This window comes from Microbacterium sp. dk485, from assembly GCF_004570445.1.
GTDB lineage: Bacteria > Actinomycetota > Actinomycetes > Actinomycetales > Microbacteriaceae > Microbacterium > Microbacterium wangchenii.
Genome location: NZ_SPQW01000001.1, coordinates 1,852,046 through 1,908,821, shown reverse-complemented (window position 1 = coordinate 1,908,821; position 56,776 = coordinate 1,852,046). Strand labels below are relative to the sequence as shown.

Here is a 56,776-nt window from a genome sequence, read left to right as displayed (position 1 = left end):
GGTACATGTTCAGCGCGCTTTCCACGTTGGTCTGCAGGCAGAACCCGAACCGCTGCTCCGGGGCGACGCGCATGAACGCGTTCTGCCCGATCGAGTTGCCGTCGTGGCCGATGACGGGAACATCGCCCCACCGGTCCAGGATCCAGCCCAGGCCCCAGCCTTTTCCGAGCACCGAGTCGTCGACCAGTTCCACCTGCTGCTCGAGCATGCTCGCGGCAAGCCCGGCGTCCAGCAGCCGCGTGCCATCCGGCGCCACCCCGCCGTCGAGGTGCAGTCGCACGAACTCGAGGACGTCACCGGCGGAGGCGACGACGGCGGATCCCATCGGGCCGAAGGCACGCCACAGGCCCCACGTCGTGCTCACGATCTGGGTCGCGGGATCTTCGGGGTCGGGGATGTGACCCACGGCGGCGGGATGGACGATCGCGTCCTCGGCGAACGACACGGTGTGCTGGAGTCCGAGCGGCGTGAAGATGCGCTCGCGCAGCGCCTGCTCGAAGCTCATCCCCATCTGGACCTCGACGATCCGACCCAGGATCGAGTACCCGCTGTTGCTGTAGCTCCAGATCGCCCCGGGCGGCGCGATCTGCGGCAGCTCGGCGCATCCGGCGACATACGCGGCGAGCGCGTCGTCGCCGCGTCCGGTGTCGGTGAAGTGGTCGCCGTCGAAACCACTCGTGTGGGTCAGCAGGTCGCGCGCGGTCACGGTGTCGCGGGCTCGGGGGTCGGCGACTTCGAAGTCGGGCAGGTAGGTGCGGATGGGGGCGTCGAGGTCGAGGGTCCCCTCCTCCACCAGCATCATGACCAGCGTCGCGGTGTAGAGCTTGCCGATGGAGCCGGGGAGGAAGAGCGCATCCGGGGTGGTCGCCTGCCCCGTCCGCAGGCTGAGCACGCCGGTGGCGACTTCGGTGACCGAATCGCCATCCAGGACGGCCAGCTGCGCGCCGGGGACGTCGTGCTTCGTGATCAATTCGGCGAGCTTCTGCTCCAGTTCCTCCGACGCGAACATCCCGTTCTCCTTCATTGCTCGACCTACAGTGTAGGTAAGAATACCTACACTGTAGGTATCGCTGTCAAGAGCGTTATGCTCGTCCGGTGGCGGCCCTGACGCGAAGACGCATCCTCGAGTGCGCGGTCGCCATCGCCGACCGCGACGGGCTGGATGCCGTGACCCTGCGCCGGATCGCCGGCGAGCTGGGGGTGCACGTCACGTCGCTGTACAACCACGTGGAGACGCGCGACGCCATCACCGACGGGATCGTCGAGCTCCTCCTCGACCAAGCCCACCTCCCCGTCACCCCGGTGGACTGGGAGGAGTGGGTCCGCACGTTCTTCGCCGCGATGAGTGCTCTGGCCATCCAGCATCCGGGTGCGTTCGCCGCGCTTTCCCGCCGACCCGTGCAGGGGGCGCGGGCCGCCGCGTCGTTCGAGATCGCGATGGCGGCCTTCGCGCGGGCGGGACTGTCCGCGGGCGAGGCCTACAGCGCCGTGAAAGCCGCCGTCTTCCCCGCGCTCATGGTGGGGGCCGAGCGCAGCATGAGCGCCCGGGGCGAGCTCCCCGAGACGGTCATGGAAGACCTCCCGCCCGAGAGCTTCCCTCAGTTCCACGCACTCGAGGATTACGACCCCACCCTGGCGTGGGCGTTCAGCCTCGAAACCCTGGTGGCGGGGCTGCGAGCGCAGATCTCGGATCGCGCGAGCACCGCCCGATAGGACGGTCCCGGCTCAGCCGGCGTGCGGGCCGTGGTCCTCGGTATCCGGTTCGGCACGCAGGAGATCGGCGATCTCCTCCTCCGGCCGCGGCGCCTCCGTCTCATCCGCCTCCAGCTCGGGGATCGTCGGCTCATCAGGGCCCGGAACATGCTCCTGGGACGAGTGCTCGGGGTGGGAAGACATGGCGGGCCCTTCGGTCGACGACCTCCACAGCGTATGCCCGACCCCGCCTCCTCACGTCAGGCGGCGCGTCGTGAGGAGGTGCTGGAGGATGGACTCGGTCGGAACGGATGCCGGATCGTACTTGTAGCTCAGCTTCTGCACGATCGAGATCTCGTCGATCACGCCTGCCACCTCCGGCGACCAGGGCTGCATCATGCTCAGCTGCAGCACGTGACTGGCGGCGCTCGAGAGATGGCCGGCTTCGGACCACTGCCCGCGGAACTCGGGGATCAGCGCCCGCAGGGCTTCGAAGATCCGGTGGTAGAGGAAGTAGTCGGGCAGATCGTCCCGCTCCGCCCACCACATCTCCAGCGCCGCGCGCTGCAGCCGGATGACGAGGGAACCGGGAGTGGCCGCGATGAACCAGTTGCCGATCTGTCCTGTGGTCCAGCGCGGATACAGCACGCCCGCGTCCAGGAACGGCCGGATGACCTCGCCCAGCGGGCGGGGCACCCAGCACGTCGCATCCACCCAGATCCCGCCGTGACGCTCGAGGAGGGCAGCCCTGACGTAATCGGCGAAGTGGGCGGGGCGGTCGTGCTCGAGCACCGACTGGACGCGCGGCGGAATATCGATCAGCTCGCGCACACTCCCCGCATCCAGCAGGCGAACGTCGGCATGCACACGCTGGAGTTGGGCGACGCATGCGCGGACGAGGTCGGGAGCGTCGTCCACGCCGGTGTTCCAGTACGAGTACACCGGAAGCGGCACGTCGCGGGCACGGGCGCCCTCTTCGGCGGCCAGTCGTCTCCCGAGGGCCGAGCTTCCGCGTCCGGCCGGCAGGCGCGCGGTACGGCGGAGTTCATCCGTGCGCTCGCGGAAGAACTCGGTGACGGCGCGGCTCCCCCGCCGGGCCGCGGCGGGGTCCACGGCGTCCTTGAACTTCTCGACGCGTGCGAGCTGTGCCGCGAGGCCTGCGAGGAAGGACGGGGCGCCGTCCTCCGCCGCACCGGGGCGGACGAGGTGGGCCATGGTTCAGTGTTCCACGTGACCGGCGCCGCGCGACGGCGACGGCAGGTGCGTCGCTCTGCCGATCGCCCTGACGGTGCAGTGGATCTCCCATCCCAGGCGCGGGCCCGCCGACCGCTTGTCCGCCGCCGCTTCCGCGTTCGCCCGCGCCCGAACTCCTCAAGACGGGCACGGAAATGGCGTCAACACCGGCTGCAACCGGTTCCCGGGGCTGGTTTTGCGGAGTTCGGGCGGGGGCGCGCCCGGTAGCGGTTCCGCAGAGCTGGCGGACGCGGGCATCCCGCCCGGGCCCGCCGGTGCCGCCCGAGGGTCGGGTTGCCGCCTCCGCCTGACCCGAACTCCTCAAGTCGGCCGCAGAATCGCCCGAACGCCGTGTACAACAGGTTCGCGGGGGCGGTTTTGCGGAGTTCGGGCGGGGCCGCGCCCGGACCAGGCAGCAGACGCCGCGAACCTTCCGGCGCTGTTCCTGCCGGCGCTGCCTGCCCGCGCGAAGCCGGCACCGACTCCCCACCACCGGCACACAGCACCGTGCTGAGTCGGGTGATTCAAAGGAGCTGATCCGGGGTGATGCGAGCCTCGGGGCGCCGCGGCGGCAGGACCAGGAGGAGCCCGAGGACGGCGCTGAGTCCGAGGCTGATGATGTTCCCGATGACGTCCAGCGCGGAGCCCTCCAGGTGCACCAGGTGATAGCCGAAGTGCAGGATCCCGAACACCGCCCACGCGACGCCGGCAACCCGGCCCGGAAGGGCACTGCGATGGACGATCGCGAGCACGCTCACTGCTGTCAGGGCGAGGTAGAAGCTCCCCACGTCGCGGATGAGGTGCTCGTTGTAGGGGCCGTCGACGTCGATCCAGTGCAGGCCGAAGCCGGGGAACGACGCATAGAACTCGGTCGGGAAGAACTGCGCCCAGATTCCGGCGTACAGCCCGAGGACCACGGTGAAGGCCAGCAGAACGCGGCGGAAAGGTGTGTTCACATCCACCAGACGACGCAGCGCCGGGAAACGTGAGGTGGGAACGGACCCTGCCGCGATCGTGGAACGCCGCCTACCGTCAAGGACATGGATCAGAGCGGCGACGCCGCCGGCGGCGGCGGCGGCGGCGAGGAGAGAAGATCCGATGAACGAGTGGACCGCCGAGGAGCTTCGCCGGCTCGACAGGATCGGCGAAGTGCGCGTCGCCGGCCGCCACGCCGATGGCACGTCGCGGACTCCCGTGATCGTCTGGCACGTGGTGGTGGACGGCCAGCTGTATCTGCGCTCGGTGAAAGGTCCGCGGGGCCAGTGGTTCCAGGGCGCCACGAAGTACTTCGACGGATTCCTCAGCTGGGATGGTCACACACGGCCGGTGGCCTTCACACTCGACTCCTCGCACGACGTCGCGATCGATGCCGCGTACGCCGCCAAGTACGGCAACGGGTCTGCGACCCGGGCGATCACCACGGCACTTGCGAAGCAGACCACCCTGCGCGTGAACCCCCGTTGACGCGGGCCGGCCCCCATCCACCACCACCGTCGAGTCGGATCCACTGCTGACGGGGCTGGCTCCATTCGCGTGCGACGTCGGTGAGCCAGATGGTGGAGTCAGGACCCCACCCGGCGATGACCGTGGCGTATTCACTGTCGATTTCAATGAGCTTCGTCGCCGAGGAAAGGTACCCCAGGGTCGTGAGGTGGGCGGCGTCCCATTGCTGCGCCACCCGCTCCCAGTCAGGGATGAGCCACCTGCCGTCACGCCCGGTGACGCGGAACCAGTCGTGGCGACGGGACGCGGTCACCTCCATCGGATAGTCGCGGCACAGATCCGCCCAGTCGTCGGCGGAGCCGATTTCGAGCACCCGTCCTGCTCCGCGTACCGGGATGACGGTCGCGACCTCCCACCCGAGGGAGTCCTCCACCAGTTCGAGTGCATCCCGTACCTGTGCGCGAGTTTGCAGAAGCTGCTGCGGGATCGACCACCACGTCCCGGACCAGTTGGCGTGCGGGTCTGACGGGCGCTCTCGTGCCGACCTCTCCTCCTCCTCGCCCTGCTCTCTCGTCCACCGGGAGAGAACTGCGGACGGATCGCCTTCGATCGGCATTCTGTCCGAGGCGACGCGCCAGTCCACCGCCCACTGCGCCCTCGCGGACGGCGCCGTCATGTCTGGCATCACCGCGACCAGGCGGGCGGCGACCCGTGACAGCGACTGCCGCACGACCGGCAGGGAGGCGACCCTGTCCGCACCATCGGGCTCCTGCCAGTAGAGAGCGAAGTCCACCGTTTCGCACATCGCCTCTCGGACAGTGGCTTCCGACACGGAGTCCATATCTGCATGCCGGATGAGGTCAGCGACTTCGGCATCCGCGGAAGGGCGGACTTCGACATCCTCGGCGCCCCCGGCACGGAGGAGGAGTGTCCCGGGATGGGGGTCCAGTTCATGCCCGAGCCGGAACACCGCGGTGCCCACCGCCTCATTGGTCCGGCACAGGTAGCCGAGGCACAGTCGGCGCCCCCGTGGCCCGCGCAACAGTTCCTCGGAGATGTCCATGTCGAAGCCAGCTTGGTCCACTGCGCACGCACGCGCGAGCCCGCCGGGCTTTCGCGGCGGAGGCATTCCGGACGGGGTGCTGTTCATCCTGGAGCAGCGAACCACCGACCTCGCGTTCAGCGACGTGATCCTCCCAGCCGACGGCGTGCTCGATGATGGCGTCGTTATCCTGAGCTGATCGCTGACTGCCAGGGAAGAAGGCCGAGTGGACCTGCACCGGGTTCTCCCCGAGCTGCGACAGCCGATGAAGCGCGCGCAGGTCTCAGCGCCGCGCTGGCTGGTGCGGACGGCCGTGAGACTGATGCCGGTGCCGAAGTCGGATGCCGTGCGCGTGACGAAAGCCCGCACCGGACGCGTCCGGCTCCGTGTGTACATTCCTGGGGGCGAGCGGAGCGGCGTGGGGTTGCTATGGGTGCACGGCGGCGGCCTGCTCTTCGGCGACGCGAAGCAGGACGAGTCTCTGTGCCTGTCCACGGCGGAGCGGCTGGGGATCGTGATCGTGTCAGCGAACTACCGGTTCGCTCCCGAGCACCCTTTCCCCGCCGCGCACGAGGACGTCCTGGCGGCATGGGACTGGTTCCTCGAGCACGCGGAAGAGCTCGGCGTCGATCCTGACCGCATCGTCGTCGGGGGCGAGAGCGCCGGGGCAGGGCTCGCGGCGGCCCTGGCGCACCGCATCCACGACGACGAAGCCAACCGCGAGGGCTGGGCGGGGTACCTCGGCACTGCGCCAGGTGAAGAGACGGTGCCACCGCACGCGGTTCCTGCCCGTCGCACCGACCTTGGGGGGCTGCCGCCGACCTTCATCACGTGGGGGGACATCGAGCTGTTCGCCGATGAAGACCGGGCCTACGCCGAGGCCCTCCGCCTGGCAGGCGTGCCGGTGACGACCGACGTCGTCAAGGGTGCACCGCACGGCTTCGAGAACTGGGCGAAGGACACGCCCACAGCCCGCGCCCTTCTCGGCCGCGCGCAGGAGTGGCTGCGGAGTACGACCCGACGACGATAGAGCGTGGCGACGTCGAAGTCGCCCCCGGACGCAGAACTACCTCTCCGCGGACGAGCCGAGGTTGTCCGCGGCGACGGCCGTCCGGAAGGGCACCAGGAATCGGATGAGCGCGTCAGCGAGGTCATCCGGTGCTTCCTCGGCCATGTGGTGGCCGGAGTCGATGCCGTGACCGGTGACCTCGTCGGCCCACGCGCGCCAGATGACCCGCGGATCGCCGTAAAGCTGCTCCAGGTCGTCTCGCAGCGACCACAGCACGTGAACGGGCATCGCGAGGCGCCTGCCGGCCGCTCGGTCGGCTTCCTCGTCCGCACGATCGACGGTGAGGCCGGCGCGATAGTCCTCGAGCATGGCGCGGACGACCTCGGGATCCCGGATCGCTTCCTTCCACTCGGCATGGTTTGCAGCGCCCATCGTCTCCTCATCGCCGACATACCAGGCGTCGGGGTCGGCGTTGATGACGCGCTCCGGGATCTCCGGCTGGGCGAAGAAGAACCAGTGCCACCATTCGGTTGCGAACCGCGCGTCCGCTCTGCGCAGATGCTCGCTGATCGGCAGTCCGTCCAGCACGACCAGCCCCTGCACGCGCGCCTCGTGGTCCAGCGCCAGGCGAAGGGCGACGTAGCTCCCTCGGTCATGCCCGATCGCGATGAACTTCTCGTGACCCAGCCGGCTCATCAGCCGCGCCATGTCGTTCGCGACCGCGCGTTTGGAGTGAGCGGAATGGTCCGCGCGGGGTCGCGGGCCGATGGAGCGGCCGTAGCCGCGCAGATCCGGGACGATCACGCTGTACCCGGCCCGAACGAGGAGTGGTGCCACCCTGTGCCACGTGGCCCCCGTACGCGGATGCCCGTGCAGAAGCAGCACGGCAGGGCCCTCCCCCGCACGACGTACGCGGAGGGTGGTGTCGCCCACAGGCACATCGCCGATCGTGAATCCATCGAACACCGCTCCAGCCTGCCGCACGCCGGGCGCCTCGGGGGTCACCCGATGAGATAGACCATTCCGCGACCGTCCGCCGCGAGCGACTCGACGAACTCCTGCGCCCGTCGGAGATAGTCGAGGACGTAGCGAAGCTCGTCCTCATCGTCCGCTCCGTCGTGGCTGCTCCAGGTACCGGCCCACGCTCGCACCCGAGACTCGTCGATGGCACTGAGCTGGTCACGGATCGAGGGCACCTCCTCCGGGAGGATCGTCCGGACCCACGGGTCCCGCCCCAGGTCGTGCATCGTGACATGTCCCTCGAACATGCGGTGGCACGAGCCCCCGGCGGGGTCACCGGGAGCTGGGCGCGTGAGTGACTGCAGAGCAGACCAGGCCTTGTCGAGGTAGAGCATGTCGCGCTTCGGCGGGACCTGCTCGAACGTTGCGACGCTCAGGGACGCGTGAGGCTCCAAGCCCCACGCGTCGGCGAGCGGATCGCTGGAGAGGATGCTGTGTGGATCATCGACCGCCTGCTGAGCGAGGGCGGTGTCAAAGGCGTATGCGTAGTAGCGGATTCCCATGCGGTCATCATCCCGACCGAGGTGCCGCCCCGATCCTGGCATCTGACACTCTGGGGAGAACGCGCTCGTATCCCGCGCTGTGGTGGAACGGCAGTGCGGTGCCCGCTGCTGTTAGGCCGGCCGCTGCACGTGGATGCACCGTCACACGGCGCGGCGCTGCGCCACCAAGGGGCAGTCGAACGGGTCGCGTTCGCCGAGCCCGACCCGGTTGATGTATCGGATGACGATGGCGTACGACTGGAGCAGCGTGGTCTCCGTGTACGGGATCCCGCGCGCGCGGCAGTACTCCGCCACGATCGGCGCAGCCTTTCGCAGGTGCGGTCGCGGCATCGAGGGGAACAGGTGGTGTTCGATCTGATAGTTCAGTCCGCCCATGGCGATGTCGAGGAGACGGTTGCCGCGGATGTTGCGGCTGGTGAGCACCTGGCGCTGCAGGAAGCCGATCTTCCCGTCCGCCGGGGCCATCATCATGCCCTTGTGGTTCGGGGCGAACGACGCGCCCATGTAGAACCCGAACACCCCGAGCTGCACCGCGAGGAATGCTAGGGCGAGAGCGGGAGAGAGCACGAGGAAGACGAGCACGCCGTACCCGATGAGGCGAAAGCCGATCAGAAGGATCTCGACCCAGCGGCGGTCCACGGGATCACGCGACAGGACCCGCTGCACACTCGCCGCGTGCAGCGCCACGCCCTGCAGCGGAAGGATGGGGAAGAAGAACAGCCCCTGATGCGCGGCCAGCCAGCGCAGCACTCGGTTCCGGCGCTGCACCCGCTCCGGTGTCAAAGGGATGACCGGGAGCTCGGTGTCGGGATCCGTCCCCAGCTTGTTCGGGTTGGCGTGGTGCCGGCTGTGCCTGTGTCGCCACCAGCCGTAGCTCATGCCGACGAAGAGATCCCCGATGACGAGGCTCGTCCAGTCGTTCCACTTGCCGGAGGCGAAGATCTGCCGGTGGGCGGCGTCGTGACCGAGGAAGGCGACCTGCGTGAACAGCACGCCCAGCACGACGGCCGTGATCAGCTGCCACCAGGTGTCGCCGATCAGGACGAACACGGCGAGCGCGGCGATCACCAGCAGTGGAAGCCCGATCAGCTTCGCCCAGTAGTAGGCGTAGCGACGGCGCATCAGGCCGCTGGCCTGGATCGTTCTCGCGAGCTCGGTGAAGTCGCTGTTGCGGTGTCCGGTGCGCGCGGGGGCGGGCGGCGGGGCGTGCTCGTCAGCGCTCTCGTGTTTCCTCACGGGCCGTTCAACCTTCCTTGAATTGCGTGACCCACACACAATAGCGACTGATGCGGCTGACGGGGCGGTGACATCTTCGGGCGCGTTGGCCGCCGGGTGTGCTTACATCGGGAGATGACCGGGCCCGTTGACGGGGATGCTCCACCGCTGCTTCCTCCGCAGCTAGGACGCGTGTGGGGTACCGGCGAGCACGGGACGAAACGCGGAAGGCGTCCCTCGCTCGACCTGGAGATGATCGTCACCACGGCGGCCGAGTTCGCCGACTCCGACGGGATCGCTTCTCTGTCCCTGGTTCGACTGGCTGAGCTGCTCCACGTGTCCGCGAACGCCCTGTACCGCTATCTCGATTCGCGCGACGAACTCGACGTGCTTCTTCGTGAGCATGCGCTCGCGCTTCCCCCTACCCCGGCGTCAGGCACGGACTGGCAAGTCGACGCGCGTGACTGGGCGCACCGTTTGCGCAGCCGCTACCTCGCGCACCCATGGCTGGCGGATCTGCGCTTGACCGTCCCCGTCACCCCGAACGCGCTGGGCTGGCTGGAGGCACTTCTCGCCGCCCTCGAGTCGAGCCCGCTACCCCGACACGACATCCTCCGGGCGGCGGCACTCCTCGACGGATTCGTTCGGGCTCACTTCATCTCACAGCGGGATGTCGCCGCATGGGCGGCGCACCCGCTCTCGGAAGAAGACCTCGTCGAGCGAGTGGCACCCTTATTGGACGCGCGCGGATATGGCCGCGTCGCGACGATGTTCCGTTCTGGTCGGTACCAGCAGCCCACCGCCGAAACGCACGAGCGAGAGTTCGACTACGGACTCGAGCGGATCCTGCTCGGGCTCGCGGCGTAACCGGCCCGATCACGAACGGGCCGCGCCTGCCGCCGTGGGTCAACTGAAGACGAGCCAGCGGATACCGGGCGCTTGCCGTGCACATAGACCGGCGCGCAACAAGCCCTCACCCTGCAGCCGACATCGCGCCACAATCGACGCACAAGAACCGTCCGGGAGACCGGCACAGGCTCCTGCGATGTCAACCGCCCCGGAGAGTGCGATGAGATCAGGGGCGCGCTCGCCGAGGATGACGAGCGCGCGTCAGGTGTGACGATCCATGCCCCTCCCCCGGGACCGGCGAAACGGTTTCGGTTCACAGGCATCCGCGCTTGCACCGTCAAGGTTGGCGAAGCTCCTGGGTCGCGTGCGACCGGCGATCGAGCGCAGAAGGAGAAGAGCAATGTCTGCAAACAGAGCTGTCGCCTACAAGGGACCGGGTCTGGTCGAAGTGACCGACACCGCGTACCCCGAGTTCGAGCTCAAGGACGGGCCGGGCGTGAACCCGGCGAACATCGGCCGGAAGGTGCCGCACGGAGTCATCCTGCGCACGGTCGCGACCAACATCTGCGGGTCGGATCAGCACATGGTGCGCGGGCGCACCACCGCACCCTCGGGGCTCGTGCTGGGGCACGAGATCACGGGCGAGGTCGTCGAGACCGGCCCGGATGTCGAGTTCATCGAGGTGGGCGACATCGTGTCGGTGCCGTTCAATATCGCGTGCGGCCGCTGTCGCAACTGCAAGGAGGGCAAGACCGGCATCTGCCTGAACGTCAATCCCGACCGGCCCGGCAGCGCGTACGGGTACGTCGACATGGGCGGATGGGTGGGCGGGCAGGCCGAGTACGTGCTCGTGCCGTATGCCGACTGGAATCTGCTGAAGTTCCCGGATCGCGAGCAGGCGTTGGAGAAGATCCTCGATCTGACGATGCTCTCCGACATCTTCCCGACGGGCTTCCACGGCGCGTTCACCGCCGGGGTCGGCCCCGGTTCGACGGTGTACATCGCCGGCGCCGGTCCGGTCGGACTGGCGGCGGCCGTCGGCGCGCAGCTGCTGGGCGCCGCGGTCGTCATCGTCGGCGACCTCAACGAGGATCGCCTCGCCCAGGCCCGCTCCTTCGGCTGCGAGACGGTCGATGTCTCCCAGGGCGATCCGAAGGAGCAGATCGAGCAGCTCCTCGGTGTCCCCGAGGTCGACTCCGCGGTCGACGCCGTCGGCTTCGAAGCGCGCGGGCACGGATCGGATGCGTCGCACGAGGCGCCTGCGACGGTCCTCAACTCGCTGATGGATCTCACCGCCGCCGGCGGCGCGCTCGGCATCCCGGGACTGTACGTGACCGGAGACCCGGGTGGGGTCGACGAGGCCGCCAAGGTCGGTTCGCTGTCGCTGCGACTGGGTCTCGGCTGGGCGAAGTCGCTGTCGTTCACGACCGGCCAGTGCCCGGTCATGCGATACAACCGTCAACTCATGATGGCGATCCTGCACGACAAGGTACAGATCGCCCAGGCCGTGAACGCGACGCCGATCTCGCTCGATGACGCGCCCCGCGGCTACGCCGAGTTCGACTCGGGAGCGGCGAAGAAGTACGTGCTGAACCCGAACGGGTACATCAAGGCCGCGTGAGGTCCGCGCTGACGGAGTGAACGATGGAGCGGGGGCACCCACCGCGCGCCGAGGTCACGGCAGCGGTGCCTCCGCTTCCTCGATGCGCACGCTGGCTGGTCGCCCCCTCAGTGGGACGAGAGGTGCAGTTCTCGAAGCCGCGCGATGCCGGCCGCTTCCGCGCGGAAGATCTCTGCGAGTCTCACACTCATGGCCTCGAACGTCGCCGCGGAGTCGTAGTCCGGCAGGTCGCGGTTCGCTTCGAAGAGCTTCCATCGGCGCAGCGCCGCATCCCTTCTCTGCTCGCTCCCGTCGTCGCCCTGCGCCAACGACTCGGCCACGCCGGCTGTGAGCTCGCGCACGTCGTCGAAGAGGGCGTCGCCCTGCGGCAACGCCGTATCGGCCAGGTCTTGCCACATGTCGCCGATCTCCCGCCACCTGCTGGCCTCCGCTTCGATCTGCGGACGTCGCAGCACCTGTCCCGCCTCCTCGAGAAAGTCACCGAACAGCCCGCGCAGATGACCACCCGCTGCGTTCACCGGAGCGATCGCATCCCAGGTTCCTGCGAGCCCAGTGAGCAGATCAGTGCCACCGGCGAAGACCGTCGGCCATCCCTTCTTCGCCTTGTCGTCCACGATCAGCTTCGACCACTTCTGCCACGCGGGCAGCGAGAAGCTCGTCGACGCGGAGGACAGATGGTCGATCACGACGGACAGCCCATCGAGAACCGCCGACTCGACACGATCCGCGGTGAGGACGACATTCCTCGAGCGAACCGCCAGCATCGCGTTCTTGTATGACCCGACCCGTGACCTCGCGTCGTCGAGCATGTCGCGCTGCACCGTGAGCGGGTGAAGGTTTCGGTCATCGAGATGCACCCGACCGTCCGTTTCTGCGTACGCGACGACGGGATGCCCGCCGTGCCCATCGAGGTGGGCGGGCAGGTTCCAGTAGCCGATCCGGTATCGATCAGGCCAGACGATGCTCGGATTACCTGCCGCGAGTTCTCTCGACAGCAACGCCGATGCGGTCTTTTCACCCCCTGTGCGGGTGAAATCGGCATCCACTCCCAGGCGGGAGAGCGCGGGGACCGCTCGGCGGTCCAGGTGGTTCCACGAGTGCCCGAAGCCGAGGACCAGGTGGATCTCCTTGTGCTCCTGGAATTCCCACAGGATGTATCCGGCCCCGATGCCGCCCGCGATCCCGAAGAGCAGCGCCTCCGAGAGCGGGCCGTTCACGCCGACCACGCCACGATGTGCGAGCACCTTCGCGAGGTTCGACGCGTCGGGGTCGGTTCCCCCGCGAAGCGCCCAGCCGTGGTCGGCTTCGACGGTGCTGTCGGTGACGAATCTCGCGCGAGCGGAGGCGTACCGCTCGCCGGTCCTCGCCATCCGTTCGCGGATACGCGCCTTGAGTTGCTTCTGTCCGGTCATGACCAGGTTCCCCGGTTGCCCTCGCGATCCTCGCCCGCGCTTCAGACCGTGCAACCGTTCTGTGTCGACAACCAGACCTGCTGTATCCCGAGGCTCACGAAGTCCCCTTTGCCTCCGCATCGCCGATCCGCGCGGGGAACCGGTCAGGAGGTTGGGCGTGGGATGCGCCTGGCCGACAGTGTACTGAACGCACGATGAGCGATCCACTGTCGGTGCGGACCGGGCCGCTTTCTGGGGTGGGGCTCCGCGGCAGCTGCTTCGGTCGTTCCCGACCCGCGGGCATCAGACGTCATCGCCGAACGACGAGCAACCCCCCTGCCAGGCAGATGGCGGCCATGGAAAGACTCACCGCTTGGTAGGAGCCCCAGAGACCGGCGAGTACCGCAGCGGCGCCGGGGGCGAGGGCCGTGAGGGCAGAGATCGGCGCAGCCAGCATCCCGTTCAATCGCCCGTAAGAGGTCGTGCCCCAACGGTCCGAAACAGCGGACGCCTGAACAAGAGTGAATGCACCGCGAACGGCACCGGCAAGGATGGCGGCGGCGAAAATCCATCCGGGTTCGCGGGCGACGGCATAGCCGGCGAGGGATGCAGCGCCCAGCGCCCCAACGACCACCGGTGCGATCCAAGGGGCGGACCGGTACGGGACCGCCAGGTAGAGCACTCGCCCGAGGATTTGCCCTGCACCGATGAGCCCCAACACCCAGGACGCGGATTGGAGATCGAGCCCCTTCTCCACGGAAGCCGGGACCGCGGACAGTGTCGCCGCGCCCAGCGAGAACGAGAGCAGGGCGAGCGCGACCGTGAGGACCCAGAACCTCGTCGATTGCAGCGCCCGTCGCGAAGCACCGTTCGTCGCGGCCGATGCTTCCAGGTGGGGCCACGCGCGCTCCACCGTGAGGAAGTACACCGGGACCAGCACGCCAGCGAGGATCACAGCCAGGATCGCAAACGCGACCCGCCAACCCACCTCGACGACGAGCCATCCCGTAAACGGCGCAAAGATGGTCGATGCGAGTCCACCCGCGAGGGTTACCAGCGTGAGGGGTCCGCGACGGTCCGACCGGTAACGGTGGGTGATGACCGTGAAGGCGGCCTGGTACAGCACCGCGGCTTGAGCCGCACCGCATACGATCCACGCTGTCGCGAAGGTCCAGATGTTCTGGGAGGCCGCCGCGCCGAGCATCGCAAGTGTGCCGAGCACGGCACCGGAAACCATGACGCGACGCGGATGCCGATCCAGCCAGCGACCCACGGCGATCGCACAGACGGCGGATGAGAGGAGCCCCGCGGTGATCGCCAGGAACACTTCCCGATCCGTCCAATCGGTGTCGCCGGCGATCGCGGGCGCGGCTACGAGAACGGCGTAGTACAGCACACCCCACGCGACGATCTGGGTGATCGCCATCGCGAGGAGCCCCGCGCCTTTCCCACTGATCGACAACGAGGGGATCGTTGCCCGTGCGCGCCACCTATCCACGAGATCGGTTACGGTCATCGCGCCACGCAACGAGATCGCGGAGAGGTCCAAGATCCCAACGGGGCGCCTCGAGACCGACGGTGATCAAGCGGGTCCCAACGGTGAAGAGCGCTTCGGCGTTTGCGCAATAGTCGTCGACGTCCTCGGCGAACCGCCCGGGCTTCGGACTCACCCCCGCCGATCTCTCGATGTCAGCCGGATCGCGGCCAATCTGATGACACCAACCGTCCAGTACCGCGTGCTTGTGAGCGATCGTTCCTGCGTCGCCGAATCCGTGCCAAACATCGGCGTGCCGCGCAGCGATCCGCAGGGTGACCTTCTCGCCGCCCCCACCGATCAGGACCGGGATCTGCCGAGTTGGCGCGAGGTTGAGTTTCCCCCACCGGTCCCGGATGGCGGCCAAGCCCGCCTCCAGCATGCGCAGCCGATCTCCCGGGGTGCCGAAGGCGTAGCCGTACTCGACATGGTCCCGCTCTGCCCAGCCTGCGCCGATGCCGAGGATGAGACGCCCACCAGCACCGCGGTCGCTGATGTGGTCGACGGTGCGGGCCATGTCCGCCAACAACCGAGGATTTCGGTAGCTGTTGGACGAGACGAGCACGCCGAGGTCCGCGCGTTCGGTGGACTCGGCCCACGCTGCCAGCATCGTCCAGGCCTCGAAGTGGGCGCCATCGGGGTCGCCGGACAGCGGAAAGAAGTGGTCCCAGTTGAACACCACGTCCACCCCGGTCTCCTCGGCGGCGGCCAGCGCGCGACGAATGTCGTCGTATTCGGCATGTTGCGGCTTGACCTGAGCTCCGATGCGCACGCGTCGGTCAGCGCGAGGAACGTGCAGGGACTCATTTCGCTCGGCCGGGATCACGGCTAGCCGCCGACTGGCACGAAGTGCGAGTCCGGCGATTGAGGCGCCGATCGCGGCGGAATCCTTCGCCACGCCCACACACACCCACAGGCCAGAGCGACCACCACGCCCAGTTGAACGAGCCCGCCGGCGAGATTCGGCTGCGGCAGCAGTGCGCCCGTCGCGTTACCGGCGAAGTGGAGAACGATCGCTGCCCACACTCCCCCTGACAGCCGCTCGGACACGAAGAGAAACAACACCGATAACGGGATCATCGTCAGGAGGTACACGCCGGCGCGGGGCGTGAAGAGCCCCATCGCATGCTGACCGGTGCCGGCCAACAGGAAGAGCGGTAAGTGCCAGACGGCCCACGTCGCCCCCAACACGGCGGCCGTGGGCAGCACTCCCAGCCGCATGCGCAGGCGCGGCTGAACGTACCCGCGCCAACCGAACTCTTCCGCGATGGGCCCGGTGAGCAGGAAGATCACGATGAACGGGAGCAAGCCGCCCATTGAGGTGATCGTCTCCCCGGCGTGCGCATCAAGTCGACCGCCGGAGACGATCGCCGCGCTGACGAGTGCGGGGAGCGCACCGAGCACCAAGGCGGCGGGCACCCACACCCATGGACGCCGGATGCGCCGGCGCGGCACGTCACCTCGGCTGAGCAGGAGCACCGCAAGGAGCGCGGCCAAGGACGGACCGCACGCACCGAGGGAGTACAGCCAGATCCCTGGCGACGTCGTCACGGCACCACCGACGAGAGGGAGAGCCATCCAGAATCCTCCGCTGATGACCGCACACGCCAGCGCGAAGAAGAGAAGCTGCCCGCGCAGTGTCGCCGCACGCCGAGTGCGCGCCGGATTTGTTTGCATGGTCACCCGCGTCATTGTGCGGGCCCGCCCGGACGCTCGGCTTGGAAATACGCGACAACCTGGTCTGGAGCGCCGCCTGGGAAGCACCTTGAGGGCTGTGTCAGTCACTGGGCATGGGGCGCGCCGTGGTGGCGTCCGTCGTCGAATACGTGCCTGCGCCTGAGACGACCAGGCCGTCCGGGCCGAACTCAAGTACCTCGCTGACGAGTTTCCCCGCGTGATTCCGGTAGTTGATGACGACGATGTGTACGCCGAGGTAGATGCCTTCGAGATCGAAATACAGATCGGGAATGCGCTCCAGGCCCAGTTGCCAGTATGCCCGTATCGCTTCCTTCCCACGCAGTACGCCCTCCGTGTGAGGAAGAAGCTGGCGAGCTACAGGCGAAGTGAAGATCGCGTCCTCAGCGAAGTGCGACAAGACCCCATCGAGGTCGTGTGCATTCCACGCCTCGACCCAGCGGCTGGCGAAATCCCGGGCTGCTTCGTGATCCATGGCCGCAAGGGTAGAACTCCCGGAGCCGGAGATGGCCGCCTTCCTTCGGTGTTTCACGCTGGGATGACGTCGGCTGGTTGCGTCTCCTACAATCGCCGCATGCCGAGCGCGGAATCGACGTTTCAGGTCCAGGGTTATGAGTCGGTGGAGTGGTCTCCCGAGATCACCACAGGTTTGCCGACTGGTCACGCGCATATTCGGAAGGCTTTCACGGGGGCCCTGTCAGGCCGTGCAACCGCGCAGTTCAGCTACGCATACGACGGGGAGTCCAACACCGGTACCTTCGTCGCTCTGGAGTCCATCGAGGCAACGCTGGACGGCAGGCAGGGCAGCTTCAACGTGGTTCACTCCTCGACCGTGCAGGGGGGAGCGGTCGGCCCCTCGCGCAGCGATTACTTGCGTATCGTGCCGGGCAGCGGCACTGGTGCTCTCCGGGGCATATCCGGAGACGGTGCCCTTTGGGTGGAAGCGGATGGGACTCATCGCATGCGGCTGGACTACGAGATCCCAGATCTACCGGCATGACCGAGCCGCATGACGCGCGGGTCGGTACGCTGCGTCCGTGATCGACCCGACGCGCGGTGTGCTCTTTCCGCACCAACTGCCCCGGTTCACCCGGCTGGCGCCGCCTCCCGAGGCGTCCGAACTGATTGCGTGGCTGTGGGTCCCGCAGTGGAACCTGCCTCCGGGCGTGGAGTCGCATCAGAGTCTGCTCGCGTATCCCGCGGCGAACATCGTCGTTGAACCGACGGAAGTGAGGCTGTGGGGCGCGACGACGCGCGCATCGGAGCGCGTGCTCCGCGGCAGCGGGTGGGCGGTGGGAGCGGTGCTGCGCCCTGCCGCACTGATGAAGCTCAGCGACGCGCCCGCTGAGCTGGTGGACGGCTTCGTCGAGGTCTGCGCACCTGACCTGCACGAGGCGGTCGCTGCGGCCATGCCCGACGAGCAGGCTGCGGCCGACGCCCTATCGCGGTGGCTCATCGCGCGTGTCGGCACGACGACAGCTGGGGGGCGCCTCGCGAATGAGATGTCGGACTTGTTGCTCAGCGATTCCCGCATCCGTCGCGTCGAGGAAGCGGCGCGGCGGATGCTCGTGTCGACCCGGACTTTTCAGAGACTCACTCGCCGAACGGTGGGAGTGTCCCCCGCTGCGATGATTCGCCGCCGCCGTCTGCAGGAGGCAGCGCAGCGCGTGCGGGAGGGCGGAGGCAGCTCCTTAGCCGAGGTCGCTGCGGAACTGGGATACGCCGACCATGCTCATCTGGCCGCAGACTTCCGAGCCGAGCTGGGGCTGACCGCCTCCGAGTACCACCGGATCATCCGCTCGATCAGCGAATCGGTGGCCTGGCGCCTACCGGCTGACGCACCGCGCAAGCCCCGATCGCGGATGTGAACGCTCAGGAAAGAGCGAGACGGAGAACACTTCGAGCCTGCTCCCTCGACTTCACTCTCGCCTCCGGGCCGTACAACGCGTCGAGGAGAAGACCATCCATGATCGCGAGAAGAGCGGTCGACTTCTCGGCGGCATCCGAAACGCCGAGGGACACCAGACGCTCCGTGAGGGCTTCGTGCACTGCTCGGCCGGATTCACGCAGCGCCGTTTGCAGCTCGGGGCGCCTCCTGCTTTCCAACGTCAGCTCGAGTCGCGCAACATGCGACGATCGATCGCCGCCGTCAGCGCTGACGGCGAAGGCCAGCGAGTCAATCAGCTGGCCTGTAGAGCCGGCAGGGATCCGCGCAATCTTCAGGACGTCATCCTGCGCGAGTCTGTGAGCCGCGGCAGAAAGGAGGTCGCCGCGCGACCGGAAATAGTACGACGTGGTGCCGTCTGGGACCCCGGCGGCGCGGTCGACCGCGCGGTGGGTCAGCCCCCGGCTGCCCTGGAGCGCGAGAGTGGCAACTGCAGCGGACGCGAGCAGTTGACGGCGCGGCGTGTTCAGCAACGGGTTCGTCCTCTTGACAGTGGCTTCTACAGATGTAGAGTACCGCAATCCTCTACATCTGTAGAACCAAGTTGAAGGGCGGCCGATGCCATACGGTTATCTGATCACTCTCGCGTGCGCAGGTGTCATGGTGTGCCTCGCCATGGCTCCGCCGACGAGGCCGCGCCCTGTCGCCCGGTTGGGCTACCTGCTTGGCATGGTCGTGAACGAGATCCCGCTGCTGGCAATGCTGTACATCCTCATCGTCACCGCGTTCGCGGTTGCATGGGACGATCTTCTGGCGACATGGCAGGGGGCGGTCGCGCTTCTAGCCGCGGGCGCCATCGTGGTGGGGTGCGCGATATTGCAGGCGCGGGTGCTGCGGGCGCGACGAGCAGTCTCCCACGCCTTGGGAGAGCCACTCCGGCCACGGCGCCGGGTGTGGCGTTCTCGCTTGCTGCCGATCCCCACTCGTCCTCGGGCCGTACGCCGGTTCAAGGATCTGCCCTACGGCGCAGGCGGGCGTGGGCAACGGCTCGACCTCTACGCATTGCGTGCTCCCGCACAGCGACCATCGCCGGTCGTTCTATATCTTCACGGTGGCGGCTACTTCGGAGGGGATAAGCGCTGGGAATCGCTCGCATTGATGTATCGCCTGGCACTAAGCGGCTGGGTTGTGGTGAGCGCCAACTATCAGCTGAGACCTCGGGTGGGTTACCCGGAGCATGTCATCGATGTGAAGCGCGCCATTGCGTGGGTGCACCGGAACTCGGACAGGTATGGCCTTGACCCATCCTCGCTCGTCGTCTGCGGGAGCTCCGCCGGCGCTCATCTGGCGCTGATCGCCGCCCTGAGCCCCGGCGAACGTCGGTTCCAACCCGGCTTCGAGGACGTCGACACACGAGTTGCCCTCGCGATCGGGCTCTATGGCTACTACGGGAGATACTACGGCCGGGGAGAATCTGAGGATCTCCCCTCGTCGCCCTTCGGGTTCGATGCCACCGCAGCGCCCCCCGTGCTTCTCGTGCACGGCGACCGGGACAGCTACACCTCTGTCGAGGGGGCGCGGGCGCTTGCCCACCAGTTGAAGTCCCGGTCGAAGAATCCCGTCGTTCTCGTGGAACTCCCCGGTGCGCAGCACGGCTTCGACCTCCTCGCATCCGAACGCTTCGAGGCAGTGGTCGACGGGATCGAAACATTCCTTGCGCGTGCACTCGCCCGCGTTCCCCAGGCGCAGCGCCCGTAGCAGGGTCGCGTCCGCGTCATCGAATCGCACATGGTTTCACGGTGCGGTGTGCCGCCGACGCAGATAAGGGTGGCGGCACTCCTACGGGCGCCGCACCCCCGTCGCGCCCCTACGGACGGAGATAGGACGCGCCGTTGGCGTCGAGGATGGCTCCCGATGACCACGCTGCCTCCGGGGAGGCGAGCCAGAACACCGCTGCGGCGATCTCCTCCGGGGTCCCGACCCTGCCGAAGGGGCTCTGCGCGCGGAGGGCGTCGCCCTCGGCTCCGTCGAGCTTCGCCAGTTGGCGAGGCGTCGCCACGAATCCGGGCGCGACGGATGTCACCGAGATCCCATGCGGAGCGAGAGCGACCGCCAGCGACTGGCCGAGCGCGTGAAGGCCCGCTTTGCTGGCTGCGTACGCCGGGAATTCGGGTTCACCGCGGAAGGCGCCGCGCGACCCGACGTTGACGATGGCGCCAGGGGCGGGGCGATCGATGAGGTGATTCGCGAACGCCCACGCCAGATTTGCGGCACCCAGAAGGTTGACCGTCACCATCTGATGAAAGGCAGCACTCCAGTCCTCGTACGAGGTTTCGCCGATCACGTGGCGATTGGTGCCGCCCGGAGCGACCGCCGCATTGCACACGAGGACATCGAGCGGGCCGACCGCCTCGATCGCGGCTGCGACGATGGCGCGCCCGCCGTCGGCGACCCCCACGTCGCCGGTCACGGCCGCATGGCCGGTGCCATGGAGGGAGCGGAGAGTCTCCTCGGCTCCGGCCTCATTGCTGGCGTAGTGCACTGCCACACGATCGCCGGCCTCAGCGAACCGTCGTGCCACGGCGGCGCCGATCCCGCCGGAGCCTCCCGTGACGAGGACGGCCCTCATGGCGCGTCGCCTCCCACTCGCGCTTCGACGACGAGAGTCGCTCCCGGGCGCCCGGCAGAACAGGTCAGGTCTCCCCCTTCGGTCCGGCGCGGTAGCGCCACCACGACGCATCCGAACCTACCCAGTTCTTCGAGGGGCGCGGGCCGCTGGCGCGGTGACCCGGCGTTGCGGCCCTCAGCAGGCGAGCGCGGCAGCACCCTACTCTCCGTGCTCGAGGATGTACTCCGTGAAGCCGGGGACCGTGAAGGACAGCCGGCCGTGGCGTGTGGCGTCGATGATGCCCTTGCTGAGCAACCGGTCACGCGGCACCGAAATCGCCTGAGTCGTCGTTCCGAGATGAGCGGCGACGTCTTCCCGCTTCACGTCCACTCCCCCGAGCACTGCGATGGCGCGCAGTAGCTCCCGCTGCTTCGTTGAGGCGTTTCGCCACCGGGCGGAGAACAGCGAGCGCATCTTCTCGTCGACGTAGGTGATGCCCGCTTCGACGTGCCCGAGGGTGATCCGACCCCGTGGGTCCGGACGACCTGCGGCGACCCACGCGCCTTCCCCCACGAGCTGCACCTTGTACGGATATCCCTGAGCGGCCTTCACCCCGGCGATGACGGCCTCCTGCTCCCACGTCACGCCGATATCGGCTGCAGGCTTGTACAGAGCGGTGGCGGCACCGCCTTCGTCGATCCCGAACAGCTCGGTGAAGTCGAAGCGCTCACTGAATGTGACAGCCGAGGTGATGTGGTCATGGCTGCCCGGGAGTCCCACGCTGAAGAGGCCTGCCGCGGGTGGCTCCTTCGCGCTTGCGAGTTCCTGCCATGCGACTGAGACCGCACGAAGACTCGGCTTATCGCCCGCCTGAATCTCATCGATGAGGATGACCAGCCCCGCGCCCCCGGCTTCGCGGATGGCTCCGACCACATCTGTGACGACCGACATGAAAACCTTGCCGGCTGCCGGGGCTTTCTGATGAGCAGGTTTGATGGTCACCCCCGCCCTGACCGGCCCACCGCCAATGGTGATTGTCGCACTGTCGATGAGCCCCGCAAGCTCGTCGAGACGCTTGGTCTTCGGGAGCACCTTCCGCATCTCTTCGAGGATGGATGCCGCGAGGATCTCCCCCTCGACGGCCGTGACCCAGACCGTCTCGATCCCGTGCCGCTCGAACACTCGCTGCGCTTCTCGCAACAGCGACGTTTTACCCACGCCTCTGGCGGCGTAGTCCACTCGGACACTGCCGATGAACTGACCCAGTTGCGCGATGAGTTGCGCTCGCTCCTCATAGAACGCCAGCTGTGCTGTACGGCCGGGAACCGTCTTCGCGACGACTCCCGGCGTGTATGGGCTCGGCTGCGGCATCGCTCTCCTGTGGCTCAGACTTATACATCTGCCCGAAGTATAAGTTCGCGCCACAGGCACGTCGAGGCGTTCGTGAGCGCGTCGGTTTCCAGCATCATGGCGGAGGGAATGCTCGCCTGAGGTGCCCGCCGGCACCGTGCTCGCACTGAGGGCGGCCGGGCATCACGTCGGTGACATGAGGCAGGGTTGAGGGCATGACCTTGACGACGCCCACGCGGACAGAGGCACTCGATGTGCTGCGCGCCCTGGTCGGGCGTGACGACGCCGACTTCCACGACGGCCAGTTCGAGGCCATCGATGCCCTCGTCGACGGTCACCGCCGCGCACTCGTCGTGCAGCGCACCGGATGGGGGAAGTCGGCGGTCTACTTCGTCGCGACCCTGCTCCTGCGCCGGCGCGGCGCAGGGCCCACCGTGCTGGTCTCGCCCCTTCTGGCGCTCATGCGCGACCAGATCGCCGCGGCGCAGCGGGCGGGTGTGCGGGCGGTCGCGATCAACTCGACGAACGCGCACGAGTGGGCTGACGTGCTGGCGCAGCTCGACCGCGACGAGGTCGACGTGCTGCTGGTCTCGCCCGAGCGACTGAACAACCCATCGTTCCGCGACGAGCAGTTGCCGCAGCTGGTGGCGAGGATCGGGCTTCTCGTCGTCGACGAGGCACACTGCATCAGCGATTGGGGTCACGACTTCCGCCCCGACTATCGGCGACTTCGCGACCTCATCGCGCGCATCCCCGCGGGGGTCCCGGTCCTGGCGACGACTGCGACCGCCAACAGCCGCGTCGTGGCGGATGTCGCCGAGCAGCTCGGCGTGCCCGACGAGAGCACCGGCTCACCCGAGGTCCTCATCATCCGCGGTGCCCTCGCGCGCACGTCGCTGCGACTCGGCGTGCTGCGGCTGCCGAACGCGCCGACCCGGCTCGCGTGGCTTCTCAGCCATCTGGGCGAACTCCCCGGCTCCGGAATCATCTACGCGCTCACCGTCGCGGCGGCCAACGACACGGCCCGCCTCCTGCGCGACCGCGGGTACGAGGTGCGCGCGTATACCGGTCAGACCGATCCGGACGAACGCGAGGAGTCCGAGTCGCTCTTGAAGGACAACCGGGTCAAAGCCCTCGTCGCCACGAGCGCTCTGGGCATGGGATTCGACAAACCCGACCTCGGGTTCGTCATCCATCTCGGCGCGCCCTCATCGCCCGTGTCGTACTACCAGCAGGTCGGCCGCGCAGGGCGCGCCACCGCCTCGGCGGATGTGCTCCTCCTTCCCGGCGTCGAAGATCGCGACATCTGGCACTACTTCGCCACCGCGTCGATGCCCGACCGAGACCGGGCCGAGCGCGTGCTCTCGGCCCTTTCGGCCGCGGGGAGCCCGCTGTCGACGCCGTCGCTGGAGGCCATGGTCGACATCCGACGTACACCGCTGGAGCTGCTGCTGAAGGTGCTGGATGTCGACGGGGCGGTCGCCCGCGTGCGGGGCGGATGGATCGCGACCGGCCGACCGTGGACGTACGACGAGGACCGCTACCGACGGATCGCCGCGGAGCGCATCGCCGAGCAGCAGCACATGATCGAGTACGAGGAGACCACCTCGTGCCGCATGGAGTTTCTGCAGCGCTCCCTCGACGACGACACCGCGACGCCGTGCGGACGCTGTGACAACTGCGCCGGAGCGTGGTTTCCCACCGCGATCGGCGACGACGCCACGGATGCTGCATCCGCCGCCCTCGATCGTGTCGGCGTGCCGCTCGAACCGAGGCGACAGTGGCCGACCGGCGCCGACCGGCTCGGCGTCCCCGTGCGCGGCCGCATCCCCGCTGAGGAGCAGGCCGACGAAGGCAGGGCGCTTGCCCGGCTGACCGACCTCGGATGGGGTGGAACTCTCCGCGAGATGTTCGCGGCGGGCGCCGCGGATAGCCCGATCCCGCCGAACGTGCTCGCCGCCTGCGTCCGAGTGCTGGCCGACTGGGGGTGGGCGGAGCGCCCGGTCGCCGTGGTGGCGATGCCCTCCCGGTCGAGGCCGCAGCTCGTGGACTCCCTGGCGCGCGGAATCGCGGACATTGGGCGGATGCCGATGCTGGGAGCACTGGATCTGGCGGAGGGCGGGCCCAGCGGCGGGCCGGGCGGCAACAGCGCCTTCCGGCTCGCGGGCGTCTGGGAGCGGTTCAGCGCAGCAGCTCTGGCCGTTCCGACCGGCCCGGTGCTGCTCGTCGACGACCTCGTCGACAGCAGGTGGACGGTGACGGTCGCGGCGCGTGAGCTGCGCCGAGCCGGGGCGACGGCAGTCCTTCCATTCACCCTCGCGCTCCGGGGCTGACGGCCTCCGCCGCTTTCCGTGTCACGTACCGCCTACCCGGGTTGGAGCGGGGACGGAGGGGTTTGGACGCCGTCTCTCACCCCGCCGGGTCGTAATCCATGAAGTCGCCGACGACCGAGATAGAAGGACCGAGCTCGTCCTGAAGCGCACGCACCAAAGCGTTCCCCTCCTCAATCCAGCGGCGCCCCACCTCGGGGTCGGGCCATCGAACTTCGAAGACCGGATCCAGGACGGTCTGCCACGTGAGGTTCCACGCCCGGATCCGCTGACGAAGTTCGACGGGCAACTCGATCGCCATGGGAACCCGGTCCTCGCCACCCCACTCCGGAAAGAGGACGAGAGTACGGGACCGCTGCTCGGGCGTCACGTCGGTCATGCGCACAGCCTAAGTAAACGTCGCCCTGGTCATAGGGGACGATGACTATTTCTCGCGGCTCGATACCGCCGATCAGCTCCTCGGACATGCCCAACTCCTTTCGTGCGTGACCGACACCGGTCACGTCTATCGGAACAGCGCTGGCGTCAACTGAGGAGGCGCCTGCGGTAGCCTTCCGCGACTGCGGACGCTCGATCGCGGACGCCGAGTTTGTCGTAAATGTGCTGCAGATGGGTCTTGATGCTCGCCTCGCCGATGAACAGGGCCGACGCAGCGTCCTTGTTCGAGCTGCCATTGGCGACCAGCTGCAACACCTGTTTCTCCCGGTCTGTCAGCGTCCCGGACTCTGTTCGCTGGACCTGGCGCATGAGATGCCGTGTCACCGACGGTGCGAGGACGGACTCGCCACGCGCCGCGGCACGGACGGCCTGTTCCAGCTCCTCGGGTAACGCATCCTTCAGGAGGTAGCCCGCGGCCCCGGCCTCGATCGCGGGGAGGACGTCGCTCTCATTGTCGAACGTGGTGAGGATCAGCACCCGCGCGTGTGGCAGTTCCTCGCGCAGGACTGCGGTCGCTGTGACGCCGTCGCTCTCGGGCATGCGCAGGTCCATCAGGATGACGTCCGCTGCGAGCTGTTTCGCGCGCTCGACGCCCTCGAGACCGTTACCGGCTTCTCCGACCACCCTGATGTCGTCGACGCCGGCGAATGTGTCGCGAAGTCCGCCCCGGACGATGGGATGGTCGTCGACGATCACGAGCCTGATCATCGAGCCTCCTCACTGGCTGCGCCGGCAATGGCCGGTACGCGCGCGCTCACCGATGTGCCTTCCCCGGGTGCGCTTTGCACCTCGACATGACCCCCGACGCCACGGATGCGCTGGCGCATGCTGGTCAATCCGAAGCCGGTGCGGGTGGCCTCCGCGTATCCGAGGCCATCGTCCCGCACGTCCAGCAGCACCTCGGTGCCGACATAGGACAGGGTGACGCCGACGCGCGTGGCGTCGGCATGCTTCCCAACGTTGGTCAGAGACTCTTGGGCGACACGGAACAGCGCGACCTCGATCGCTGGGCTGAGCGGCGCGTGGGTGCCGGTGACCTCGACACGCGCCGGAATCCGCTCCTGCTTCGACCACTGCTCGGTCAGGGTGCGGATCGCTTCGGGCAGCTGAGCACGACCGAGTTCCTGAGGTGCGAGTGCCTGCACGGATCGTCTCGCTTCGGTGAGCCCGGTGCGCGCGAGACGGAGCGCCTGACTCACGTGCTCCTCGCGTTCAATCGGACTGCTCGCGCGGCGCTGCGTGGCCTGGAGCTGGGTGATGATCCCCGCGAATCCTTGCGCGAGGGTGTCGTGGATCTCTCGGGCGAGTCGCTCACGCTCATCCTGCACTCCGGACTCCCGCGCTTGGTTGACGAGCTGCGCATGCAGTCCAGCATTCTCATGCAGTGCCTGCTCGAGTTGTGCGATGAGCTCGTCACGCTTGCGCTCCTCAGTCTCGTTGCGGCGCGAGATGGGGATGCCAACGCCGATCGCTGCCGTCTGCACAACGACGATCAGGACGAGCATCACGAACGTCTCGGGAGTGGGGTCTGGCCGGAAAAGCGTCATCCCGTTCAGCGCGGTCGACGTCGCGAAGACGGCGACCAGCCCCAACAGCCACGGGGAGAGCAGGTACGCATGGAAGAAGCCCGCGATCGTGAGGATCACGAAGACCTCTGAGTACGCCATGAGGGCGATACAGAGCCCGAGCAAACCCAGGAAGTAGATCGCAGCAGGAACCGGACGGACGGCGTGCCGTGCGATCGGCGCCGAGCTTCCTGCCGCGATCCATGCCGCCGAGGCGGCGAGCAGCCCGAGGACGGTTGCGCCCTCGGGCCAGAACTCGGCGCCGGTCGACGGGAGCGCCCACGCGAAGTAGACCGCCGTCGAGGTTGCCAGGAGCAGCCATGGCGTGCACAGCTGCAGCAGGTCCCACGAGCGCAGCTGCTCCGTCTTGTGCGGACTCACTCGGCCTCGATTCCCCGTCGTTGGCGGTCGGGCTACTCCCACCGGAACAGCTTCGCGGCGATCCCGCTCGCGACCACAGCGATAGCGGCCATTATCCCAATCTGCACCCAGAAGGGCTGACCGACGCTGGTGAGCTCCCCCGCGACCGGAGACCACGCTTCGATGAACGCCTGCAGTCCCGGCGGCACGAAATCCCCGACTTTCTGCAGAGTCTCGGGCATCGTGTACCGCGGCAGGAATGCCCCGCCGAAGAACATCAGCACCACGAACAGCAGCGTCCCGATCGTCGAGGCTGCGCTGCTCGTGCGCACCAGCGCGGCGGTGATCATGCTGATCCCGAGCACCGCCGCATATCCGACGACGAAGGCGACAGCGAACGCGAGCGGCCGCTGCGGCGGGGCGATGCCGAGCACCGCCCACGCCACAGCGATCATCAGCGCGGCGCCGACGATCACCGAGACGAAAGACACGATCATCTGCGCGAGCAGAATCCGCCGTGGATGCACCGGCGTCGTGGACAGCCGCCGTAGGATGCCGCGCTCTCGGTACGTGGCGATCACGCTCGGGATGTGCTGAACGGCGATCATCACGATTCCGAACACCAACGCCGTCGGAGCCCAGGCGTCGATCGCGCGGAGCCCGCCGAGCTCCGGCGGCGTTTCCCTCAGCGCCGGAATGACGCTCAACGCCAGCAGCAGCCCTGTGGGGAACAGCACACCGAAGAACACCGTGGTCGGGTCGCGCAACAGGAGCTTGGTCTCGACCTTGAGCATCGTCGTGAGAGCACTCATGGCTCAGGCTTCCTTCGGGTGGGTGTTCTCGGATCCCGGTGCATGACCGGTGAGGGTGACGAACGCGTCGTCGAGACTGGCCTGGTCGACTCGCAGATCTTCGGCCACGATCTCTGCGCGCGCGAGCGCGCCGGCGACGCTGGTGAGCAGCTGTCCGCCGCCGGTGACGAGCCAGGTCCCCTCTGTGACTTCGACATCGGACACGTCAGCGAGACTCATGAGGACGTTCCTGTCCAAGGGCTGTCGGACTCGGAAGCGGACGTGCTGAGCCGTGCTCGTCTGCGCGATCAGCCCAGCTGGGGTATCCACCGCAGCGACGCGGCCGCCGACGATGACGGCGATCCGGTCACTGAGACGTTCCGCCTCGTCCATGAAGTGCGTGACCAGCACGATCGTGACGCCCCGCTCCCGAACGCGCTCGATCAGGCTCCACGTCTCGCGTCGCGCCTGGGGATCCAGACCGGTCGTCAGTTCGTCCAGGATCGCGACCTTCGGATTCCCGACCAGCGCGCACGCGATCGACAGACGTTGTTTCTGCCCACCCGAGAGTGACTTGTACCGCGTGCGACGCTTGTCCGACAGGCCCAGAAGATCCACCAGCTCGTGCCGGTCGGCGGGATCCCGGTAGAACGAGCTGTAGAGCTCGAGGGCCTCGTCGACGGTGATCGCGTCCGGAAAGCTGCTCTCTTGCAGTTGCACCCCCAGCCGTTCCCGCACCTGCGCGCGCTGCGTCTCGGGGTCGAAACCCAAGACGCGAACCGCACCACGATCCGGTGTCCGCAGACCGGCGATGCATTCCACCGTCGTTGTCTTCCCGGCACCATTCGGGCCGATGATGCCGAAGATCTCCCCCTCCTCGACAGTGAAGGAGACGTCATCCACGGCGACGCGCTGACCGTAGCGCTTGTGCAGGTTTCGTACTTCCAGTGCGCTCATACGGTGACGCTACAAACGCAGCAGGTCGCGCCGCGTCGATCATCAGGGTGGAGAGAGGGTTGATTCCGCCATCAACCGAATGGTGGATGGCGCGGAGCAGGGGGCGCTCCACCCTGGGCCAGGTATGGGCTGGATGGTGGCGGGGACTCTGCCGGGTAAGTGACACAACCACAGATCAGGAGTCACCTAAACCTCCAGCAGTCCCTCATTATGGTCGCCTACACGAGCGGCGAAGTGCGCCATCCAACGGTCACGCCACCTTCTGTAGTACCCCACTCACGGTCGTCACCGCTGCAAGAAACCATCACGCCTGACTCCACCAACTCTAGAAAAACTGTCCGGAACAAGTCGCCAGTCAAAGGATGGAGTTGTCGACATGGGCAGTAGGTGAATACGTCGAGCTACCCGAACTTGGGCAGCTTCTCCGGCACCGACGTGGACGGCATGACGCGGTAGGTCTTCAGAACTTGCGCCATGGCCTTCTGGAACGCGTCCGCATTAGCCGCAGACGAAGTTTCCTTCGTCGGTTCGTCGAGAGTCACGACTACCACGAACTCCGGGGCATCGGCGGGAGCGAAGCCCACCATCGTCGTGAAGTACACACCGGTCATGTAGCCGCCGTTCAGAGGGTCCGCTTTCTCACCGGTACCCGACTTGCCGCCCACTCGGTATCCCGGGATGGTCACCCGGCTGGCGTAGGGCGCCTGCAGGAAGACGTTCTCGAGGATCGTGCGCATCTGTGCAGAGGTACTCTCGCTGATGACCCGCTCTGGCTGGGGCAGTTCGGGTTGGATAACGGTGCCGTCGTCGGTCGTACACGATTCGACGAGCGAGAACGGCATCTTCACGCCGCCGTTCACGATCGCGCCGTACGCGCGAGCAAGCTCGGGCACAGTTGATGTCAGACCTTGGCCGAACGAGGTGTTGTAAGCAGTTTGTGCATCCCAGTCGCTAACTGCGTGTACAAGACCCCGCTGTTCCTCTGGGTAGGAGCCGGTGCCGTCGCCGATGCCAAAGCGCTTGAGATAGTCGTATCGCGTCTGGATGGGAAGGGCGTCGCTGAACTTCGAGATGCCGGTATTCGAGGAGTCGATCAGCACCCCGGCGAGCGTGTATGCGTAAGCGGGGTGCTGAAAGGAGTCGCGAACGCGCGCGCCATCACGGAACTGCTCAAATCCCGAGGCAACGACGGTCGACGTCGGGCTCAGTTCGCCGGCCTCGAGCAGGGTTGCCGCGGCCAGAGCTTTGAATGGCGAACCCGGCTCGAACCAGTTGCGAAAGATCCGGCTGCTGCGGTCGTCCGATTCGGTCGGGGTTACATTGTTGGGGTCAACCGTAGGATACTCGGCCGCGGCCCGGACTTTGCCGGTGTTGGCCTCGTAGACGAGGATTGCGCCCGCCTGCGCGCCCATGTTCTGTGTTTGCTCGGCGATCAGCTGCTGCAGGTACCACTGGAGGTCCCGGTTGACCGTCAGCCGCAGTGTACCTCCGTCGACCGCCGCCTCATCATGCATGGTGCCCGGGATGATGACGCCGTCCTTCCCCTGCTGATAACGCCGCGTGCCGTTCGTCGAGGCGACGCAGTCGTCGTATTGCTTCTCAAGGCCCTCAAGCGCCTCCCCGTCGGAGCTGACGAAGCCGACGAGGTTTCCGGCCACAGCACCGTTCGGGTAGGCGCGAGCGGGGTGCGGCAGGCATTGAACGTACGGGGCGAGATCGATCAGCGCTCGGTACTGCTCGGTGTCCACGCCGTTCTTGAGACTTGCGAAGCGAGTCTTGGGATTCTCCGCCAGCGCAACAGACACTATGTCGCGCACCTCGTCGACGGTCTGCCCTGTGATCGAGGTGATGTCCACCGAGACGTTCTGCCACAGTCGTGCCTCGGATTCGCCGGCCATAATGTGGGTGTCGGTCTGCGTGATCAGCAGTGGGTCGAGCTGGCAGTCGTAGAGGAGGATGCTGCTCGCCAGTGTCTGACCTTCTTCGTCGACGATGGGACCGCGGGTGCCGTAAAGCTCCTGAGTCCCCGTGAACGCCCACTCCATCGAGTCGGCGACGTGATCCCTGGCATTGACCACCTGGATATCGACCAGGCGGATGATGTATCCCCCTAACACTGCGAGTACGACGGCCAGGGCAACGGCGGTGCGCCGACGTGGTGTTCTCCTATCCTGCGTAGTCATCTGACACGCTTCTTTTCGGCTTTGTGGGTGCCGTGCGGATGAGATATGCGGCGTTCGGCGCGAGCCCAGAGCGATCCCTGCGCCTCGATCACGGCGCGTTGCCAGCATCAGTGCCGCACTGAGCCGCGGCGTAATCGACCACGATGGGGGCGCGGTTTGTAAGACTTCCAGCGCTCGGATTCGTTCGTATTGCGCGCGGTTTCGTGGCAGTCGATTCCTCGGTACAGGTCCCTGTGATGATGGTTGCAAACCCAGCTTCGAGCAGCATGAGCCTCGCCTCCTCAAAAGAGCGGCCAGCGACGTCCGGCACTGTGACCGCTTGCGCGTTGCTCGGGTTGATCGTCACGACCGTGCCGCCTGCGACCTTGCCGGGATTCGGGGTCTGCGCGGCCACCGTCCCCTCCGGTCTGTCGGAGTCCACCGGCTGGCCAACGACGACGCCGAAGCCGGCCGCCTCGAGCATGCTTCTGGACTCATCGACGGTCATTCCCAGCACGTCTGGTAGATCTTCGAGCACCTGACGCATCAGGTTCGTATCGGGGTCCGGGAACCGGTCTCCGCCGTAGGCCGCGTTGGCTGCGGCCTGGATCTGACGGGCGATCGGGTATCGCAGATCGTGAAGAACGTCCCGGTCGGTGTAGGTGCGGTCGAGACGCACCTCGCCGGTGGAGTTCCCGACCCAGACGACTGTGGCGACTCTTGTGCTCGCCTCCGCCATCCAGGTCTGCCAGTACTCATGAGTTCCCGTCTTGCCCATGACGGGGACACCGTCGCGGGGGCGCGCCGAGTCTCCGGTTCCGCCATACATGACGCCTTGCAGTGCTGTCGCAGCAGTAGCCGCGACGGCCGGATCCAGCACCTGCGTACAGATGCGTGCAGGTTTGGGCAACTCGTTTCCCTGGTAATCGGTGACCTTGTCGATAACCGTGGGCTGACAGTGGACGCCGTTGTTCGCGACCGTGGCAAACGCGCCGGCCATTGCGAGTGGCGAGACGTTGGCTGAGCCGATGACGTCGTTTGCGACGGCCATCGGAATGTCCGACCCGTCGCCGTAGGTGACGCCCATCTTCTTCACGACGTTGGCGATGTCGCACAAATCCAGCTCCGCGGCCATCGCAACATACCCAGAGTTGAGCGAGTCGCGAGTGAATTGCATCGGAGTACCGACATAGCCGCGGGTGCCACCGGAGTTGTTGGGTCGCCAATTCGACGTATTCGTCCAGTCGCCGGTGCAACTGTTGGTCATTCGCTTCGGCGGTCTCAGCACTCCATCGACGAGCTGATTCAGGGACTTGCCCTGCTCCAGCCAGTCGATGAGCGTGAAGAGCTTGAACGTCGACCCGGCGGGGAGCCCGTTGGATCCTCCGAACTGCAGGTCGCCTGCGTAGACGATGCTGGAGAAGTTGGGGTCGCCGCCGCTGTCGCCGTCGCGGAAGTTGGTGTTCTGCGCGATGGAAAGGACGCGGCCAGTTGGCACCTCGACGCTCGTAGCGGACGTTCCGAACGACATGCCTGGCAGCGAGCTCGGCGCCCACTCAGCGACGGTGTCGCGGGCGGGGTTCTGCACGCGCCAATCGAGGGTTAAGTAGATGTTGAGGCCGCCCTGGCGCAGGTTTTTGACGCGCTCTTCGGTCGTCTCGCCGAACGCAGGATCTCGCTCGACGACCATACGGGCGTACTGGCAGAAGTACTCCGCTCCGGTTGCGGCAGCGCAGCCGGTCCTGGGCGGAGTGATGCTCGGAGTGATTGGCTCCAAGACTGCGGCGCGGTACTGCTCCTGTGTGATCCGGCCGTCGTCGAGCATGCGGCTGAGCACGTAGAGCTGACGACCCTTCGTGGCCGAGTAGCCGTCGGCGGCCAGGAGGTACTGCTCCTGCGTGATCTCACCGCGGGCGAGCATGGTGTCCAGGGCGGCAAGCTGGCCATCCTTGACATCATCAATCGCACCATCCGGTGCCTTGTTGAACGCCACGTCTTCGGCGCCGAACATCGAACCTGTCGGCTTGTCGATGCGGTACGTGTTGGGATTCTGCACGATACCTGCGAGCGTCGCGGCCTGCGGGAGACTCAGTTCGGCAGCAGACACGCCGAAGTAGTATCGAGCGGCGGCGTCGATGCCGTAAGTGGTGCCGCCGAAGTTCGCGATGTTGAGGTATCCGAGCAGGATTTCGCTCTTGGAGTACTTCCGCTCCAGGGCGATGGCGTATCGCATCTCCTGCAGCTTCCGAATGATGCCCTCGTCGCCTTCGGCGGTCGTCGCCTCCGTCCAGCACTCCAGCAGAGCCTGCTCACGCGTGATCTGGACGATCTCGCCGTTCTCGTCCTGCTTTTCGCCGGCCTCGGCGTCTCGCTCGCATTTCTGGATGAGAATGTTCTTGACGTACTGCTGGCTGATGGATGAGCCACCCTGCGTCTCGCCGCCACCCTGGGCGTTGGACAGGAGGGCGCGGGCGGTACCGATGAGGTCGACGCCACTGTGCTGGTAGTACCGAGGGTCCTCACTGGAGAGGATCGCGTCGTACATAACGGGCGCGATCTGGTCGAAGTCGACCTGAGACCGGTTCTGGTCGTAAAACTGGGTCAGCACCTGCTCTTCGCCGGTGTCGGGGTTCTTCACCCAAAACGTGGTCGGCAGCATCGGCTTTCCGATGTCGAGCACGCTGGGGAGGCGATCGAACATCGTGATCGCCGTCGACGTGGCTGCACCTGACAGTGCCAGCGCGGGCGTGAGGGATGCCGCCACGAGCACGCCCGCCACTGTGCTGAGGCCGGCGAGACCGGCGAAAGCTCCCAGAACGCTGCGGGCCGTGCGGCGGTCCTGGGTTTCGGGGCGATGCAACCGCTTCATGCCGCCAGTGTCGGCTGGCCGCGCGTATAACGACAAAGATGCGAATGCCGTTTTCTATGCGCGTTGGGCATACTGTTGCGGTTGTGGATCTGCTCAACGGCGTCCGGGCGTTCGCTGCCGTGGCGCGCCGAGGCAGCTTCTCCGCCGCCGCCGACGACGAACGCACCACCCAACCGGTCATCAGTCGCCGGATCGCGGCGCTGGAGGAGGTTCTGGGTGGTCCGCTGATCGAGCGCGACTTCCGCCCGGTTGGCCTCACCCCCCTGGGGCGGGCGCTGCTCAGTAACGCGCAGACCCTGCTCACCGCGGAACGCGCGCTCGTGGATGCAGCGGCGTCATATCGCCGTGGGGCGGTCCGGCTGCTTGTGCCGCCCTACCCCGACGCCGCACTGTGGGCCGCTGTGCGGCTGCGGGCGTCCGCGACCGGTGTGGAGCTGGACATCGAGGAAGACGGTCGGGATAGTCGGCTGCTACGACTGCGAGGTGGCGAAGTGGATGCCGCCATCCTCCCGGTCGAATCGGCGCGAGCTGACTGGCTGGTTCCTCTGGGGCTTGCCCAATCCACCGATCAGCGGCAGCTCACGCTCGCCTCCCTCCGCCCGACCCGTGCCGACCGGGAGCGCGCTGCACGGATAGTCGTCCTCCCGGAAGACGGCGAGGGCGCACTGCTTTCGACGCTCCGGGACACGACGGCCCGGTACGGTCTGGCCGCCCGACAGATCCATCACGCACCCGACCTTGTTCCTGCACTCGCTGGCTCCCTCGCGGGCGACGATTGGATCCTCTGCTCTCGCGCAGAAGCTGATGCCTGGAGGTTGACGTGGCTTCCTGTCAAGGAACTGCCACTGTCCCGCACCTATCGGCTGGACACGATCAGCCAGAGGGGCACAGAGTTGTTCGACATGAACCTTCGCCGCGACGTCGCAGCCGCTCTGGGAACTGCACCACTGCAGGACCGATGACCGATCTGACTCAGGAACCCGCTTTCGCGCCGGTGGTCTCACGCGCGGCCAGTGTGCTCGCAACCGCAGGGCTCTCCGGTTCACTCCTCGTGCGCCACCTCGGCACGGGGCACCAACTGGCCATCGATGCCGACCGGCCGTTCCCGCTGGCATCTTTGGCCAAGCTGCCGTTAGTCGCCGCGGCGCTCGATGCGGGGCGGCGGGGTGAACTTGACCTGGCGCAGCAAGTGACCCTGGACCACCGTTCGCGCTCTCGGGGTGGCCCAGGAATCGCCCGATTCACCCACCCGGCGACGCTTGCCCTCGAAGATCTCGCCAGGATCTCGATCGAGCACAGTGACAGCAGTGCTGCGGATGCGTTGTTCCGGTTCGTGCCCCCGCAGAGCGTCACCGCGTGGCTGCGTGCTGCGGGCATCCGCGGAGTGGTCATCCGCCACCCGATCGAAGACCTGTACGTGTCCCTGGCCGCTCAGGCCCGCTCAAGCGATGCGGCCGCGGTCCACTCTCTGGTGATATCTGCCGACCAGCTCGGGCATCCCTCACCGCTCCCTCAGCTCGACGTGGAGCTGGCCAATTCAGGTACGGCCCACGGTCTCGCCGACCTCATTCAGCAGTTGTGGGACGGCAGCATCGGCGACGACGTCGCCGCAGCCGTTCGCCACATGATGGCCGGAAACCTGTTGCGCCACCGACTGTCGCCTGACTTCGCCTCAGACGCCGCATCCTGGTCATCCAAGACGGGGTCGTTCCTTCATCTCCGACACGAGGCAGGCGTGGTCGAGCACGTGGACGGTGAGACGCTGATCGTTGTGGCACTTACCCGGAGCAGGATCCCCGCCACCATCCAGCCCGCGGCCGAGCATGCCATGGGTCAGGCAGCCCGCCTCCTTCACGACGAGCTCCTCGCCTGGTGCGCTGATCAATGAGTGGCGCGTACCGCCGCCGCACCGGTCGCGGGATCTTCCACGACACCGCCGACAGGAAACGGATTACGAGAGTGGAACGTGCCTGAGCGATCGAACAACCTCTCGCGGAGCAGACCATCGGCGCCGTTGCCCGTCACCTCCATGACGAAGTGAGGGTGTGCGACGCAGGCTCACCGTGAGCTGCGAGCCCTGAGAGGAGGTGCACGCGGCTGTTCTCGCCTACCGAAGTGGGCTACTCGAATGGCGGATGTCAATCGACGCGTGGACGTGAGCCTCAGCAAGGGCGGTACGGAAGACCGTGCGCTGTTTGATCAGCGCAGCGAATCAGTCAAGCACTGGTCATTGGGGCATGGTTCCGGCGGCGATGGATAGCTCGTTGCTGCGTACCGCTCACGCGGTGACTTCGCCGACGCTCAATAGTGCAGCGAATAGCGTCAGCAGTAGAGCCAAAGAGAACAGGACCCACCGGCGACCGAGCACGGCGAGAACCGCAGCGACTGCGGAGGCAACAGCAGCCGAGGCCGCTCCGGTCTTCCACGCAGTGACACTTGCTGGTCCCATGCCCGAGCCCGAGAGTGCGAGGCCGACAGCACTAGCAAGCAGGCTCCAGACGAGCGCCACCGTAGCCATCGCCGTGAGAATCCATAGGCACCAGCCTCCTATCCCACAGACACTTCGCCAGCGGGGCTCTGCTCGTCGCGTCACACTCGACCCCGACAGGCTGAGAAGTCAGTTCGGTGCAGGTAGCACCTGGCGCAGGTGTGCGTTGACCGTTCGCGTGCCGACATCGTTTGATCTTGCCCCATAACGTTTGTGGAGGCCTACAAAGACTGAGTAGTCACCGTGCGCGTCCCGATGCGGAGTTCCAGTTTTGCTCGCGACAGTCGCGAACGCGCGGGGTGTGGGGTCGGGATGGCACCCCCGCACCGCGAATCCCGTCGGCTCAGCGGACGAACGGCAGCCGCGGTTCTCATTCCAGCAGTCCGGACCGGTAGGCCAGAACGGCGGCCTGGACACGGTTGTCGATGCCGAGGTGCGCGAAGAGGGCCGAGAGATACTGTTTGACGGTGCCTTCGGAAAGGCTCATCTGAGAGCCGATCTGAGCGTTCGACAGCCCTCGGCCGACGAGGGCGAGCAACTCCAGTTGTCGCTCAGTGAGCAGGTCGCGAATCCGCTGGTTCTCCTGATCCGAACGCATCGCGGTGCGTTCCCGTGTCGCGAGCCAGCGCGCGACACGAGGGGAGAACACGCCACCGCCGTGGGCAAGCGCTCGGACGCCGCCGATCAACTGTTGCGGATCGTCGGATTTGAGCAGGAACCCGAGCGCCCCCGCGCTCAACGCATCGCTGATGAGCAGATCGTCGGAGAACGTGGTGAGCATCGCGACAGGAAGGAGAGGCTGACGCCGCTTGATGTCACGCAGCGCTTGGATCCCGTCGAGACGCGGCATCTGAATATCGAGGAGGACCACGTCCACGCGGTGCGCGGCGGCAGCTTCGGTGGCCTCGACCCCGTCCCCCGCCTCGGCCACGACCTGGATGTCATCAGCGGTCGACAAGATGCCGACGATGCCGGCGCGGACGAGTCGGTCGTCGTCCGCGATGAGCACGCGGGTGGGCTGCACGGACGGCGCGGAGATACCGGTCATGACGCGGGTATGACTCCCATACGCGTGACGGCATCGTCATCAAAGCAGACCACGTGAACGTCGCTGCGTTCGAAGAAGCTGACGTCGGATTCGTAGTAGCGACATTGCTCGCCGCTTTTCGGGGGGAACTGATCGCGTGGCGCGTCGAGGACTTCGAAGATCGGCAGCGAGAGCTCGACCTCCGCGCGTGGATCGCCGGGCTGTATCTCGGCGAACTGGGGCGCACTCACCACCGACAGCACGGTCGCCGCCGTCAGGTAGGCGAAGGTGACCGCCAGCACGGCGCCGAGGATCGCTGCCGGCAGCACGATAGCGACCCTGGTCGCCATCGTGCGACTTTGCGCCGCTTCATTCTCCGCGGCAACGATGTCCTCCGCCGCCGTGACGCGATCGGACGGGGAAGGTTTGGCGTCGGTGGGGAGGGTGAGCTTCAGAGCGAAGACGTCCGGCGAACGCCCCACCTCCAGAGTCCCGCCCAGCATCCCTGCGCGGTGCCGGATTCCGACGAGTCCGAACCCGCTCGACGGGGGCCGGTCGGCGCCATCCTGTGCAGGCATCGCATTGGAGACCTCGGCCACCATCGTCGAACCGGTGACATGGATGGCGATGCCGACCTGTTCGCCCGGCGCGTGCTTCGCGGCGTTCGTGAGGGATTCCTGAACCAGTCGTGCGACCGCAGTCTGCGCTTCTGCGCTCAGGATCTCCGTCAATCCCTCCGGAACATCGGTTGTCACGGGGATACCTGCTGAGCGTGCGCTCTCCACGGCGTCCATGATCGTGGGGACCCCCGTGCCCGTAGCGATCGCGCCGGGATCGCGGAGCAGACGTACGGCGTTCCCCAGCTCCTCCGCTGCCTCCGCTGAAGCCTGCCGCAGCTCAGTGACCGCGGCGCGGTCAGCCGGCGCCAGTGTCGAGGTGAGCGAGAGCTGCCCCAGCCGCACAGCGATCAGGGTGAGGCTATGGCCGAGCCCGTCGTGCATCTCTGCGGCCAGAGACATCCGTTCGCGCTGAAGCGCGGTCTGAATATCGTTCGACCGTCTTTCGGCTTCCATCGCGGCCAGCCTCCAGCCGCGGTGGAGATACTCGCGCCGGTGCCGCAGCACCGCAGCGACCGCCATTGGCCCGGTCAGGCACAGGGAAGTGAGAAGACCTGCGACCGTCCCGAGAGCGAGGTTCTCGATGGTCAAGCCCGGGAACTGCACGACGATCGCCGACACCATCACCCAGGTGACGATGGTGAGCAGCGGAACCTTCGGAGCCGCGAGAACCAGCACAACAGAACACACGATGATGATCGCCAGAGCGAGCAACGGTGCATCCACAAGCAGCCAGCGCGAAGAGAGCCCGGCCACCACGGCGACGACCGCGCCGACCCCGGGACGGGTACGGGCGCCCGCGGAACGCCGGTCCGGCGATTCGGTGGACATTCCACCAATCTAGGATGCGCCGCATACCTGCGAAGCTAACCATCGTCAGTGCAGACGTGCCCGATCGTCGGTTCTGCCGCACCTTCTCGCCCTCATAGCGTCGCAGTCATGATCGATCTCATCTGGACGTTGCTGGACCGAGCGGGAGAACACGCGACTCTTCTGCTCGTCTGCATCTTCCTCTTCGCCGCCATCGACGCAGCGCTCGGCGTAGGCGCCATCCTCCCCGGCGAGACAGGGATCGTACTTGCGGCGATGGCCCTCGCAGACAGCCCCTTGCATGTCGCACTGGCCGTCGTGGCCGCAGCAACCGGAGCCTTCCTGGGCGACCACATCGGCTTCGCCGTCGGCCGGAAACTGGGCCCACGCCTAGGCGAGACGAGACTGATCAAACGCCTCGGACAGGACAGGTGGATGACCGCGCGCGACTTCGTCGCCCGCCAGTTCTGGGTCGTCATAGTGGCTCGGCTCATGCCCGGCATACGAACCCTCGTCGCTGCAGCCGCTGGAGCATCCACCATCCGCTATCGGCGTTTCGCCGCGATCTGCGCAGTAGCCGCAGTCATCTGGGCCACGCTCTGGGTCATCGGCGGAGCGACGATCGGCCCGGTGCTGCTTCAGATCGTCGGCCGCTACACGATTCCGTCGCTCCTCGTCGCGGGCGCGGCAGTTCTCGCCGCCATCATCGTGCAACGCCGTCGCGCGCGGGTCCGCTCGTGAACCGTCCATCACCGCCCCCATGCGGTCAGTCCGAGTGGCGATCTTGCACGCCGGCATCGCGACGATCGAGCTGGCCACGCCGACGCACGCAACGAACATCGACGACGTCAAGGGCGCACCGCACACCCAGGGAGCGCTGCGGATCGCGCTGGAGGTCGAGAACACCGAGCAGGCTGTCGCGGCGGCGCGTGGCAGCGGCGCCGAGCTCATCGCTCCGCCGGTACAGACGCCATTCCAGAGCCTCAACGCCCGAGTTCAGGGAACCGCCGGCTGGCATGTGACGTTCTTCCAGCAGCTGGAGACCCTCGAGCAGCGCGCGAAACGCGAGGGTATCGCGACCGACGACGTCCGTGGGGGTGAGGCGGCGGCCCGCCTCGCCGATCGCCCGGGCGGTGGTCGGGCGCGCACCAGGCCCGGACTCGGTCGCGGCGACAGACCTATTCTTCGCGAGCGATCCGCGCACCGGCGCCGACGCGCGGTCACTGTCGTCATGCCCGAAGCCCGGAAGCGACGGTCAGCAGTTGTCGCGTTACACTCGGCACGAACGAGACACAGAGGCTGCACAAAATGCCAACTGATCCGGCCTTTTTGGCGGAGACGGAGGGATTTGAACCCGGTCCGGGAGTGAACGCTCATCGGTAGTCATGGTCGTTCCCGTTGATTCGATGCCGTTCGTGACCCTGTTCGACGACGTCCAGCGATGCTCGAAGTCGTTCAATCGGACGCAATCGAGACGCAGCTGAGCCCTCGTTCCCCGGCACCGCTAGCCCGGCGCGTGCCAGCTGATGGTCCCCCCGCGGCGTTAGCCCACGCCCGCGCTCGTGAATCGGTGGGAGTGCGAACCTACGGAACCTCCTGTGCGCCGAACCGCATCGATAGGCCCGCTGACGACCCGTGAGCGGGCCATGCACAAGTTGTGCTGCCCAGGCAGGTGGCACCCCACACCCGTGCGGGAGCTTGCTCGCACATGCGGCCGCGTTTCACACCGCTATGGGACCGGATTCAGCCGCGCGAGTTGCGTGACGTGGCCGGGCTCGAGCTCGTCGATCGACGACACCCCGAGCAGCTTCATGGTGCGCTCGATCTCGGTGCGCAGAATTCCGATGGCGCGTTCCACGCCCGCGCGGCCGCCGGCCATGAGGCGTAGAGATAGGCCCGCCCGATCAGGGTGAACTTCGCACCCGAGGCCATGGCCGCCACGATGTCGGCGGGGGGTGTGGGAGTCCGGATGGGCTCGAATCTGGCCCGCGACAGTTGCCCACCCGGCCAGGGAACACGACCCGCAGTTATTCGCCAAAGAGGGGATGACTGCGCCAGGTTCGGTCGAACGGATGGGGTGCTCCGCACTATCGCAGGCCCGAACTGGCGCGATGAGTTCGGCAACGAAGCTTTCGACGATGGCTCGTACCGTGACTGGTCGCAACGATCGCGCGACCGCGAGAGCCGCCACCAGCGCCGCGCGAGCGAGCGGCGCCGCGGCCGCCGGGGCCGCGGCGAGGCCGCCGAGCGGCGGGCGGATCCATCGCGCCTCCTGGGGTTTCCCCCAGTGAATCCTCCGGGCCGTAGCCCCGGCTAGGGCCAAAGGGCCCAGGGCGCGCCCCGAGTCGGAGTTCTCCCTTCCGCGTCGGAAAGTTTGATGACAGAGTGTCGGCATGATTCCGACACTGAGTACTTGGCCCCCAGGCAAGGACCGCGCGGGCCGCGAGCGGCCCCTTCTCGGACGACGTGCGCAAGCCTCTGCTGGAAAGACGAGCGACGTGCTCGTGGGGGGCGCGCCCGGACGGGAGGGGCCCCCATGTTCGGAGAATCGGTAACCGCGCCTGCGGCGGTCCGGCGACGTATTGTCGGCCAAGAATCGATACCCATCAGGATTTTCCTGGTTCATTCCCACGAGATATTCCGCCGAGGTCTGCGAGATCTCATCGGTGCGGCGCCCGACCTGGTGGTCGTCGGCGAATCCGGCTCGGTGCGTGAGAGTGCCGGGCGGATCGCGGTGAGCCTGCCCGATGTGGTGATCATCGACGCGGTGCTGCCCGACGGCAACGGGAGCGAGCTGGCTCGCAGCATCCGCGCGAAGAATCGCCGTTCACGCTGCCTGATTCTGGGCCGGCCCGGCCGCGAGGAGGTGCGCGGGGGTGCGGCGGCTGCCGGAGCCCACGGGTACCTTCCCGACGATGTGCAGGCCCGCATCCTGCTCGATGTGATCCGCCGGGTGGCGCGGGGCGAGCAGGTCGCCGCACGCATCGCCGTGACGCCCCGGCGCGAGCCGGACGCGACGTGGGCTCCTGACGGTGAAGGCGAACGCGACCCACACCTGACGATGCGGGAGCGTCAGGTGCTGCGCCTCATCGCCCAGGGCATGAGCAACCGGCAGATCGGCGAGCAGCTCGGCCTGGCGGAGAAGACCGTGAAGAATTACGTGTCCGCGCTGTTGGCGAAGCTGAACGTGCAGCGCCGAACGCAGGCGGCGATCTACGAGATGACCCACCAGCCGGGCCTGAACGCGGATCCGGTCCGGACCACGTGAACAAAGGGGTCGGTGGCGAGACATCGACGACCCGCCACCGACCCGGTCTCACAGGATCGGCAAGACCGCGAAGGGCAAGCGATACGAGGTCCGCTACAGTTCGAGCAGCTCCACACGGAGAACGGGTGGGATCTCCCTCCTAGCGCGAACCCCCGCGTTCGCCCCCTGTGACGCGGATCAGTTCGAGCCCGTTTCTGCTGCCGCCGAGCCGCAGCGCGCTCGGGCCGCTATCGGGCCTCCGCGCTTCTGACACCGCTTAACAGGGCCCGCTCAGGCGTATGCCCGATGTACGTGCCAGCCGTCCTCCGCTCGGTAAACGTCGAACACTAGGGACTCCCCCGCCGTGTCGGTTGCTTGGAACCTCCAGCCGTAGAGGCCGTGGTGATCCTCGAGCGGCGCGGTCCACACCGATTCCCGCAGACGGGTCGGTGTGTCGGTGACGCGCCAGCGGCGACCGGCGCAGACCATGCACGCCGGCACGTCGTTGACCATCCACAAAATGGGTTCGCGCTGGATCACGGGTGCGGTCAGGACACCGACAATAGAACAAGTGTTCGAATCTAACTGATGTCGTACCAACTAGCGAGGGAGGCGGTCGTGGGCACCAATCGGCGGTACGCCGGTCGTCTGCGCGGTGTTGCATCAAATGCAGGCGATCATGCAGTGAAGGCGGGCGGAATGGCCACCGTCAGGAACCCGCGACGTCAGCTCGGCGTTGCCTTGCGTCTACCACGTTCCCATTGAATGCACGATACGTGCGTTGAACGGGAGGGCAGGTCGTGGATCTCGGTGTGCCGTTCGGCTCTGCGAGGCTTCATCTGCTCCCGGGCGCGGTCGTTCTCAATGAGGACGTGGCGTTGTTCGAGGCGATGTTGAGCGGTTGGTCGGCTCAGCAAGTCGGTGGCCGGAATCTGCAAGCGCGAACGGTCGAGGGGCGGCTCAACCAGGTGCGGCTGTTCCAGCGGCACGCGGACTCGTATCCGTGGCTGTGGACGGCCGCTCAGTTCGACGAGTGGATGACGGACTTGGTCGCGGTGCGAAAATTGGCGTCCACGTCGATTCGGGGCTATCAGTTGGCTGTCCGTCAGTTCTGCGACTTTGTCTGCTCTCCGCACTACGGCTGGGTTGCCGAGTGCGAGCAGCGGTTCGGATCGCACCCAGTGCAGGTGTGTCATGACTGGAACACGCGCGTCCATGTTCAGGACTACGAGGGCGACCCGCGCCGCCGGCCGCTGACTCGGGAGGAGTTGCAGCGGCTGTTCGATCACGCGGACAAGGACGTCGAGGTCCGGTTGGCGATGAAGCGGAAGGCGCCGCGTCGGCGTACCGCGACGCGACGCTGCTGAAGGTGATCTACGGCTGGGGGCTGCGTGCTCGGGAAGCGCTGATGCTCGACACCGTGGACTTCTACCGCAACCCGAAACTACCCACCTTCGGCGACTTCGGCTTCCTCCGCGTCCGATACGGCAAGGCCTCCCGCGGGTCACCGCCCAAGCCCCGAACAGTCGCGTCGGTGATGCCGTGGGCGGTGGACGCGGTCGCCGACTATGTGGAGAACGTGCTGCCCCTGATGCGCAGCGGGAACGGGGCGGCGCAGTGGTGGTCCGAGCGTGGCGACCGCCTGGGCAGACGATCCCTGAACGACAAGTTTGCTCAGTTGCGAGACGACCTCGAGCTGGATCCGCGGCTCACCCCACACTGCCTGCGGCACAGCTATGCCACGCACCTCATCGAAGACGGCCACGACCCCGTGTTCGTGCAGCGGCAGCTCGGTCACGCCTATCAATCCACGACGGGTATCTACACGCACGTCTCCGAAGAGTTCGCCAACCGGCTGCTCAAGGACGCGCTCCGTCGCGTTCCCGCCCTCACCGTCTCAACCCAGGAGAACCCATGACCACCGTGATCGGCTATGAATGGCGGCTGCGTGACCAGATGGCAGCTGCCGGTATGTTCAGCACCACAAAGCTCATCCCGCTTCTCCAGGACCGAGGCGTGGATCTTTCCGCCAGCCAGGTCTACCGGCTCGTCACCGACAAACCCGAGCGGCTGAACCTCACTGTCCTTATCGCGCTGATGGACATCCTTGGCTGCGCGGCCGATGACCTCATCGTCAAAGTCGACCTCGGTAAGACCCGGGTGCCGAAGGCCGTGGGTGAAAGCGAGTCGGCGTCCACGGCGATCCGGGAACGCGGGCTTCGTCCGCGGCCAGCTCGAGTCACGGACTGATGGCAGCACCGACAACCTGCGGGCACGGCGGGCGCACCGCCGCGATCCACCTCGATGGCCGCTACTGCGACTGGTGCTATCGGAACGCACCACAGTTCCGGCGTCCGTGCGTTCGCTGCACCGAGGTTGACCACCTCAACGGGGCACGGCTCTGCCGCCGTTGCCGTGCCAGTGACCTCCTCGACGCCGTCTTCACCGACTCGATCCTCCGCGCCCAACCGGCACTTTCCGCGGTCCGTGACCACCTCCGGGATGCAGATCCCCGCTACGTCCTCCTCGTCAAGAGACGCGGCACCTCGTGGCAGCTCATCGAGAAAATCGCCGCTCTCGATCGCTCGGTCACCCACACGGATCTTGACCAGATGGGCACGCCCCGGTCCGTGTCACAGGTGCGCTCCTTGCTGGTCGACCTTCAGGTCCTGCCACCCCGTGACGAATACGCGGTCGCGGTCGAGGCCAACGCCCGTGCGGAACTGGCGTCATTGCCGCACCGAGCGGATCAGCTCGCGCTCCGACGCTTCTTCCGCTGGCAACAGCAACGACGCGCTGCCTCCACCCTCACGCTGTCAATGGCAGCCAACGACCGCACGGAACTGCGGGCAATCAGCTCGCTACTTCGGGCCCTCAACGTCGAAGGATTCACCATCGCGACCGGTGAACAACGGTGACGTCCCTGGGAGTGGTGGACTTTTCGGCAGCGAGTCCGGCGTCGTAGACGCTGGTGAGCCATCGTGCGATGGTCAGTGAGAACCGACCAAAGTTGCTCACAGAAAGACATACGCACGATGGCTCTTGACCAGTCTGCCCTCCTCGAGTTGCTCGGGAACTCAAGCTCCCGATGTCTCTGACCGAATCCGGGTCGCGACCGAGACGCTCTACCAGGAGTTGATTGACGCGGAAGCGGCCGCGTTCATCGGCGCCGCCCCGTTCGAACGCACCACCGACCGCGTCGCGCACCGCAACGGCACCCGTCCTCGCACTCTGACGACCACAGCCGGGGAATTGGAGTTGCGGATCCCGAAGCTGCGGCAGGGGAGCTTCTTCCCGTCGCTTCTGGAGCGACGGCGCAGGGTCGATCAGGCCCTGTTCGCGGTCGTGATGGAGGCCTATGTCCACGGCGTCTCGACCCGCAAGGTCGATGACCTCGTGAAAGCGCTCGGCGCGGATACGGGCATCTCGAAGAGCGAGGTGTCGCGGATCTGCGCGAACTTGGACGAGGACGTCGCCGCGTTCCGGGACCGACCGCTCGCCGACCAGGCCTACCCATACGTGTTCCTCGACGCGACCTACTGCAAAGCCCGCGTCGGCCGCCGCGTCGTCTCCCAGGCCGTCGTCATCGCCGTCGGCGTCGCCGCGGACGGGCGCCGAGAGATCCTCGGGTTCGAAGTCGGAGAGACGGAATCGCAACCGTTTTGGACCACGTTCCTGCGCTCACTGAAGGCCCGCGGGCTCGACGGGGTGCAGCTGGTCATCTCCGACGCGCACACCGGGTTGATCGCGGCGATCCAGACCGTGTTCGCCGGCGCGAGCTGGCAGCGCTGCCGGGGGCATTTCATGCGCAACGTCCTCGCGAACGTCCCCAAGACCGCCGGCCCGATGGTCGCGTCGATCATCCGCACGATCTTCGCCCAACCCGACACCGAACACGTTCTCGGCCAGCTCGACGAGGTCGTCCGCATGCTCACCCGCTCGCACCCGAAGATCGCCGACATGCTCGAGACCGCCCGGACCGACCTCCTCGCCTTCGCAGAGTTCCCGTATCCGCACTGGCGGCAAATCTGGTCCACGAACCCGCTGGAACGGCTGAACAAGGAAATCAAACGCCGCACCGACGTCGTCGGCACCTTCCCCAACCCCGCCGCGCTACTCCGCCTGGCCGGGCACGTCCTGATCGAGCAGCACGACGAATGGGACGGCGCGGACCGCCGCTACTTCAGCGAACACTCAATGAAGCTCCTGCACACCGAACCCCAGGAGGTGGCGATCCCGGAACTGACCGCGGCATAATCCAACCAGCTGACCTCGCACGGTGTTGAGAAACTCCACCACTACCGGGGACGTCGCCGTCGACCGGCGGGTGGGTAGCGTTCGCCCCTACAAGACCGCCGCCGGCAAGCGTTACGAGGTCCGCTACCTGGAGCCCGACGGCTCCAAGGGCGGGAAGCGAGGCTTCGAGCGCAAGCGCGACGCCGAACTGTGGCTCGCGGAAGTCGAGTCCTCGCGCGCGAAAGGCAACTTCGTCGACCCCAAGGCGGCGCGCGTGACCATCGACGCACTCGGGGAGACGTGGCTCGAGGCGAAGCGACATTCGATGAAGCCGTCTTCCTTCGCTCCGGTGGCGACAGCGTGGCGGCTGCGAGTACAACCGACCTGGGGCCGCTGGGAGGTCGGGGACATCAGACACACTGATGTGCGCGCGTGGGTGGCCAAGCTCACAAACGAGACAGGCGCCACTGTCACGATCCGGACGTTCGGAGTGCTCGCCAGCATCCTGGACGACGCCGTTTTCGACGGCCGGATCCCGAACAACCCTGCTCGAATGGGACGCGTGGGGCTGCCAAAGAAGAGCCGTGGTCGCCACGGGTACCTGACACACCAGGAAGTTATCCGTCTCGCGGAAGCATCCGGCGAACGGAAACTCCTGGTGCTCGTGCTCGCCTACACCGGGATCCGGTGGGGCGAGGCGGCAGCGCTCCGTGTCCGGGATCTGGACCTCGATCGCGGCCGTCTCCATGTGACTGCGAACGCCGTAGAGGTTCACGGGAAGATCCACGAGGGAACCCCCAAGTCGCACAAGGGGCGGCTTGTGCCGATTCCCCGCTTCCTCGTACAGGAGCTTAGAACGGCAGTGGAAGATCGTCCTCGTGATGCCCTCGTGTTCCCTGGCAAGGACGGTCAATTCATGCGACGCGCTCGGTCTGACAGCGGCTCAAAGTCGTGGTTCAAGTCCGCGTTGACGAAGGCTGATCTCCCCATCATGACTACCCATGATCTGCGCCACACCGCTGCGTCTCTCGCCGTGCAGGCCGGAGCGAACGTAAAGACGATCCAACGGATGCTCGGGCACACCTCCGCGGCCATGACGCTCGACGTCTACTCCGACCTCTTCGACACGGACCTCGATGCGGTGTCGGCTGCGCTTGATTCGGCGGCAGAGGAAGCTGGGATCGGCGCGCTCTTCGCCCGGGAAGATCCTGCCGACTGATCAAGGTTCCTGCGCTGCCGATCAGAATGTTGGCGGCTAGTCGCGCCCGCCAGACGTGCGTCCCGAATGGACGCAACAGCGCTACGAAGGCTCAGAGGTCGAGCCGGAACGCGCCGCTCTGAGGCGGTTTCGCGGAAACGGGACGCAATCGGGACGCAAATCGCCAGTCTGTGAGACGTCTATGGCCCACGATCCCAGTGTTTCCAAGGGATCCCGGGCCATATCTCGTGGCGGAGACGGAGGGATTCGAACCCTCGGTCCCCGTAAGGGGACTCCACCTTAGCAGGGTGGTGCACTAGGCCTGACTATGCGACGTCTCCAGGCATCCGACGCTGAAACGGCGGACACACCCGTCCATACTAACCGGCGCGGCACGCGTCGCTGAACGCAGGATGCGTCTACCGGAGATTTCCGTTGGAACAGGTGTTCTGCGCAGCCGTCTGCCCGGCGATCGTCGAGGGCAGCGCGACGGCGCTCTCCTGCGGGTCCGGCGTCTCGGCCGCACCCTCGGTGGGCTCGACCGGCTCGACGGGATCCGTCGGCTCGGCCGGAGTCTCACCCTCCGGCCCGCCCGCCTCGATGACGCCCTCGCCGCCGCTGATCTCGCCCGTCAGCTGCAGCGGCTGGTTCGCCTCCAGGGCGGCCCACAGCTGCTCGGCGGCGTCGTAGTCGGGCACGACGCGATTGGCGTCGTAGGGGTCGGTGAGGGTGGGGTACTGGACGAAGACGATCTCCTCGAACGGCACGTTCTTCACCGCGAGGGCGATCTGCACCAGAAGCAGCGGGTTGGTCAGGCTGGTCGAGGGATCGACGTTCTCGAGCGCGGTGGATGCCAGCTTGTAGAGGGTGCCCGGATCGGAGAGCACGTCCTCGCTCACGAGCTTGCGCGCGAGCTTGGACATGTACTGCTGCTGATTGCTGATGCGGCCGAGGTCACCACCGTCGCCCACGCCGTGGCGCGTGCGGAGGAACTGCAGGGCCTCGATGCCCTGGATGTTGCGGTTGCCGGCGGGCCAATCGATGCCGGTGTGGCGGTCGCGGATGCCGTTGGCGATGCAGACATCCACCCCGCCGATCGCGTCGGTGATGTTGATGACGCCGCCGAAGCTCACCTTCGCGGCGAAGGGGATGTTCTGCCCGCTCAGCTCAGACACCGTCTTCACGACGCACGACAGCCCTCCGTAGGAGAACGCGCTGTTGATCTGCTGCTTGCTCATCGCCGACGTCGTGCGGCCGTCCTGATCCGTGCACGAGGGGATCGGGAGCATCAGGTCTCGGGGGAACGACACCACCGTGACCCGGCGCGGGTTGTCGGAGATGTGCACGAGCATGTTGACGTCGTTGAGGGTGCCCTCGGAGTCCGGGCCCTTGCAGCGATCGCCGAAGTAGGCCGCGAACTCCGGCTCGCACTCGTCGGTGCCGGCGAGGAACAGGTTGACCCCGCCCTCGATGGCCCCGATGTCGGGGGGCACCGGCCCCTGGCCCTCGAGCTCGACGGCGTCGGCGGTGAAGCTGGAGGAGAGGTCGTAGGCGACGTACGCGGCGACGCCGGCGCCGGCCACGAGCACGACGGCGAGGGCCACCGCGATGATCCGCATGACCTGCGCGAACGGGTGGGGCGTGGTCAGCCGACCGTGACGGGCCACCGTACGGCGGCCGCGCTTCACGGGCTTGATCGAGCTCACGGTGTCCTTCCGGGCGGTCTCGCGGCGCCCATCTTATGGGCGCGCACCTGAGAACCCCGTGAGGACGGGCTGAACAAGCTCGTTCTCGGCGATCAGTGCGAGGGAGAGCTGACGGTACCCATGGCTTTCGAAGAAGACGGTGATGCGGTCATCCTCCACCGCCATGACGGTGCCCTCGCCCCACTGCTCATGGACGACGCGCTCGTCGACCGCGTACTCCCCCGCGGCCGCATCCGCCTGTGCCCCCGGCTCCTCGTACGCCGAACCGTCGGCGCACGTGTCGCAATTCCCGCACGGCTCGTCCAGGCTCTGCCCGAAGTAGCCGAGCAGCACGTGCCGCCGGCAGCGGCGCGTCTCGGCGTACCCGCGCATCATCTCGATGCGCGAGCGGTCGATGCGTTCGCGATCCTCGGTGCGCTCCATCGCGGCCGCCACGATCTGCTCCACGTCCAGGCCGGGGCGCAGGGCGGCGCCGTCGCGGGTGAGCCGCACCGACGCGGTGTCGGCCATGAGGGTCAGCAGCGCCGTCACCCGGCGCGGACTCATCCCGGCCGCCTCGGCGAGGTCGCTGCGCTTGGCAACCCCACCCTGGAGGGCCCGGACGAGCGCCCTCAACTCCCCTGCATCCGGATGCTTCGTGGCAAAGTAGCGTCGCAGGGCGAGGTCTTCCGGCCGGTAGTGCAGCGTCGCGTGGGCCGGTTCGCCGTCGCGTCCGGCGCGACCCATCTCCTGCGCATACGCGTCGACGGACTCCGGCGCGTCGGCGTGCAGGACGAAGCGCACATTGGGCTTGTCGATGCCCATGCCGAACGCGGAGGTCGCCACGACCACGTCGAGGTCGTCCGCGTGGAAGCGGGTGTGCACGTCCGCCCGCTCCCGTGCGGGAAGGCCGGCGTGGTACGCGACGGCGCGCAGGCCACGGTCGGACAGCTCGGCGGCGTACTCCTCCGCGCCGCGCCGCGTGGCCGCATACAGCAGTCCGGGCGTGGGGAGCGCGGCGATCTCGTCGAGCACCGCCGCACGCTTGTCGGCGTCGGTGGCGTGCCGACGGACGGCGAGGGCGATGTTCGGGCGGTCGACGTCGCCGGCGAGCACGAGCGGATCGCGCATGCCCAGGCGCTCCACGATCTCCTCACGGACGGGGGTGGATGCGGTGGCCGTGAGGGCGAGCACGGGCGGGCGCCCGAGACGCTCGGCCACCGCATCCAGGAGCAGGTAATCGGGGCGAAAGTCGTGCCCCCACGACGCGATGCAGTGCGCTTCATCCACGACCAGGAGCGACACCTGCTGCTCCGCGAGCCGGTCGACGACGTCGGGCTTGGCGAGCTGCTCAGGCGCCAGCAGGACGTATTCCACCTCGCCCGCCGCGACCCGCTCCCACGCCTTGCGCTGCGCCGCCGCGCCGCGGGCCGAGTTCATCGCGACGCCGACCGGGGCATCCGGCGCCTCCTCCAGGCGCGCGAGCTGATCCTCCTGCAGCGCGATGAGGGGCGAGACGATCGCGGCGAGGCCGGGCCGCAGCGCCGCGGCGATCTGGTACACCGCCGACTTGCCGGAGCCAGTGGCCCACACCACCAGCACGTCGCGGCCGGCGACGGCGGCTTCGATGGCCTCCCGCTGCTCGGGCCGGAGCCTGTCGAGGCCGAAATAGTCGCGCGCGACGCGCGCGATGTCGTCAGAGCTCATGGGAGTCACTCCATGCGATGCCGCGGCTGCGGGCGCGGGGGTTGTGCGGAGGGTGTGGGATTCGAACCCACGGGACATTGCTGCCCACTGGTTTTCAAGACCAGGTCCATCGGCCGCTCGGACAACCCTCCCGACGACGCCTTGCGGCATCCGTCGACGGCCGAGTCTAGTCGAGCGGCGCGGGGCGACGCGGAGTCACAGGGCGCGGAGGATGGCGGCGACCCCGCCCTCGGTGACCGAGAGCCCGATCTCACCGGCGGCCGTGCGCACCTCTTCGGGACCTTGCCCCATCGCGACTGCGCGACCGCCGTTGCGCAGCGCCCACTCGAACATCTCGAGGTCGTTGCGCCCGTCGCCCATCACGAGCACGTTGGCGGGGTCGATGCCGAGCCATCCGCGCACGAGTTCGAGGCCCGTCGCCTTGTTGACGCCCTGCGGGGCGATGTCGAGCCACGCCGTCCAGCCGATCGCGTACGACACCTGGGTCAGGCCGATGCGGGAGACGAGCTCGAGGAAATCGGTATCGGTCTGGCCGGGCGAGACGACCACGACACGGCAGACCGGCTGGTGTGAGAGGGCCTCGAACTCGACGCGGTCGGCGCCGCGGAGGTTCCAGTCCTCCAGGTACTCGGTGTACAGGCGCGTGCCGTCGGGCAGCTCCACGAGGTAGCGGGCGTCGGAGAGGTGCTCCTGCAGCAGGGTCAGGACCTCGGCGGGGTCGAAGGTCTCCACATGCACGCGCTCGTACTCCGCGGCCAGCGAGCCTTCTACGGCCGGAACACCCCGAGCACCGGCATGCGCCGATCCCTGAGCCTGCCGAAGGTCGCGGCGCCCCATCACGATGGCGCCGTTGGAACACACCGCGTATTCGGGACGGATGTCCAGCAGCTCCATGATGCGGTGCGTGCTCTCCCAGCTGCGTCCGGTCGCGAGCATCACCTCGTGACCGCGCTGGTGCGCGTGCGCGACGGCTTCGACGACGCCCGGGCTCGGGCTCTCGTCCTCGAGGATCACGGTGCCGTCGATGTCGAGCGCGATGAGCAGGCGCCCAGTGGATGCGTCGTCGACGGCGTCGACCGCTTCCGCGGCGTCGTCCTGGTCGACGACCCGCACGCTCCCGGTGTCGGCCAGCTCCGCGTCGCCGGGCGTCATGCGATCGGCTCCAGCACCGTGAGGCCGCCGAGGTAGGGCTGCAGGACCTCGGGCACACGCACGGATCCGTCGGCCTGCTGGTGGGTCTCCAGCAGCGCCACGATCCACCGGGTCGTCGCCAGCGTACCGTTGAGGGTCGCCACCGGCTGGGTCTTCCCGCCGTCGGGGCGGTGGCGGATGTCCAGGCGACGCGCCTGGTAGGTCGTGCAGTTGGAGGTGCTCGTGAGCTCGCGGTACGCCTGCTGGGTGGGAACCCAGGCCTCGACGTCGTACTTGCGCGCGGCGCTGGAACCGAGGTCGCCGGCGGCGACGTCGATGACCCGGTACGCCAGGCCGAGGTCCTGCAGCATCCCCTCCTGCATGTCGACGAGGCGCAGGTGCTCCGCCTCGGCGGTGTCGGGGTCGGCGTAGACGAACATCTCGAGCTTGTTGAACTGGTGCACCCGGATGATGCCGCGGGTGTCCTTGCCGTACGACCCCGCCTCGCGCCGGTAGCACGTCGACCACCCGGCGTAGCGTTTCGGGCCCCGCTCGAAGTCGAGGATCTCGCCCATGTGGTAGCCGGCGAGGGGCACCTCGCTCGTGCCGACGAGGTAGAGATCTTCACCGTCGAGGTGGTAGACCTCGTCGGCGTGCTCGCCGAGGAAACCGGTGCCGCGCATCACTTCGGGGCGGACGAGGGTGGGCGGGATCATGGGCGTGAACCCGGCGGCGAGCGCGCGGTCCAGGCCCAGCGTCATGAGCGCGAGCTCGAGGCGGGCGCCGATCCCGGTGAGGAAGTAGAAGCGGCTGCCGGAGACCTTCGTGCCGCGCTCCATGTCGATCGCGCCGAGCTTCTCCCCCAGGGCCAGGTGATCCAGTGGCTCGAAGTCGAACTGCGGCACGTCGCCGTGCGTGCGGAGGGTGACGAAGTTCTCCTCGCCACCGGCGGGAACGCCGTCGAGAACGATGTTCTCGATCTTTGCGAGGGCGGCGTCGGCTGCCTCCTCGGCGGCGGTCACCGCGTGCTGGGCGGCCTTGACGCGCTCGCTGAGGTCCTTCGCCTCGGCGACCAGCGCCGCCTTGTCGTCCTTAGGCGCCTGCGCCACGCGCTTGCCGTGGGCGTTCTGGGCGGCGCGGAGTTCTTCGAACGCCGTGATGGCGGCGCGACGGTCACGGTCGGCGGCGAGCGCAGCATCCACGGTCTCCGGCGAGACGCCCCGGGCCGTCTGCGAGCGCTTCACCCGCTCGGGATCTTCGCGCAGCAGGGTCAGGTCGATCACGGCTCAATCCTAGGCCAGCGGTTTTCCGTTCCGGCCCGGCGTGAACCGTCGCGCCGGGTGCCACGGAAACGGGCTATGGGCCCGGTGGCGGCCCTAGTGTGTACCCATGGCGCCTGATGCGGACACCCCGGAAACGGACGAGACGATTCCGCGGAAAGACGAAGCGGCGGCGTTCGAGGCCGATCCGCTGCGTGATGACGAACCGCGTCCGGCGACGGATGCTCCCGGCCCGCGCGGCGCGAACACCGACGCCCCCGACCCGGCCGAGGCGGCCGCGCCCGACGACGTCATCCGCGAGCCCGACGACGTCGCGCCCGATACGACCGACGGGGAGGTCGGCGAGGCCGTTCAGGTCACCGCCGACGGCCAGCAGACCACGATGGATGCTCCGCCCACCGACCTCAAGCGAGCGGCCCTGGTGTACAACCCCACGAAGGTCGACCCCGCCCAGCTGCGCGACCTCGTGGCACGCCTGGCGCGGGAGGCCGAGTGGGCCGAGCCGCTGTTCTTCGAGACGACGGTCGATGATCTGGGCGACGACGCGGCGCGCGCGGCGCTGGACGAAGGCGCCGACGCGATCCTCGTGGCCGGCGGCGACGGCACCGTGCGGGCCGTGAGCGAGGCGCTCACCGACACCGGGGTGCCGCTCACGATCGTTCCCAGCGGAACGGGGAACCTGCTCGCCCGCAACCTCAATCTCCCCCTGGCCGACCCCGAGACGATGGTGCGGGCCACCTTCGACGGCGACGTGCTCGCGGTCGACGCCGGCGTGGCGCGCCTGCGCCGCACCGACGGCTCGACCGAGGAGCACGGGTTCGTCGTGATGGCGGGCATGGGGCTGGATGCCGCGATGATCGCCAACACGCGGCCGGAACTGAAGAAGACCGTGGGATGGGTCGCGTACGTCGACGGCGCCGCCCGCTCGCTGGTGACGGCCAAGCCGTTCCGCATCGTCTACCAGCTCGACGACCAGCGCCTGCACTCGGCGCGGGTGCAGAGCATCCTGTTCGCCAACTGCGGCTCGCTGCCGGCGGGCATCGCCCTCATCCCCGAGGCCTCGATCGCCGACGGCAAGCTCGATGTCGCCGTCATCCAGCCGGCCGGGCCGTTCGGCTGGCTGGGCGTGTGGCGCAAGATCTGGTGGGACAACTCCTTCCTGCGCCGCTTCCGCGCCGGGCGCCGGGTGCTCGAGCGGCGGGGGCGGGACGCGTCCGTGCACTTCCGCCGCGGGCATGAGATCGAGACGGCGACGAGCCCGGCGCAGCCGGTCGAGCTCGACGGCGACGAGTTCGGCGAGGCCACCCGCATCTACTGCCGTATCGTCCCGGGCGGGCTGCAGATCGTCGTCCCCCGCGGTCACGACACCTCCTCGCTCTGACCCCTGTCAACCCCGCGATGGCGGGGCAGGGGCTGCGTAGCGTGACGGCATGACGAGCCCGTCCCTGGTGTGGTTCCGCGACGACCTGCGCGTCGCCGACAACCCCGCACTCCACGCGGCGCTGGAGCGCGGCGGGCCGATCATGGGTCTGTACGTGCTCGAGGAGTCGGGCGGCATCCGGCCCCTCGGCGGGGCCGCGCGCTGGTGGCTGCACGGATCCCTCGCCTCTCTCGCCGACGAACTGCGCGCACGCGGGTCGACCCTCGTGCTCCGTCGCGGCGATCCCGCGACCGTCGTGCCCGCCGTTGTCGATGAGCTCGGTGCCGGCGCGGTGTTCTGGAACCGGCGGTACGGCGGCATCGAGCGCGGCATCGACGCCGGCATCAAGGCCGCGCTGCGCGCGCACGGAACCGAGGTCGCCTCGTTCTCGGCCTCGCTGCTGTTCGAGCCGTGGACGGTGCAGACCGGCTCGGGCACCCCGTACGCGGTGTTCACGCCCTTCTGGCGCGCATGCCGGAGCCTTCCCGCTCCGCGTGCGCCGCAGCCGGCACCCGACACGATCCCGGGGCCCTCGGCGATCCCGCGCTCCGACGACCTCGCGGCGTGGGAGCTGCGCCCCGCGCATCCGGATTGGGCGGAGGGCCTGGCCGAGCTGTGGGAGCCCGGCGAACCGGCGGCCACCGCGCGCCTGGCGCAGTTCCTCGCCGACGATCTGGCGGACTACGACCGCGCGCGCGACGAGCCGGCCGCTGAGTCCACCGCGCGCCTGTCGCCGCGGCTGCGGTGGGGCGAGCTGAGTCCGCACCAGGTGTGGCATGCCGCCGTGCAGCACCGGGAAGCGGACGCATCCCGGTTCCTGTCCGAACTCGGATGGCGCGAGTTCGCGTGGCACACGCTGTTCCACTTCCCCGACCTGGCGACGAAGAACTGGCGCGCCGAGTTCGACGCCTTCCCGTGGCCGCGCCTGAACCGCGACCACCTGGCGGCGTGGCAGCGGGGTCGCACCGGTGTCGCCCTCGTGGACGCGGGGATGCGCGAGCTCTGGCGCACCGGCTTCATGCACAACCGGGTGCGGATGGTCACGGCGTCCTTCCTCGTGAAGAACCTGCTGATCGACTGGCGGCACGGCGAGGAGTGGTTCTGGGACACGCTCGTCGACGCGGATGCCGCCAGCAACGCGTTCAACTGGCAGTGGGTCGCCGGATCCGGCGCCGACGCCGCCCCGTACTTCCGGATCTTCAACCCCGAACGCCAGCGCGACCGGTTCGACCCGAATGCCGAGTACATCCGCCGCTGGGCGCCCGAGCACCTCGCCGCCGATCCGCCTGCCCCGATCGTCGATCTGGCCGGCACCCGCCGTCAGGCGCTCGACGCGTACGATGCGGTCACACACGCCCGCTGAGCCCCTCCACCGCCTACGCTCGGACCACCGCTCATGTCAGGAGATCGCTTGTCTCAGCCGCCCTACCCCGCCCCGCAACCGTACGCCGGCATCAGCGAGAAGTCGTGGCTGGCGACCCTGCTGCTGTCGATCTTCCTCGGCGAGTTCGGGATCGACCGCTTCTACCTCGGCAAGATCGGCACCGGCATCCTCAAACTCATCACGGTGGGCGGCTTGGGCGTGTGGTGGCTGATCGACCTCATCCTCATCATCGCCGGCGCCATGAAGGACAAGCACGGCCTCCCGGTCGAATACGTTCGCGGCCGCTGAGCGGGAATGACTGACCGGCGACGGCGGTTGCCACGAGGGATGAACGCTCCCGCCCTCTCCGTCCTCGACCTGGTGCCCGTCCGCGACGGGCAGACGAGCGCGCAAGCGGTCGCCTCCTCCCTCGACTCCGCCGTGCACGCCGACCGGCTCGGCTACCGCCGGTACTGGTTCGCCGAGCACCACAACATGCCGGCGGTCGCCTCGACGACCCCGCCGGTGCTGATCGCCGCAGCCGCATCCCGCACCGAGCGCATCCGCGTCGGCTCGGGCGGTGTCATGCTGCCCAACCACTCCCCGCTCGTGGTGGCGGAGCAGTTCGCGGCGCTGGAAGCCATCGCCCCCGGGCGGATCGACCTCGGCCTCGGACGGGCGCCCGGCTCCGACGCGGTCATCACGCAGCTGCTGCACCGCTCGGGCGCGACCAGCGACGTGGAACGCTTCCCCGATCACATCACCGACATCATCGCGCTGTCCTCCCCCGAGGGCGCCACCGTCCGGTTCACCTCCGGCGGCGAATACACCGTGCACGCCACCCCGGCCGCCACCGGCGCTCCCGAGGTGTGGCTCCTCGGCTCCAGCGACTACTCCGCGCAGCTGGCCGCACGCTTCGGGCTCCCGTACGTGTTCGCCAACCACTTCTCCGGCGAAGGACTCGAGCGGGCGCTCGACCTGTACCGCACGCAGTACCAGCCGAGC

53 protein-coding genes, 2 tRNA genes and 2 pseudogenes (2 of these 57 cut by a window edge) are annotated in these 56,776 nt (G+C 67.5%); 24 read left to right on the top strand and 33 right to left on the bottom strand.

What is annotated here, in order from left to right; all coding sequences use genetic code 11:
- Positions 1-1,009, bottom strand: partial view of a serine hydrolase domain-containing protein gene (locus E4V99_RS08970; RefSeq protein ID WP_167758104.1) — the 5' portion only. Its footprint begins 392 nt before the window's first position; only the first 1,009 of its 1,401 coding nucleotides appear in the window; it begins with the start codon at positions 1,007-1,009; its stop codon lies off the left edge, out of view.
- 86 nt (positions 1,010-1,095) lie between these two features.
- Between E4V99_RS08970 and E4V99_RS08965 the strand changes: the two genes are divergently transcribed.
- A complete protein-coding gene (locus tag E4V99_RS08965; protein WP_135116992.1) occupies positions 1,096-1,713 on the top strand; it encodes a TetR family transcriptional regulator in 618 nt (205 codons plus the stop codon).
- Between the two features lie 12 nt (positions 1,714-1,725).
- Here E4V99_RS08965 and E4V99_RS18445 read toward each other — a convergent pair whose 3' ends face one another.
- The 3 genes from E4V99_RS18445 to E4V99_RS08955 form a co-directional block, all read right to left on the bottom strand.
- On the bottom strand, positions 1,726-1,896 hold the full coding sequence (locus E4V99_RS18445) for a hypothetical protein (protein ID WP_167747817.1): 171 nt from the start codon (positions 1,894-1,896) through the stop codon (positions 1,726-1,728).
- 51 nt (positions 1,897-1,947) lie between these two features.
- Positions 1,948-2,907, bottom strand: a complete 960-nt coding sequence (locus tag E4V99_RS08960) for a capsular polysaccharide synthesis protein (RefSeq protein WP_135069172.1) — start codon at positions 2,905-2,907, stop codon at positions 1,948-1,950.
- A 542-nt stretch (positions 2,908-3,449) separates the two neighbouring features.
- Positions 3,450-3,881 (bottom strand): hypothetical protein, encoded by a 432-nt coding sequence (locus E4V99_RS08955; protein ID WP_240742721.1) that lies wholly within the window; start codon positions 3,879-3,881, stop codon positions 3,450-3,452.
- 142 nt (positions 3,882-4,023) lie between these two features.
- On the opposite strand from E4V99_RS08955, the gene E4V99_RS08950 reads away from it, so the two are divergent.
- The gene (locus E4V99_RS08950; RefSeq protein WP_135069175.1) at positions 4,024-4,389 is read left to right on the top strand and encodes a DUF2255 family protein; all 366 of its coding nucleotides are present in this window, start codon (positions 4,024-4,026) and stop codon (positions 4,387-4,389) included.
- Here the strand turns inward: E4V99_RS08950 and E4V99_RS08945 are convergent.
- Positions 4,340-5,161: a hypothetical protein gene (locus tag E4V99_RS08945; protein ID WP_187270474.1), complete on the bottom strand. Its 822-nt coding sequence runs from the start codon at positions 5,159-5,161 to the stop codon at positions 4,340-4,342. The two genes, E4V99_RS08950 and E4V99_RS08945, sit on opposite strands and share 50 nt — an antisense overlap.
- A 268-nt stretch (positions 5,162-5,429) precedes the next feature.
- On the opposite strand from E4V99_RS08945, the gene E4V99_RS08940 reads away from it, so the two are divergent.
- Together E4V99_RS08940 and E4V99_RS08935 are read left to right on the top strand one after the other, a co-directional pair.
- Positions 5,430-5,609, top strand: coding sequence for a hypothetical protein (locus E4V99_RS08940; protein ID WP_135069178.1), 180 nt, complete (start codon positions 5,430-5,432; stop codon positions 5,607-5,609).
- Between the two features lie 27 nt (positions 5,610-5,636).
- Complete coding sequence (locus E4V99_RS08935) at positions 5,637-6,440, top strand: alpha/beta hydrolase (protein WP_240742722.1); 804 nt, start codon at positions 5,637-5,639, stop codon at positions 6,438-6,440.
- 36 nt (positions 6,441-6,476) lie between these two features.
- On the opposite strand, the gene E4V99_RS08930 is transcribed toward E4V99_RS08935, so the two are convergent.
- From E4V99_RS08930 to E4V99_RS08920, 3 genes are all read right to left on the bottom strand, one after another.
- Positions 6,477-7,385 carry an alpha/beta hydrolase gene (locus E4V99_RS08930; protein WP_135071474.1) on the bottom strand — a complete coding sequence of 303 codons (909 nt, stop codon included), beginning with the start codon at positions 7,383-7,385 and terminating at the stop codon, positions 6,477-6,479.
- A gap of 35 nt (positions 7,386-7,420) precedes the next feature.
- A complete protein-coding gene (locus E4V99_RS08925) occupies positions 7,421-7,942 on the bottom strand; it encodes a DUF1877 family protein (protein ID WP_167747818.1) in 522 nt (173 codons plus the stop codon).
- Between the two features lie 141 nt (positions 7,943-8,083).
- Complete coding sequence (locus tag E4V99_RS08920) at positions 8,084-9,178, bottom strand: acyl-CoA desaturase (RefSeq protein ID WP_240742723.1); 1,095 nt, start codon at positions 9,176-9,178, stop codon at positions 8,084-8,086.
- 231 nt (positions 9,179-9,409) lie between these two features.
- Between E4V99_RS08920 and E4V99_RS08915 the strand changes: the two genes are divergently transcribed.
- Together E4V99_RS08915 and fdhA are read left to right on the top strand one after the other, a co-directional pair.
- Positions 9,410-10,024 (top strand): TetR/AcrR family transcriptional regulator C-terminal domain-containing protein, encoded by a 615-nt coding sequence (locus tag E4V99_RS08915; RefSeq protein WP_167747819.1) that lies wholly within the window; start codon positions 9,410-9,412, stop codon positions 10,022-10,024.
- Between the two features lie 382 nt (positions 10,025-10,406).
- Entirely contained in the window at positions 10,407-11,627 is a 1,221-nt protein-coding gene (gene fdhA / locus E4V99_RS08910) for a formaldehyde dehydrogenase, glutathione-independent (RefSeq protein WP_135116990.1), read from the top strand.
- A 107-nt stretch (positions 11,628-11,734) separates the two neighbouring features.
- Here fdhA and E4V99_RS08905 read toward each other — a convergent pair whose 3' ends face one another.
- From E4V99_RS08905 to E4V99_RS08885, 5 genes are all read right to left on the bottom strand, one after another.
- Positions 11,735-13,039 (bottom strand): BtrH N-terminal domain-containing protein, encoded by a 1,305-nt coding sequence (locus E4V99_RS08905; RefSeq protein WP_167747820.1) that lies wholly within the window; start codon positions 13,037-13,039, stop codon positions 11,735-11,737.
- A 289-nt stretch (positions 13,040-13,328) separates the two neighbouring features.
- Entirely contained in the window at positions 13,329-14,534 is a 1,206-nt protein-coding gene (locus tag E4V99_RS08900) for an MFS transporter (protein WP_135069192.1), read from the bottom strand.
- Entirely contained in the window at positions 14,509-15,351 is an 843-nt protein-coding gene (locus E4V99_RS08895; protein WP_135071480.1) for an LLM class F420-dependent oxidoreductase, read from the bottom strand. Before E4V99_RS08895 ends, E4V99_RS08900 begins: the two co-directional genes overlap by 26 nt.
- A 29-nt stretch (positions 15,352-15,380) precedes the next feature.
- Positions 15,381-16,130, bottom strand: a complete 750-nt coding sequence (locus E4V99_RS08890; RefSeq protein WP_167747821.1) for a CPBP family intramembrane glutamic endopeptidase — start codon at positions 16,128-16,130, stop codon at positions 15,381-15,383.
- Positions 16,131-16,329: 199 nt separating this feature from the next.
- Positions 16,330-16,722 (bottom strand): nuclear transport factor 2 family protein, encoded by a 393-nt coding sequence (locus E4V99_RS08885; protein ID WP_135069198.1) that lies wholly within the window; start codon positions 16,720-16,722, stop codon positions 16,330-16,332.
- Between the two features lie 99 nt (positions 16,723-16,821).
- Here E4V99_RS08885 and E4V99_RS08880 point away from each other — a divergent pair, with 99 nt between their 5' ends.
- Both E4V99_RS08880 and E4V99_RS08875 read left to right on the top strand, forming a co-directional pair.
- Complete coding sequence (locus tag E4V99_RS08880) at positions 16,822-17,247, top strand: DUF3224 domain-containing protein (protein ID WP_135069201.1); 426 nt, start codon at positions 16,822-16,824, stop codon at positions 17,245-17,247.
- A 37-nt stretch (positions 17,248-17,284) separates the two neighbouring features.
- Entirely contained in the window at positions 17,285-18,115 is an 831-nt protein-coding gene (locus tag E4V99_RS08875) for a helix-turn-helix domain-containing protein (protein WP_135069204.1), read from the top strand.
- A 4-nt stretch (positions 18,116-18,119) separates the two neighbouring features.
- Here the strand turns inward: E4V99_RS08875 and E4V99_RS08870 are convergent, their stop codons facing one another.
- Positions 18,120-18,665 (bottom strand): TetR family transcriptional regulator C-terminal domain-containing protein, encoded by a 546-nt coding sequence (locus tag E4V99_RS08870; protein ID WP_135069206.1) that lies wholly within the window; start codon positions 18,663-18,665, stop codon positions 18,120-18,122.
- Positions 18,666-18,867: 202 nt separating this feature from the next.
- Here E4V99_RS08870 and E4V99_RS08865 point away from each other — a divergent pair, with 202 nt between their 5' ends.
- Positions 18,868-19,890, top strand: a complete 1,023-nt coding sequence (locus E4V99_RS08865) for an alpha/beta hydrolase (protein WP_209305602.1) — start codon at positions 18,868-18,870, stop codon at positions 19,888-19,890.
- Positions 19,891-19,999: 109 nt separating this feature from the next.
- Here E4V99_RS08865 and E4V99_RS08860 read toward each other — a convergent pair whose 3' ends face one another.
- Entirely contained in the window at positions 20,000-20,761 is a 762-nt protein-coding gene (locus E4V99_RS08860; protein WP_135069209.1) for an SDR family oxidoreductase, read from the bottom strand.
- A 198-nt stretch (positions 20,762-20,959) separates the two neighbouring features.
- Positions 20,960-22,111 (bottom strand): ATP-binding protein, encoded by a 1,152-nt coding sequence (locus E4V99_RS08855; protein ID WP_135069212.1) that lies wholly within the window; start codon positions 22,109-22,111, stop codon positions 20,960-20,962.
- Between the two features lie 194 nt (positions 22,112-22,305).
- Here E4V99_RS08855 and E4V99_RS08850 point away from each other — a divergent pair, with 194 nt between their 5' ends.
- A complete protein-coding gene (locus E4V99_RS08850; protein WP_135069215.1) occupies positions 22,306-24,423 on the top strand; it encodes a RecQ family ATP-dependent DNA helicase in 2,118 nt (705 codons plus the stop codon).
- Positions 24,424-24,499: 76 nt separating this feature from the next.
- On the opposite strand, the gene E4V99_RS08845 is transcribed toward E4V99_RS08850, so the two are convergent.
- The 7 genes from E4V99_RS08845 to E4V99_RS08815 all read right to left on the bottom strand — a co-directional run bounded on the left by E4V99_RS08845 (position 24,500) and on the right by E4V99_RS08815 (position 33,562).
- Positions 24,500-24,799: a hypothetical protein gene (locus E4V99_RS08845; protein ID WP_135069218.1), complete on the bottom strand. Its 300-nt coding sequence runs from the start codon at positions 24,797-24,799 to the stop codon at positions 24,500-24,502.
- A 146-nt stretch (positions 24,800-24,945) separates the two neighbouring features.
- On the bottom strand, positions 24,946-25,566 hold the full coding sequence (locus E4V99_RS08840; RefSeq protein WP_135069222.1) for a response regulator transcription factor: 621 nt from the start codon (positions 25,564-25,566) through the stop codon (positions 24,946-24,948).
- Positions 25,563-26,804 carry a sensor histidine kinase gene (locus E4V99_RS08835; protein ID WP_135069225.1) on the bottom strand — a complete coding sequence of 414 codons (1,242 nt, stop codon included), beginning with the start codon at positions 26,802-26,804 and terminating at the stop codon, positions 25,563-25,565. Before E4V99_RS08835 ends, E4V99_RS08840 begins: the two co-directional genes overlap by 4 nt.
- A 32-nt stretch (positions 26,805-26,836) precedes the next feature.
- The gene (locus E4V99_RS08830; RefSeq protein ID WP_205805802.1) at positions 26,837-27,595 is read right to left on the bottom strand and encodes an ABC transporter permease; all 759 of its coding nucleotides are present in this window, start codon (positions 27,593-27,595) and stop codon (positions 26,837-26,839) included.
- 3 nt (positions 27,596-27,598) lie between these two features.
- Positions 27,599-28,531, bottom strand: coding sequence for an ABC transporter ATP-binding protein (locus E4V99_RS08825; RefSeq protein WP_135069229.1), 933 nt, complete (start codon positions 28,529-28,531; stop codon positions 27,599-27,601).
- Between the two features lie 401 nt (positions 28,532-28,932).
- Entirely contained in the window at positions 28,933-30,714 is a 1,782-nt protein-coding gene (locus tag E4V99_RS08820; protein ID WP_135116986.1) for a penicillin-binding protein 2, read from the bottom strand.
- Between the two features lie 88 nt (positions 30,715-30,802).
- Positions 30,803-33,562, bottom strand: a complete 2,760-nt coding sequence (locus E4V99_RS08815; protein WP_135069235.1) for a transglycosylase domain-containing protein — start codon at positions 33,560-33,562, stop codon at positions 30,803-30,805.
- 83 nt (positions 33,563-33,645) lie between these two features.
- On the opposite strand from E4V99_RS08815, the gene E4V99_RS08810 reads away from it, so the two are divergent.
- Both E4V99_RS08810 and E4V99_RS08805 read left to right on the top strand, forming a co-directional pair.
- A complete protein-coding gene (locus E4V99_RS08810) occupies positions 33,646-34,524 on the top strand; it encodes a LysR family transcriptional regulator (RefSeq protein ID WP_167758103.1) in 879 nt (292 codons plus the stop codon).
- Complete coding sequence (locus E4V99_RS08805; RefSeq protein ID WP_135069241.1) at positions 34,521-35,450, top strand: serine hydrolase; 930 nt, start codon at positions 34,521-34,523, stop codon at positions 35,448-35,450. Before E4V99_RS08810 ends, E4V99_RS08805 begins: the two co-directional genes overlap by 4 nt.
- A 970-nt stretch (positions 35,451-36,420) precedes the next feature.
- Here the strand turns inward: E4V99_RS08805 and E4V99_RS08795 are convergent.
- Together E4V99_RS08795 and E4V99_RS08790 are read right to left on the bottom strand one after the other, a co-directional pair.
- Positions 36,421-37,098: a response regulator transcription factor gene (locus tag E4V99_RS08795; protein WP_135116983.1), complete on the bottom strand. Its 678-nt coding sequence runs from the start codon at positions 37,096-37,098 to the stop codon at positions 36,421-36,423.
- Positions 37,095-38,525: a histidine kinase gene (locus E4V99_RS08790; protein WP_135116981.1), complete on the bottom strand. Its 1,431-nt coding sequence runs from the start codon at positions 38,523-38,525 to the stop codon at positions 37,095-37,097. Before E4V99_RS08790 ends, E4V99_RS08795 begins: the two co-directional genes overlap by 4 nt.
- 108 nt (positions 38,526-38,633) lie before the next feature.
- On the opposite strand from E4V99_RS08790, the gene E4V99_RS08785 reads away from it, so the two are divergent.
- The gene (locus tag E4V99_RS08785) at positions 38,634-39,245 is read left to right on the top strand and encodes a DedA family protein (protein ID WP_135116979.1); all 612 of its coding nucleotides are present in this window, start codon (positions 38,634-38,636) and stop codon (positions 39,243-39,245) included.
- A 25-nt stretch (positions 39,246-39,270) separates the two neighbouring features.
- Here the strand turns inward: E4V99_RS08785 and E4V99_RS08780 are convergent, their stop codons facing one another.
- Complete coding sequence (locus E4V99_RS08780; RefSeq protein ID WP_135116978.1) at positions 39,271-39,708, bottom strand: hypothetical protein; 438 nt, start codon at positions 39,706-39,708, stop codon at positions 39,271-39,273.
- Between the two features lie 525 nt (positions 39,709-40,233).
- Positions 40,234-40,454: pseudogene (locus tag E4V99_RS08775) on the bottom strand (alpha-hydroxy-acid oxidizing protein); the annotation flags it as partial.
- A 586-nt stretch (positions 40,455-41,040) separates the two neighbouring features.
- Between E4V99_RS08775 and E4V99_RS08770 the strand changes: the two are divergent.
- From E4V99_RS08770 to E4V99_RS08740, 7 genes and pseudogenes are all read left to right on the top strand, one after another.
- The gene (locus E4V99_RS08770; protein WP_135116977.1) at positions 41,041-41,772 is read left to right on the top strand and encodes a response regulator transcription factor; all 732 of its coding nucleotides are present in this window, start codon (positions 41,041-41,043) and stop codon (positions 41,770-41,772) included.
- Between the two features lie 779 nt (positions 41,773-42,551).
- Entirely contained in the window at positions 42,552-43,118 is a 567-nt protein-coding gene (locus E4V99_RS18620) for a hypothetical protein (protein ID WP_245233145.1), read from the top strand.
- Positions 43,119-43,120: 2 nt separating this feature from the next.
- Positions 43,121-43,669, top strand: a complete 549-nt coding sequence (locus tag E4V99_RS18615; protein ID WP_245233144.1) for a tyrosine-type recombinase/integrase — start codon at positions 43,121-43,123, stop codon at positions 43,667-43,669.
- Positions 43,666-44,001 (top strand): helix-turn-helix transcriptional regulator, encoded by a 336-nt coding sequence (locus E4V99_RS08755; protein ID WP_135116976.1) that lies wholly within the window; start codon positions 43,666-43,668, stop codon positions 43,999-44,001. The genes E4V99_RS18615 and E4V99_RS08755 overlap by 4 nt, the downstream gene beginning before the upstream one ends.
- Complete coding sequence (locus E4V99_RS08750; RefSeq protein WP_135116975.1) at positions 44,001-44,669, top strand: zinc ribbon domain-containing protein; 669 nt, start codon at positions 44,001-44,003, stop codon at positions 44,667-44,669. The genes E4V99_RS08755 and E4V99_RS08750 overlap by 1 nt, the downstream gene beginning before the upstream one ends.
- A gap of 117 nt (positions 44,670-44,786) precedes the next feature.
- A pseudogene (locus E4V99_RS08745) lies at positions 44,787-46,008 on the top strand (IS256 family transposase).
- Between the two features lie 22 nt (positions 46,009-46,030).
- Positions 46,031-47,206: a site-specific integrase gene (locus E4V99_RS08740; RefSeq protein WP_245233143.1), complete on the top strand. Its 1,176-nt coding sequence runs from the start codon at positions 46,031-46,033 to the stop codon at positions 47,204-47,206.
- 228 nt (positions 47,207-47,434) lie between these two features.
- On the opposite strand, the gene E4V99_RS08735 is transcribed toward E4V99_RS08740, so the two are convergent.
- From E4V99_RS08735 to serS, 6 genes are all read right to left on the bottom strand, one after another.
- Positions 47,435-47,526: transfer RNA gene (locus E4V99_RS08735), tRNA-Ser, on the bottom strand.
- A 78-nt stretch (positions 47,527-47,604) separates the two neighbouring features.
- Positions 47,605-48,891, bottom strand: coding sequence for an LCP family protein (locus tag E4V99_RS08730; protein ID WP_240742731.1), 1,287 nt, complete (start codon positions 48,889-48,891; stop codon positions 47,605-47,607).
- Positions 48,892-48,924: 33 nt separating this feature from the next.
- Positions 48,925-50,577 carry a RecQ family ATP-dependent DNA helicase gene (locus tag E4V99_RS08725; RefSeq protein ID WP_167747824.1) on the bottom strand — a complete coding sequence of 551 codons (1,653 nt, stop codon included), beginning with the start codon at positions 50,575-50,577 and terminating at the stop codon, positions 48,925-48,927.
- A 46-nt stretch (positions 50,578-50,623) separates the two neighbouring features.
- A tRNA-Ser gene (locus E4V99_RS08720) sits at positions 50,624-50,708 on the bottom strand.
- 64 nt (positions 50,709-50,772) lie between these two features.
- Entirely contained in the window at positions 50,773-51,729 is a 957-nt protein-coding gene (locus E4V99_RS08715) for an HAD hydrolase family protein (RefSeq protein ID WP_135069389.1), read from the bottom strand.
- Complete coding sequence (gene serS, locus E4V99_RS08710; protein ID WP_135069392.1) at positions 51,726-52,991, bottom strand: serine--tRNA ligase; 1,266 nt, start codon at positions 52,989-52,991, stop codon at positions 51,726-51,728. The genes E4V99_RS08715 and serS overlap by 4 nt, the downstream gene beginning before the upstream one ends.
- Positions 52,992-53,097: 106 nt before the next feature.
- Between serS and E4V99_RS08705 the strand changes: the two genes are divergently transcribed.
- The 4 genes in view from E4V99_RS08705 to E4V99_RS08690 are tightly spaced (at most 49 nt apart) and all read left to right on the top strand, a layout consistent with a single transcriptional unit that may run on beyond the window.
- Positions 53,098-54,369: a diacylglycerol kinase family protein gene (locus E4V99_RS08705; RefSeq protein ID WP_135116974.1), complete on the top strand. Its 1,272-nt coding sequence runs from the start codon at positions 53,098-53,100 to the stop codon at positions 54,367-54,369.
- A gap of 49 nt (positions 54,370-54,418) precedes the next feature.
- Positions 54,419-55,771: a deoxyribodipyrimidine photo-lyase gene (locus E4V99_RS08700; protein WP_135116973.1), complete on the top strand. Its 1,353-nt coding sequence runs from the start codon at positions 54,419-54,421 to the stop codon at positions 55,769-55,771.
- 48 nt (positions 55,772-55,819) lie between these two features.
- Positions 55,820-56,080 carry a TM2 domain-containing protein gene (locus E4V99_RS08695; RefSeq protein WP_240742732.1) on the top strand — a complete coding sequence of 87 codons (261 nt, stop codon included), beginning with the start codon at positions 55,820-55,822 and terminating at the stop codon, positions 56,078-56,080.
- 39 nt (positions 56,081-56,119) lie between these two features.
- A protein-coding gene (locus tag E4V99_RS08690) for an LLM class flavin-dependent oxidoreductase (protein WP_135069404.1) crosses the window boundary here: on the top strand, positions 56,120-56,776 show its 5' portion. Its footprint extends 393 nt past the window's final position; only the first 657 of its 1,050 coding nucleotides appear in the window; its start codon is at positions 56,120-56,122; the stop codon falls past the right edge of the window.

Bases quoted from the DNA above. Each gene is read 5' to 3' on its own strand.
- E4V99_RS18445 (WP_167747817.1), bottom strand. From the start codon at position 1,896: ATGTCTTCCCACCCCGAGCACTCGTCCCAGGAGCATGTTCCGGGCCCT.
- E4V99_RS08960 (WP_135069172.1), bottom strand. From the start codon at position 2,907: ATGGCCCACCTCGTCCGCCCCGGTGCGGCGGAGGACGGCGCCCCGTCC.
- E4V99_RS08950 (WP_135069175.1), top strand. From the start codon at position 4,024: ATGAACGAGTGGACCGCCGAGGAGCTTCGCCGGCTCGACAGGATCGGC.
- E4V99_RS08940 (WP_135069178.1), top strand. From the start codon at position 5,430: ATGTCGAAGCCAGCTTGGTCCACTGCGCACGCACGCGCGAGCCCGCCG.
- E4V99_RS08925 (WP_167747818.1), bottom strand. From the start codon at position 7,942: ATGGGAATCCGCTACTACGCATACGCCTTTGACACCGCCCTCGCTCAG.
- E4V99_RS08915 (WP_167747819.1), top strand. From the start codon at position 9,410: ATGATCGTCACCACGGCGGCCGAGTTCGCCGACTCCGACGGGATCGCT.
- fdhA (WP_135116990.1), top strand. From the start codon at position 10,407: ATGTCTGCAAACAGAGCTGTCGCCTACAAGGGACCGGGTCTGGTCGAA.
- E4V99_RS08905 (WP_167747820.1), bottom strand. From the start codon at position 13,039: ATGACCGGACAGAAGCAACTCAAGGCGCGTATCCGCGAACGGATGGCG.
- E4V99_RS08900 (WP_135069192.1), bottom strand. From the start codon at position 14,534: ATGACCGTAACCGATCTCGTGGATAGGTGGCGCGCACGGGCAACGATC.
- E4V99_RS08890 (WP_167747821.1), bottom strand. From the start codon at position 16,130: ATGGCTCTCCCTCTCGTCGGTGGTGCCGTGACGACGTCGCCAGGGATC.
- E4V99_RS08885 (WP_135069198.1), bottom strand. From the start codon at position 16,722: ATGGATCACGAAGCAGCCCGGGATTTCGCCAGCCGCTGGGTCGAGGCG.
- E4V99_RS08880 (WP_135069201.1), top strand. From the start codon at position 16,822: ATGCCGAGCGCGGAATCGACGTTTCAGGTCCAGGGTTATGAGTCGGTG.
- E4V99_RS08860 (WP_135069209.1), bottom strand. From the start codon at position 20,761: ATGAGGGCCGTCCTCGTCACGGGAGGCTCCGGCGGGATCGGCGCCGCC.
- E4V99_RS08855 (WP_135069212.1), bottom strand. From the start codon at position 22,111: ATGCCGCAGCCGAGCCCATACACGCCGGGAGTCGTCGCGAAGACGGTT.
- E4V99_RS08850 (WP_135069215.1), top strand. From the start codon at position 22,306: ATGACCTTGACGACGCCCACGCGGACAGAGGCACTCGATGTGCTGCGC.
- E4V99_RS08845 (WP_135069218.1), bottom strand. From the start codon at position 24,799: ATGACCGACGTGACGCCCGAGCAGCGGTCCCGTACTCTCGTCCTCTTT.
- E4V99_RS08840 (WP_135069222.1), bottom strand. From the start codon at position 25,566: ATGATCAGGCTCGTGATCGTCGACGACCATCCCATCGTCCGGGGCGGA.
- E4V99_RS08830 (WP_205805802.1), bottom strand. From the start codon at position 27,595: ATGAGTGCTCTCACGACGATGCTCAAGGTCGAGACCAAGCTCCTGTTG.
- E4V99_RS08825 (WP_135069229.1), bottom strand. From the start codon at position 28,531: ATGAGCGCACTGGAAGTACGAAACCTGCACAAGCGCTACGGTCAGCGC.
- E4V99_RS08820 (WP_135116986.1), bottom strand. From the start codon at position 30,714: ATGACTACGCAGGATAGGAGAACACCACGTCGGCGCACCGCCGTTGCC.
- E4V99_RS08815 (WP_135069235.1), bottom strand. From the start codon at position 33,562: ATGAAGCGGTTGCATCGCCCCGAAACCCAGGACCGCCGCACGGCCCGC.
- E4V99_RS08805 (WP_135069241.1), top strand. From the start codon at position 34,521: ATGACCGATCTGACTCAGGAACCCGCTTTCGCGCCGGTGGTCTCACGC.
- E4V99_RS08795 (WP_135116983.1), bottom strand. From the start codon at position 37,098: ATGACCGGTATCTCCGCGCCGTCCGTGCAGCCCACCCGCGTGCTCATC.
- E4V99_RS08790 (WP_135116981.1), bottom strand. From the start codon at position 38,525: ATGTCCACCGAATCGCCGGACCGGCGTTCCGCGGGCGCCCGTACCCGT.
- E4V99_RS08785 (WP_135116979.1), top strand. From the start codon at position 38,634: ATGATCGATCTCATCTGGACGTTGCTGGACCGAGCGGGAGAACACGCG.
- E4V99_RS08770 (WP_135116977.1), top strand. From the start codon at position 41,041: ATGTTCGGAGAATCGGTAACCGCGCCTGCGGCGGTCCGGCGACGTATT.
- E4V99_RS08755 (WP_135116976.1), top strand. From the start codon at position 43,666: ATGACCACCGTGATCGGCTATGAATGGCGGCTGCGTGACCAGATGGCA.
- E4V99_RS08750 (WP_135116975.1), top strand. From the start codon at position 44,001: ATGGCAGCACCGACAACCTGCGGGCACGGCGGGCGCACCGCCGCGATC.
- E4V99_RS08725 (WP_167747824.1), bottom strand. From the start codon at position 50,577: ATGAGCTCTGACGACATCGCGCGCGTCGCGCGCGACTATTTCGGCCTC.
- E4V99_RS08715 (WP_135069389.1), bottom strand. From the start codon at position 51,729: ATGACGCCCGGCGACGCGGAGCTGGCCGACACCGGGAGCGTGCGGGTC.
- E4V99_RS08705 (WP_135116974.1), top strand. From the start codon at position 53,098: ATGGCGCCTGATGCGGACACCCCGGAAACGGACGAGACGATTCCGCGG.
- E4V99_RS08700 (WP_135116973.1), top strand. From the start codon at position 54,419: ATGACGAGCCCGTCCCTGGTGTGGTTCCGCGACGACCTGCGCGTCGCC.